Origin of the sequence: Streptomyces longhuiensis (genome assembly GCF_020616555.1) — a bacterium.
GTDB lineage: Bacteria > Actinomycetota > Actinomycetes > Streptomycetales > Streptomycetaceae > Streptomyces > Streptomyces longhuiensis.
The window spans coordinates 3,299,438-3,355,396 of record NZ_CP085173.1 but is presented as its reverse complement, the minus strand read 5'-3'; the positions used below and the strand labels follow the sequence as shown (position 1 = coordinate 3,355,396).

Annotated in this window: 52 protein-coding genes, 1 other RNA gene and 1 riboswitch (2 of these 54 only partly in view); of the genes, 25 read left to right on the top strand and 28 right to left on the bottom strand. The window is 72.4% G+C overall.

Features of this window, described 5'->3' with window-relative positions; genetic code table 11:
- From LGI35_RS15640 to LGI35_RS15605, 8 genes are all read right to left on the bottom strand, one after another.
- On the bottom strand, positions 1 to 246 hold the beginning of the coding sequence (locus LGI35_RS15640; protein WP_227294450.1) for an ECF transporter S component. The gene continues 600 nt to the left of window position 1, outside the view; only the first 246 of its 846 coding nucleotides appear in the window; the start codon lies at positions 244 to 246; its stop codon lies off the left edge, out of view.
- On the bottom strand, positions 243 to 1,949 hold the full coding sequence (locus LGI35_RS15635) for an ABC transporter ATP-binding protein (RefSeq protein ID WP_227294449.1): 1,707 nt from the start codon (positions 1,947 to 1,949) through the stop codon (positions 243 to 245). The genes LGI35_RS15640 and LGI35_RS15635 overlap by 4 nt, the downstream gene beginning before the upstream one ends.
- Positions 1,946 to 3,148, bottom strand: a complete 1,203-nt coding sequence (locus LGI35_RS15630; RefSeq protein WP_227294448.1) for an energy-coupling factor transporter transmembrane component T — start codon at positions 3,146 to 3,148, stop codon at positions 1,946 to 1,948. Before LGI35_RS15630 ends, LGI35_RS15635 begins: the two co-directional genes overlap by 4 nt.
- Before the next feature lie 22 nt (positions 3,149 to 3,170).
- Positions 3,171 to 3,857 carry an SCO2322 family protein gene (locus tag LGI35_RS15625; protein WP_376219523.1) on the bottom strand — a complete coding sequence of 229 codons (687 nt, stop codon included), beginning with the start codon at positions 3,855 to 3,857 and terminating at the stop codon, positions 3,171 to 3,173.
- Complete coding sequence (locus LGI35_RS15620; RefSeq protein WP_227294447.1) at positions 3,854 to 5,059, bottom strand: SCO2321 family membrane protein; 1,206 nt, start codon at positions 5,057 to 5,059, stop codon at positions 3,854 to 3,856. The genes LGI35_RS15625 and LGI35_RS15620 overlap by 4 nt, the downstream gene beginning before the upstream one ends.
- Before the next feature lie 121 nt (positions 5,060 to 5,180).
- Positions 5,181 to 5,265, bottom strand: a riboswitch (cobalamin riboswitch).
- Positions 5,266 to 5,401: 136 nt separating this feature from the next.
- Complete coding sequence (locus tag LGI35_RS15615; RefSeq protein ID WP_227294446.1) at positions 5,402 to 6,598, bottom strand: SPFH domain-containing protein; 1,197 nt, start codon at positions 6,596 to 6,598, stop codon at positions 5,402 to 5,404.
- A gap of 12 nt (positions 6,599 to 6,610) precedes the next feature.
- Complete coding sequence (locus LGI35_RS15610) at positions 6,611 to 6,874, bottom strand: hypothetical protein (protein ID WP_227294445.1); 264 nt, start codon at positions 6,872 to 6,874, stop codon at positions 6,611 to 6,613.
- A gap of 155 nt (positions 6,875 to 7,029) precedes the next feature.
- Positions 7,030 to 8,067, bottom strand: a complete 1,038-nt coding sequence (locus tag LGI35_RS15605; protein ID WP_227294444.1) for a Strvi_7410 family MBL fold metallo-hydrolase — start codon at positions 8,065 to 8,067, stop codon at positions 7,030 to 7,032.
- A 191-nt stretch (positions 8,068 to 8,258) separates the two neighbouring features.
- Between LGI35_RS15605 and LGI35_RS15600 the strand changes: the two genes are divergently transcribed.
- The gene (locus LGI35_RS15600; protein WP_227294443.1) at positions 8,259 to 9,740 is read left to right on the top strand and encodes an aldehyde dehydrogenase; all 1,482 of its coding nucleotides are present in this window, start codon (positions 8,259 to 8,261) and stop codon (positions 9,738 to 9,740) included.
- On the top strand, positions 9,740 to 9,973 hold the full coding sequence (locus LGI35_RS15595; RefSeq protein ID WP_116502330.1) for a ferredoxin: 234 nt from the start codon (positions 9,740 to 9,742) through the stop codon (positions 9,971 to 9,973). The genes LGI35_RS15600 and LGI35_RS15595 overlap by 1 nt, the downstream gene beginning before the upstream one ends.
- Positions 9,974 to 10,265: 292 nt before the next feature.
- Here the strand turns inward: LGI35_RS15595 and LGI35_RS15590 are convergent, their stop codons facing one another.
- Entirely contained in the window at positions 10,266 to 10,886 is a 621-nt protein-coding gene (locus LGI35_RS15590; protein WP_116502331.1) for a TetR family transcriptional regulator, read from the bottom strand.
- A 236-nt stretch (positions 10,887 to 11,122) separates the two neighbouring features.
- Here LGI35_RS15590 and LGI35_RS15585 point away from each other — a divergent pair, with 236 nt between their 5' ends.
- The 3 genes from LGI35_RS15585 to LGI35_RS15575 are packed head-to-tail and all read left to right on the top strand — an operon-like array spanning position 11,123 to position 14,324.
- A complete protein-coding gene (locus LGI35_RS15585; RefSeq protein ID WP_227294442.1) occupies positions 11,123 to 12,517 on the top strand; it encodes a glycosyltransferase family 4 protein in 1,395 nt (464 codons plus the stop codon).
- Positions 12,511 to 13,242 carry a class I SAM-dependent methyltransferase gene (locus LGI35_RS15580; RefSeq protein ID WP_227294441.1) on the top strand — a complete coding sequence of 244 codons (732 nt, stop codon included), beginning with the start codon at positions 12,511 to 12,513 and terminating at the stop codon, positions 13,240 to 13,242. Before LGI35_RS15585 ends, LGI35_RS15580 begins: the two co-directional genes overlap by 7 nt.
- Entirely contained in the window at positions 13,239 to 14,324 is a 1,086-nt protein-coding gene (locus LGI35_RS15575; RefSeq protein WP_227294440.1) for a prenyltransferase/squalene oxidase repeat-containing protein, read from the top strand. The genes LGI35_RS15580 and LGI35_RS15575 overlap by 4 nt, the downstream gene beginning before the upstream one ends.
- Here LGI35_RS15575 and LGI35_RS15570 read toward each other — a convergent pair.
- Positions 14,318 to 14,614 (bottom strand): hypothetical protein, encoded by a 297-nt coding sequence (locus tag LGI35_RS15570; RefSeq protein ID WP_227294439.1) that lies wholly within the window; start codon positions 14,612 to 14,614, stop codon positions 14,318 to 14,320. The genes LGI35_RS15575 and LGI35_RS15570 overlap by 7 nt on opposite strands.
- Positions 14,615 to 14,733: 119 nt before the next feature.
- Between LGI35_RS15570 and LGI35_RS15565 the strand changes: the two genes are divergently transcribed.
- Complete coding sequence (locus tag LGI35_RS15565; protein ID WP_227294438.1) at positions 14,734 to 15,306, top strand: hypothetical protein; 573 nt, start codon at positions 14,734 to 14,736, stop codon at positions 15,304 to 15,306.
- 30 nt (positions 15,307 to 15,336) lie between these two features.
- Here the strand turns inward: LGI35_RS15565 and LGI35_RS15560 are convergent, their stop codons facing one another.
- The 7 genes from LGI35_RS15560 to LGI35_RS15530 all read right to left on the bottom strand — a co-directional run bounded on the left by LGI35_RS15560 (position 15,337) and on the right by LGI35_RS15530 (position 22,918).
- On the bottom strand, positions 15,337 to 16,347 hold the full coding sequence (locus LGI35_RS15560; RefSeq protein ID WP_227294437.1) for an LLM class F420-dependent oxidoreductase: 1,011 nt from the start codon (positions 16,345 to 16,347) through the stop codon (positions 15,337 to 15,339).
- 111 nt (positions 16,348 to 16,458) lie between these two features.
- Entirely contained in the window at positions 16,459 to 17,298 is an 840-nt protein-coding gene (locus LGI35_RS15555) for a DUF5336 domain-containing protein (RefSeq protein ID WP_227294436.1), read from the bottom strand.
- Between the two features lie 148 nt (positions 17,299 to 17,446).
- On the bottom strand, positions 17,447 to 18,460 hold the full coding sequence (locus LGI35_RS15550; protein ID WP_227294435.1) for an N-acetylmuramoyl-L-alanine amidase: 1,014 nt from the start codon (positions 18,458 to 18,460) through the stop codon (positions 17,447 to 17,449).
- 24 nt (positions 18,461 to 18,484) lie between these two features.
- Entirely contained in the window at positions 18,485 to 19,135 is a 651-nt protein-coding gene (locus LGI35_RS15545) for a class I SAM-dependent methyltransferase (protein ID WP_227294434.1), read from the bottom strand.
- 125 nt (positions 19,136 to 19,260) lie between these two features.
- Entirely contained in the window at positions 19,261 to 20,586 is a 1,326-nt protein-coding gene (locus LGI35_RS15540) for a M20/M25/M40 family metallo-hydrolase (protein ID WP_227294433.1), read from the bottom strand.
- Complete coding sequence (locus LGI35_RS15535; protein WP_227294432.1) at positions 20,583 to 21,956, bottom strand: cytosine permease; 1,374 nt, start codon at positions 21,954 to 21,956, stop codon at positions 20,583 to 20,585. Before LGI35_RS15535 ends, LGI35_RS15540 begins: the two co-directional genes overlap by 4 nt.
- A complete protein-coding gene (locus LGI35_RS15530) occupies positions 21,953 to 22,918 on the bottom strand; it encodes a DUF1177 domain-containing protein (RefSeq protein ID WP_227294431.1) in 966 nt (321 codons plus the stop codon). Before LGI35_RS15530 ends, LGI35_RS15535 begins: the two co-directional genes overlap by 4 nt.
- A gap of 148 nt (positions 22,919 to 23,066) precedes the next feature.
- On the opposite strand from LGI35_RS15530, the gene LGI35_RS15525 reads away from it, so the two are divergent.
- Positions 23,067 to 23,888, top strand: coding sequence for an IclR family transcriptional regulator (locus tag LGI35_RS15525; RefSeq protein ID WP_227294430.1), 822 nt, complete (start codon positions 23,067 to 23,069; stop codon positions 23,886 to 23,888).
- A gap of 63 nt (positions 23,889 to 23,951) precedes the next feature.
- A complete protein-coding gene (pepE, locus tag LGI35_RS15520) occupies positions 23,952 to 24,677 on the top strand; it encodes a dipeptidase PepE (protein WP_227294429.1) in 726 nt (241 codons plus the stop codon).
- Here the strand turns inward: pepE and LGI35_RS15515 are convergent.
- The gene (locus LGI35_RS15515; RefSeq protein ID WP_227294428.1) at positions 24,643 to 26,400 is read right to left on the bottom strand and encodes an MFS transporter; all 1,758 of its coding nucleotides are present in this window, start codon (positions 26,398 to 26,400) and stop codon (positions 24,643 to 24,645) included. The genes pepE and LGI35_RS15515 overlap by 35 nt on opposite strands.
- Before the next feature lie 211 nt (positions 26,401 to 26,611).
- Here LGI35_RS15515 and LGI35_RS15510 point away from each other — a divergent pair, with 211 nt between their 5' ends.
- From LGI35_RS15510 to LGI35_RS15475, 8 genes are all read left to right on the top strand, one after another.
- Positions 26,612 to 28,831: an acyl-CoA dehydrogenase family protein gene (locus LGI35_RS15510; RefSeq protein ID WP_227294427.1), complete on the top strand. Its 2,220-nt coding sequence runs from the start codon at positions 26,612 to 26,614 to the stop codon at positions 28,829 to 28,831.
- A 31-nt stretch (positions 28,832 to 28,862) separates the two neighbouring features.
- On the top strand, positions 28,863 to 29,777 hold the full coding sequence (locus LGI35_RS15505; RefSeq protein WP_227294426.1) for a LysR family transcriptional regulator: 915 nt from the start codon (positions 28,863 to 28,865) through the stop codon (positions 29,775 to 29,777).
- 208 nt (positions 29,778 to 29,985) lie between these two features.
- A complete protein-coding gene (locus LGI35_RS15500) occupies positions 29,986 to 31,326 on the top strand; it encodes an MFS transporter (protein ID WP_227294425.1) in 1,341 nt (446 codons plus the stop codon).
- 17 nt (positions 31,327 to 31,343) lie between these two features.
- The gene (locus LGI35_RS15495) at positions 31,344 to 33,059 is read left to right on the top strand and encodes an acyl-CoA dehydrogenase family protein (protein WP_227294424.1); all 1,716 of its coding nucleotides are present in this window, start codon (positions 31,344 to 31,346) and stop codon (positions 33,057 to 33,059) included.
- Positions 33,052 to 34,260 (top strand): CaiB/BaiF CoA transferase family protein, encoded by a 1,209-nt coding sequence (locus LGI35_RS15490; RefSeq protein ID WP_227294423.1) that lies wholly within the window; start codon positions 33,052 to 33,054, stop codon positions 34,258 to 34,260. The genes LGI35_RS15495 and LGI35_RS15490 overlap by 8 nt, the downstream gene beginning before the upstream one ends.
- A 2-nt stretch (positions 34,261 to 34,262) precedes the next feature.
- Complete coding sequence (locus LGI35_RS15485) at positions 34,263 to 35,444, top strand: acyl-CoA dehydrogenase family protein (protein ID WP_227294422.1); 1,182 nt, start codon at positions 34,263 to 34,265, stop codon at positions 35,442 to 35,444.
- Between the two features lie 92 nt (positions 35,445 to 35,536).
- Positions 35,537 to 36,730 carry a lipid-transfer protein gene (locus tag LGI35_RS15480; RefSeq protein ID WP_227294421.1) on the top strand — a complete coding sequence of 398 codons (1,194 nt, stop codon included), beginning with the start codon at positions 35,537 to 35,539 and terminating at the stop codon, positions 36,728 to 36,730.
- Between the two features lie 84 nt (positions 36,731 to 36,814).
- Positions 36,815 to 38,254 carry a DHA2 family efflux MFS transporter permease subunit gene (locus LGI35_RS15475; RefSeq protein WP_227294420.1) on the top strand — a complete coding sequence of 480 codons (1,440 nt, stop codon included), beginning with the start codon at positions 36,815 to 36,817 and terminating at the stop codon, positions 38,252 to 38,254.
- A gap of 15 nt (positions 38,255 to 38,269) precedes the next feature.
- Here LGI35_RS15475 and LGI35_RS15470 read toward each other — a convergent pair whose 3' ends face one another.
- From LGI35_RS15470 to LGI35_RS15455, 4 genes are read right to left on the bottom strand one after another with little or no spacing between them, the layout of a single operon-like run.
- Positions 38,270 to 38,902, bottom strand: a complete 633-nt coding sequence (locus LGI35_RS15470; RefSeq protein ID WP_227300315.1) for a response regulator transcription factor — start codon at positions 38,900 to 38,902, stop codon at positions 38,270 to 38,272.
- 38 nt (positions 38,903 to 38,940) lie between these two features.
- Complete coding sequence (locus LGI35_RS15465) at positions 38,941 to 40,224, bottom strand: sensor histidine kinase (RefSeq protein WP_227294419.1); 1,284 nt, start codon at positions 40,222 to 40,224, stop codon at positions 38,941 to 38,943.
- 17 nt (positions 40,225 to 40,241) lie between these two features.
- Positions 40,242 to 40,958 (bottom strand): ABC transporter permease, encoded by a 717-nt coding sequence (locus LGI35_RS15460; protein WP_227294418.1) that lies wholly within the window; start codon positions 40,956 to 40,958, stop codon positions 40,242 to 40,244.
- Positions 40,955 to 41,926, bottom strand: coding sequence for an ABC transporter ATP-binding protein (locus LGI35_RS15455; protein ID WP_227294417.1), 972 nt, complete (start codon positions 41,924 to 41,926; stop codon positions 40,955 to 40,957). The genes LGI35_RS15460 and LGI35_RS15455 overlap by 4 nt, the downstream gene beginning before the upstream one ends.
- Before the next feature lie 295 nt (positions 41,927 to 42,221).
- Between LGI35_RS15455 and LGI35_RS15450 the strand changes: the two genes are divergently transcribed.
- The 3 genes from LGI35_RS15450 to LGI35_RS15440 are packed head-to-tail and all read left to right on the top strand — an operon-like array spanning position 42,222 to position 45,159.
- Positions 42,222 to 43,076: a MaoC/PaaZ C-terminal domain-containing protein gene (locus LGI35_RS15450; RefSeq protein WP_227294416.1), complete on the top strand. Its 855-nt coding sequence runs from the start codon at positions 42,222 to 42,224 to the stop codon at positions 43,074 to 43,076.
- A 36-nt stretch (positions 43,077 to 43,112) separates the two neighbouring features.
- A complete protein-coding gene (locus tag LGI35_RS15445) occupies positions 43,113 to 44,189 on the top strand; it encodes a Zn-dependent alcohol dehydrogenase (protein ID WP_227294415.1) in 1,077 nt (358 codons plus the stop codon).
- 19 nt (positions 44,190 to 44,208) lie between these two features.
- On the top strand, positions 44,209 to 45,159 hold the full coding sequence (locus LGI35_RS15440; protein WP_227294414.1) for a 3-oxoacyl-ACP reductase: 951 nt from the start codon (positions 44,209 to 44,211) through the stop codon (positions 45,157 to 45,159).
- Between the two features lie 55 nt (positions 45,160 to 45,214).
- Here the strand turns inward: LGI35_RS15440 and LGI35_RS15435 are convergent, their stop codons facing one another.
- Both LGI35_RS15435 and LGI35_RS15430 read right to left on the bottom strand, forming a co-directional pair.
- The gene (locus LGI35_RS15435) at positions 45,215 to 45,373 is read right to left on the bottom strand and encodes a hypothetical protein (protein ID WP_227294413.1); all 159 of its coding nucleotides are present in this window, start codon (positions 45,371 to 45,373) and stop codon (positions 45,215 to 45,217) included.
- Positions 45,374 to 45,418: 45 nt separating this feature from the next.
- Positions 45,419 to 46,522 (bottom strand): hypothetical protein, encoded by a 1,104-nt coding sequence (locus tag LGI35_RS15430; protein ID WP_227300314.1) that lies wholly within the window; start codon positions 46,520 to 46,522, stop codon positions 45,419 to 45,421.
- Between the two features lie 827 nt (positions 46,523 to 47,349).
- On the opposite strand from LGI35_RS15430, the gene LGI35_RS15425 reads away from it, so the two are divergent.
- From LGI35_RS15425 to LGI35_RS15410, 4 genes are all read left to right on the top strand, one after another.
- On the top strand, positions 47,350 to 48,411 hold the full coding sequence (locus tag LGI35_RS15425) for an ABC transporter substrate-binding protein (protein ID WP_227294412.1): 1,062 nt from the start codon (positions 47,350 to 47,352) through the stop codon (positions 48,409 to 48,411).
- A 105-nt stretch (positions 48,412 to 48,516) separates the two neighbouring features.
- Positions 48,517 to 49,374, top strand: coding sequence for a Nif3-like dinuclear metal center hexameric protein (locus LGI35_RS15420; protein WP_227294411.1), 858 nt, complete (start codon positions 48,517 to 48,519; stop codon positions 49,372 to 49,374).
- Complete coding sequence (locus tag LGI35_RS15415; protein WP_227300313.1) at positions 49,371 to 50,114, top strand: zinc ribbon domain-containing protein; 744 nt, start codon at positions 49,371 to 49,373, stop codon at positions 50,112 to 50,114. Before LGI35_RS15420 ends, LGI35_RS15415 begins: the two co-directional genes overlap by 4 nt.
- An 8-nt stretch (positions 50,115 to 50,122) precedes the next feature.
- Positions 50,123 to 51,364 (top strand): bifunctional RNase H/acid phosphatase, encoded by a 1,242-nt coding sequence (locus tag LGI35_RS15410; RefSeq protein ID WP_227294410.1) that lies wholly within the window; start codon positions 50,123 to 50,125, stop codon positions 51,362 to 51,364.
- A gap of 8 nt (positions 51,365 to 51,372) precedes the next feature.
- On the opposite strand, the gene eda is transcribed toward LGI35_RS15410, so the two are convergent.
- The gene (eda, locus tag LGI35_RS15405) at positions 51,373 to 51,993 is read right to left on the bottom strand and encodes a bifunctional 4-hydroxy-2-oxoglutarate aldolase/2-dehydro-3-deoxy-phosphogluconate aldolase (RefSeq protein WP_227294409.1); all 621 of its coding nucleotides are present in this window, start codon (positions 51,991 to 51,993) and stop codon (positions 51,373 to 51,375) included.
- A 99-nt stretch (positions 51,994 to 52,092) separates the two neighbouring features.
- Positions 52,093 to 52,899: a peroxide stress protein YaaA gene (gene yaaA / locus LGI35_RS15400; RefSeq protein ID WP_227294408.1), complete on the bottom strand. Its 807-nt coding sequence runs from the start codon at positions 52,897 to 52,899 to the stop codon at positions 52,093 to 52,095.
- A gap of 171 nt (positions 52,900 to 53,070) precedes the next feature.
- Here yaaA and LGI35_RS15395 point away from each other — a divergent pair, with 171 nt between their 5' ends.
- Both LGI35_RS15395 and rnpB read left to right on the top strand, forming a co-directional pair.
- Positions 53,071 to 54,519 (top strand): RNB domain-containing ribonuclease, encoded by a 1,449-nt coding sequence (locus tag LGI35_RS15395; protein WP_227294407.1) that lies wholly within the window; start codon positions 53,071 to 53,073, stop codon positions 54,517 to 54,519.
- A 29-nt stretch (positions 54,520 to 54,548) separates the two neighbouring features.
- Positions 54,549 to 54,958: RNase P RNA component class A (rnpB, locus tag LGI35_RS15390), an RNA gene on the top strand.
- Between the two features lie 82 nt (positions 54,959 to 55,040).
- Here the strand turns inward: rnpB and LGI35_RS15385 are convergent.
- Complete coding sequence (locus LGI35_RS15385) at positions 55,041 to 55,316, bottom strand: DUF1876 domain-containing protein (RefSeq protein ID WP_116503665.1); 276 nt, start codon at positions 55,314 to 55,316, stop codon at positions 55,041 to 55,043.
- 87 nt (positions 55,317 to 55,403) lie between these two features.
- Positions 55,404 to 55,959: the 3' portion of a glycosyltransferase family 2 protein gene (locus LGI35_RS15380; protein WP_376219721.1), read on the bottom strand. Its footprint extends 299 nt past the window's final position; only the last 556 of its 855 coding nucleotides appear in the window; the start codon falls outside the window, past its right edge; the stop codon is at positions 55,404 to 55,406.

The following is a 55,959-nucleotide window of genomic DNA, read 5'->3' as shown; positions in this document are numbered from 1 at the left end:
ACCGACGCCGCCGTCGGACACGGCGGCCGCCACCACGCCCACCAGCAGGACGAGCAGCCCCGCGAACAGCCAGGGAGCGTCCTGCGCATGCGCGCTGACCTGCGACGACGGGCCCGCGAGCAGCGGCCACCCGAAGGCGGCCACCCCTACGGCGCTGACGAGGAGCAGGGCCACCACGGAGCGGGGGCCGAGGCGCACGGCGCGGGCCTGGCGGTCGGGGCGCCCGGTCTCGGGTGCGGTCCTCATGCCCCGTCCTCCGTCGGGTCCGCGGACTCCATGGCCTCGACGCTCTCAAGGGCCTCGCGGACCTGCGCCACCGTGAGCCACCTGCCCGGGGCCAGCACCTTGGCGACCTGGGGGGAGAAGGCGGGGGAGGCCACGACCACCTCGGGGGTGGGGCCGTTCGCCACGATCTCGCCGTCGGCGAGGACGGCGACGCGGTGGGACAGCTCGGCGGCCAGTTCGACGTCGTGCGTGGCCAGGACGACGGCGTGCCCGTCGGCCGCGAGGCCGCGCAGGATCGTGACCAGGCGGGCCTTCGCCGCGTAGTCGAGGCCGCGCGTCGGCTCGTCGAGCAGGAGCAGCGGAGGGCGGGCCGTCAGCACGATCGCCAGGGCGAGGGTGAGGCGCTGGCCCTCCGAGAGGTCACGGGGGTGGGTGTCGTCCGCGATGCCGGGCAGGAGCCGCGAGACCAGATCACGGCAGGTGCCCGGATCCGCGCCCGCGTCGTGGTCGGCGGCCGCGCACTCGGCGGCCACCGTGTCCGCGTACAGGAGGTCCCGCGGTTCCTGCGGGACCAGGCCGACGCGGCGGATCAGCTCGCGCGGGCCCGTGCGGTGCGGGACCGCGCCGCCCACCAGGGCCGTGCCGGACGACGGGCGGACCAGGCCGACCAGGGTGGACAGGAGGGTGGACTTCCCGGCGCCGTTGCGGCCCATCAGGGCGACGATCTCACCGGGCCCGACCGAGAGGTCGACGTGACGCAACGCCTCGACACGCCCCCGCCGCACCGCGAGCCCCGCGACCCCGGCGACGGCGGGCACCTCGGGCCGCCTGCCGGAACGCAGCAGCGACCGGCGGGAGGCGGGGGAGGCGGCGGCCCTCGGTTGCTCATGAGCCTCGCGTGGCTCGTGCCCGGCCAGACGCTCCCGCAACTCCCCGGACCCGCGTCGCGCGTCCCGCACCGTCAGCGGCAGCGGTGACCAGCCCGCCAGGCGGCCCAGGTCCACGACCGGCGGGAACACCGGCGACACGGCCATGATCTCGGCGGGGGCGCCGAGCAGCAGGGGTTCGCCGGGCCCCGCGAGGAGCGCGACCTGGTCCGCGTACTGCACGACCCGCTCGAGCCGGTGCTCGGCCATCAGGACCGTCGTGCCGAGGTCGTGCACGAGGCGCTGCAGCACCGCGAGGACCTCCTCCGCGGCGGCCGGGTCGAGCGCGGACGTCGGCTCGTCGAGGACCAGGACCCGCGGGTGCGGGGTGAGGACGGAGCCGATGGCGACGCGCTGCTGCTGCCCGCCGGACAGCGTCGCGATGGGACGGTCGCGCAGGTCGGCGAGGCCCAGCAGGTCGAGGGTCTCCTCGACGCGGCGCCGCATCACGTCGGGCGCGAGTCCGAGCGACTCCATGCCGTACGCGAGCTCGTCCTCGACGGTGTCGGTGACGAAGTGGGAGAGCGGGTCCTGCCCCACCGTGCCCACCACGTCGGCGAGTTCGCGCGGCTTGTGCGTACGGGTGTCGCGCCCCGCGACCGTGACGCGCCCGCTCAGCGTGCCCCCGGTGAAGTGCGGCACGAGCCCGCTCACCGCGCCGAGCAGCGTCGACTTGCCGACGCCGGACGGCCCCACGAGCAGTACCAACTCGCCCTCGGGTACATCGAGTTCGATGTTGCGCACCGTGGGTGTCGCGGCCCCGTCGTACGTCACCGAGACGTCCTCGAACCGGATCATGAAGCCTCCTTCGAGGGTGTTTCGGCGAGCGGCGGCGCGGGCGCCACGCACGCGGGGAGCAGTCCGAGCAGCACCCCGGCCGCGGGCCACAGCGGCAGCGTCGGCGCGGCCAGCGGCACGACGCCGGGCGCCAGGGCCGAGGGATCGTAGGAACCGGCCCGGATCATCACGGCGGCGACGGCCACCCCCGACGCGGCGACGAGCCACGCCCGCACGCCCCACACGTCGGGCCGGTACCGGGTGCGGACCGAGCGGCGCCCGCCGAGCCAGAGCCCGCCGAGCGCGGCCGCCACCCCGGCGAGCAGCACGGGCAGCCCGTACCGCGCGCCGTCCGCGGTCAGCAGGCCGTACGTTCCCGCGCACACCCCCACCAGACCGCCCAGCGTCAGCACCGCGGTGACCCGGCGCACAGCGGCCGGGACCTCGGCCGTACGCCCGTACCCGCGCGCGTCCATCGCGGCGGCCAGCGCCACCGACCGCTCAAGGGCGCCCTCAAGGACAGGAAGGCCGACCTGCGCCAGGCCCCGCAGCCCCTTGTCGGGCCGGCCGCGCAGCCGGCGCGCGGCCCGCAGCCGCCGTACGTCGGCGATCAGGTGCGGCGCGAACGTCATCGCGACGACGACGGCGACCCCGGCCTCGTACAGCGCCCCCGGCAAGGACTTGAGGAGGCGGGCCGGACTCGCGAGGGCGTTCGCCGCGCCCACACAGATCAGGAGCGCGGCCAGCTTCAGGCCGTCGTACAGCGCGAACACCAGGCCCTCGACCGTGACCCGGCCCCCGATCCGCACCCCCTGCGCCCATTCGGGCAGCGGCACCTCGGGCAGTGTGACGAGCAGGTGCGTGCCCGGGATCGGTGACCCCAGGAACACCGCGAACAGCAGCCGGATCCCGATCACCGCGAGCCCCAGCTTCACGAACGCCCCGTACGAGCGTGCCCACGGCGCCGACGTGCGCCGCGCGGCCACCACATACCCGGCCACCCCGATGAGCAGCGCGAGCAGCAGCGGATTCGTCGTCCGCGACGCCGCCGTGCCGAGCCCGAGCGCCCAGAGCCACCAGGCGCCGGGATGCAGCGCGTTCGAGCGGTGGGCCCGGGGCGCGGCGAGGGGACGACGGCGCGCGGACGGCCCCGTCCCCGGGTCGCGCGCGAGGCGCGGACGCGGGGCGGGGTGCGGTGAACCTGCGCCGGTGCTGCTCATCGTGTCGTCGTGTCCGCGTCCGTCAGCCGCGCCGGCGGCGGGCCTGCCGGACCGCGGCCGCGCCGAGCACGACGACGACGGCGCCGCCCGCGATCAGGCCGACGGAGGGGCCACCGCCGTCGGACGCCGCCGCGCTGTCCTTCGCGGTGCCCTTGGACCCGGCGCCCTTGGACCCGGTGTCCTTCGAAGAGGACACCTGCTCGCCGCACCCCGTCTTCGGGTAGCCGGCGATGGAGCACAGCAGTGCCTGGTTGTTGTAGCGCAGCGGCTTGGCGACGGCGGCGAGCGCCTCCGCGCTGGTCGCGTCGTCCGCGACGCGCGCACACGCCGTACGCGGCTTCGGCGGCGTCTCTCCGGACGGCGCGTCCTGCGCCGTGCCGAAGTCGATGACGAGCGCGACCCGCTTCTCGCCGCCCCGCGCGGGAGTGGCCGCGCAGATGGAGTCGAAGGACGCGGCCCCGCGCGGCTTCGCCGAGTCCTGCGAGTCCTCGCTCACGGAGAACCGGAACCCCTGGACGTCGCCGTCCGACGGGCGGGCCGTCGACGGGCCCTGCGAGGCGTACACCCACGCGGAGCCGTCACGGTCCCAGAACGACCAGTAGCGATAGCCGGTGGCCTGCGCCTGGCCCGCCCCCGCGAGGAGCGCGCACAGCACGCCGAGCAGTCCGAGGACGGTGACGGCAGGACCGCGGCGGCGGTACGTGGTCACAGCTGCTGCTTCTTGCGGCCGCTGAACAGGAAGCCGATGCCGATGCCGGCGACGGCCGCGACGGCGACGACGTACCAGACGCTGATGCCGCCGTCGTCCTTCTTCTCTTCCTTCTTCTCGTCGCCCGCGGCCTTCGTGGAGGAGGGCGCGGGACCGGTCGCGTTCAGGGCCTTCACGAGGTCGGTGCCGCCGAAGTCACGGGGGTCGGCGCCGGCCGCGTGCGAGGCGAGGACGAGCTGCGCGTAGGCGGCGGGACCGCTCTGCGCGGCCCACTGCGTGGCGTTCTTCTCCAGCCAGCTCAGCGCGGGGGCGGCCTGGTCGCCGTGGCCCGCGGCCGAGAGAGCGGTGACCGCGTCGGCCGTGTTGCCGTAGTCCGGCTGGTCCTTGGCGCCCGGCATCGACGACATGAGGTGGTGGTCCTTGGCCAGCGCCTCGGTCAGGTAGGCGGAGCCGTTCTGTGCGGCCTGCGCGGCGTCGGGGGTTCCCGAGCCCTCGCAGGACGGGGCCCCGGCCTGCTTCGCGCCGTCCGCGGCGAGGCCCTTGCCGAGCCCGCCGAGCACACCGGCCGCCGTCGCGTCCGCGTTGGCCGCGAGCTTGCCCTTCTTGTCCGGCTGGTACGCGAACGCGCCCCCGCCGTCCTTGCCGCACGGGATGGACAGCTTGACGAGCGCGTCCTGCGCCGACGTGACCTTCTCGCCCGCCGCGGCGAGCGCGCCGATCACCACGGACGTGGAGTTCGCGTCGCTCGCGCCGCCCGGGTTGTAGCCCCAGCCGCCGTCGTCGCCCCGCACGGACTCCAGCCACTTCACGGCCTTGCCGACCTCGGCGTCGTGCCCGCCGAGCGCGGCGAGCGCCTGCACCGCGGCGCCCGTGCTGTTGGAGTCGAGAGGCGTCTTGGCGTCGCACGCCTTGCCCGGGTCGGCGCGGAACGCGGCGAACCCGCCGTTCGCGCACTGCTGCCCGGTCAGCCAGGCCACGGCCTTCGCCGCGGGCTTCACACCGGTCGTGTGCTGGGCGAGCAGCGAGAGGGACTGCCGCCAGACACCGTCGTACGTCGGGTCGGCCTTCCCGTAGAGCCCGGAGGGGATCGCCACCGAAGGGGACGCGGAGGGCGCGGAGTCATCCGCGAGGGCGGCCGGGGCGGTGGCCATGCCGATGACGGCGGTGGCCGCCACGAGCGCGGCGCTGCGGCGAATGTTCATGGTGGGGCGGGTGCCTCTCCCTGCGGGGAGCCGGGCGGCACGGCACACGCGGGCACCGGGCGGCTCCGGCTCCGTATGCCTCGACGGTGCCGGCCACCGGCGGGGGCCGATGACACGAGCCGGTCACGCGCCGCACGGGGCAGTCCGGCTCACCACCTACGTGGTTCACGGTTGCGGGGTCAGCGCCGGATTCGCACCGGCTTCCCCCCGTGCGCGCATGATGACGACCCGCCCACTGTACCGGCCCGTAGGCGGCCACCCCCGGGGCGCCCGAAGGGCCGGGGCGGACCGAAGTCTGCCCCGGCCCTCCGGGACGAGTGCGCCTGTAGGCGACGGAAGGGCTCAGCGGATGTCGACCGGCCCGTCGTCGCCGCCGTCGCGGCCGTCCACCGGGCTCGACGCCGCGCCCAGGTACCGCTGGATCTCCATCTCGCCGCCGCTCTTCTTGGCGTCGGCGTCCGGTGCGCCCAGGTTGCGGCGGACCGAGTCGAGGATGGTCAGACCCTGGCCGACGAGTCCGGCCGCGATCTCACCGAGGCCGTCCGCGCCGTTGAGCACGTTCACGTTGGCGCCCTTGAGGCCGCCGGCCGCCTCCTTCACGATCTGCGGCAGCTGGTCGATCAGCATCCGGTCGAGCGCGACCCGGTCGTACGACGCCGCCGCCGCGGCCTGGATCTTCATCCGCTCGGCCTCGGCGATGGCCATCACGCGGATCCGCTCGGCGTCCGCCTCCGCGGGCTTCACGACCTCGGCCACCAGCTGCTGCTGGCGCAGTTCGGCGGCCCGCTCGGCGAGTTCGGTGCGCGCCGCGAGGACCTCCTGCTCGGCGTGCGCCTGGGCCAGTGGCCCGGCCTGGGCGGCCGCGGCCTGCGCGCGGTCCACCTCGGCCTTGTACTCGGCCTGGACGACGGCGGTCTGCCGCGCGTACTCGGCCTGGTTGCGCTGGGCCTCCTGCTGCGCCTGGGTCGAGGCCTGGGTGGCCTGCGCCTGCGCGATCTGGGCCTGCCGCTGGATGGCCGCCTTGTGCGGGGCGGACATCGCGTCGATGTAGCCGGTGTTGCCGTCGTCGATGGACTGGATCTGGAGCGAGTCCACGATCAGTCCGATCTTCGCCATCTCGGCCTTCGAGGTGTCGAGCACCTCGGCGGCGAGCTTCTGCCGCTCCGTGACGATCTCCTCGACCGTCATCGAGCCGATGATGGAGCGCAGGTGACCGGCGAAGATCCGGCCGGTCAGGACCGACATCTGGTCCTGGTCGGACAGGAAGCGCTGGCCGGCGTTGACGATGGACTCCGTGTCGTTGCCGACCTTGAACGCGATGACGGCGCGCACGGTCAGGGCGATGCCCTGCCGGGTCACGCACTTCTCGACGACCTCGGCCTCGGACATGGCCAAGGACAGAAAGCGGGTCTTGCGGAAGATAGGCAGGACGAATTTTCCATGGCCCGTCACGACCCGGAACGGCGCTCCCCCAAGTCCCCGCCTGCCACCCGAGATCAGCATCGCCTCATCGGGAGCGGGAACGCGATATCCGAACATCCTTCAGTCTCCTTAGCGGGCGTCACCCGTGTCGCCGGAGCCGTCGGCCCATTCGTCGAGCGACGGATCGCTCCAGGCCATGACGACGACCTGGCGGGTGCCGCGGGACTCGATCACCAGGACCGTCGCCCCGCGCTCCAGGGGTTCGTCGGACCACGCGAGAAACGTCTCGCTGCCGCCCCTCACCCGCACCAGTACCTCGCCCGGGCCCTCGGCTCCGCGCGTGGCGATGACCAGCTTCCCCGTACAGCCGACCACGGCCTCGTCCGGCGCCATCGGTGGCCGCCCCCTTGTCGGTCCAGTTCTGAGATGCCAGACATTACGCCTGTTGCCACCCGCGGACCATGCGGCGGAAGGCCCGCCGGGCAGGCTGTTTCGCACACCCGGTAAAGATCGCGCAACGCCGGTAAAGCGCAGGTCAAGTGCGTAGATCAGACCGGCGCATAAGTCACCGGGTCGCTGCCGGCGACGGCCTCCGCGCGGCCCAGTTTCACCAGTCGGCGCAAGTGCGCCTCGGCCTCCGAGACCGCGATGGTGCGCGAGCCGTAGGGGATCTGTTCCCAGGGCCGGTTCCACTCCATCCGCTCGGCGAGCTGCCAGGGGGTGAGCGGGGTGGCGAGCAGGGTGAGCAGGCCGGTGAGGCGCTCCTCGTGGTGGTCGAGCAGCTCCCGTACGCGGGCGGGGGCGTCGGTGAACGTGTGCTGGTGGGCCGGGAGCACCTCGGCGGGGGCCAGGCGGCCGACGCGCTCCAGCGAGTCCAGGTAGTCGCCGAGCGGATCGGTGACCGTGGCGTCGTCCGGGTCCTCGTAGAGGCCGATGTGCGGGGTGATCCCGGGGAGCAGGTGGTCGCCGGAGAAGAGGCGGCCGTTGCCCGCGAGCCCGGCGGGGTGGTCCTCCTCCAGGTGCAGGCACACATGGCCCGGGGTGTGGCCGGGTGTCCAGATCGCGCGCAGGCGGCGGCCCGGCAGGTCGAGCAGGTCGCCGGGGGTGATGGTGCGGTCGGGGAGCGCGGGGGCGAGGCCCGGGAGGCTGCGGGCCCTGCCCGAGTCGCGGGCGGCGATCAGCGGCGCCATGTGCTCCTCGGGGGCGCCGGCCGCGGCGAGCTTGGCGGCCATGAACGCGTACCAGCGCTCCGGCGGGTTCTCGCGGGTGCGGCGCACGACGGACACGTCCGCCTCGTGCATGGCGATCCAGGCGCCGGACGCCTCGCGCACCTTCGCCGACAGGCCGTGGTGGTCGGGGTGGTGATGGGTGATCAGGACCCCGGTCACCTCGCCGACGCCCGTGCCGCAGGCGGCGAGGCCCTCGGTGAGCGCGTCCCACGACTCGGGGTCGTCCCAGCCCGTGTCGATGAGGACGGGCCCGCGGTCGGTGTCGAGGAGGTGGACCAGGGTGAAGCCGAGCGGGTTGTCGGGGATGGGCACCCGAAGGGACCAGACGCCTCCGCCGTGGTCGGTCACCTGCGTCATCGGGCCCCACCTCTCGTACGACGACCTCGAACTCCCGCCACTGTAATAGAACTTGTTCCAATGGTCGCCCGGGTCGACTTGTCGGGTGACGGCCGCCGTGCCGATCCGTGGACTCCTGGAACTGGAACTGGTATCAGTTTCCGTAGGTTCTGATGCAGTGTCAGAAAACGTCCCGCGAGAGGCGGTCGGTCATGACCGGGCATGAGGAACGGCTTGAGCACGAGTTCGTGGAGCACGGACAGCTCTACATCGGCGGGGAGTTGACGCAGCCGTCCGGCACGGATGTCATCGAGGTGATCTCCCCGCACACCGGCGAGGTCTTCGGGCGCGTGCCGCACGCCGCGCCCGCCGATGTCGACCGCGCGGTCGCCGCCGCCCGCAGGGCGTTCGACGAGGGCCCCTGGCCGCGTCTCCCGCTCGACGAGCGGATCGCGGTCGTCACCCGGATCAAGGACGCGATCGCCGTACGGCACGAGGAGATCGCCCGCCTCATCTCCTCGGAGAACGGCTCCCCGTACTCCTGGAGCGTCCTCGCGCAGGCGCTCGGCGCGATGATGGTGTGGGACTCCGCGATCACCGTCGCGAAGAACTTCACGTACGAGGAGACGCGCGACGGCGCGCTCGGGAAGATCCTGGTGCGGCGTGAGCCGGTCGGCGTCGTGGCGGCCGTGGCCCCCTGGAACGTCCCGCAGTTCGTGGCCGCGGCCAAGCTCGCGCCCGCGCTGCTCGCCGGCTGCACCGTCGTCCTCAAGCCGTCGCCGGAATCGCCGCTCGACGCGTATCTGCTCGGCGAGATCGCGAAGGAGGCGGGGCTGCCGGAGGGGGTCCTGTCCATCCTTCCCGCGGACCGCGAGGTCAGCGAGTACCTCGTCGGGCACCCCGGCGTCGACAAGGTCTCCTTCACCGGGTCCGTGGCCGCGGGCCGGCGCGTCATGGAGGTCGCCTCGCGCAACCTCACCCACGTCACCCTCGAACTCGGCGGCAAGTCCGCGGCCGTCGTCCTGCCGGACGCGGACCTCGCGACGACCGTCCCCGGCCTCGTCCAGTCCGCCTGGATGAACAACGGCCAGGCCTGCGTCGCCCAGACCCGCATCCTCCTGCCCCGCTCGCGCTACGACGAGTTCGCCGGAGCCCTCACGGAGGCGGCGGCCGCGCTTGTCGTCGGCGACCCGCTCGACCCGGCGACCCAGGTCGGCCCGCTGGTCGCCGAGCGCCAGCAGCGCCGCTCCCTCGACTACATCCGCATCGGCCAGGAGGAGGGCGCCAAGATCCTCACCGGCGGCGGCCGTCCCGCGGGGCTCGACCGCGGCTGGTACGTGGAGCCGACCCTCTTCGGCGACGTCGACAACTCGATGCGCGTGGCCCGGGAGGAGATCTTCGGACCGGTCATCTGCCTGCTCCCGTACGGCGACGAGGCCGAGGCGCTGAAGATCGCCAACGACTCCGACTACGGGCTCAGCGGCAGCGTGTGGACGGCCGACGTCGCGCACGGCATCGACGTCGCGCGACAGGTGCGCACCGGCACGTACAGCGTGAACACCTTCAGCCTCGACATGCTCGGCCCGTTCGGCGGCTACAAGAACTCCGGTCTCGGCCGGGAGTTCGGGCCCGAGGGGTACAGCGCCTTCCTGGAGCACAAGATGATCCATCTGCCGGCCGGCTGGGAGGCGTGATGGGAGACCGCTGGCACGTCGAGGTCGACCGGGGCGTCTGCATCGGTTCGGCGCAATGCGTTCACCACGCCCCGGGCGCCTTCCGTCTCGACTCCGGCAGGCAGTCCCGGCCGCTCGAGGCGGAGGCCGACGCCAACGAGAAGATCCTGGCGGCGGCGGAGGGCTGCCCCGTGGAAGCCGTCATGATCACGTTGCTGGGCAGCGGGGAGCCGGTCTTCCCGCCGGAAGACTGAAGAAAAGTCCCCTTTGGAGGGTTGCGTCACGGCATGGGCGGTCTATCCTGGTATTGGCCTATGAGGCGAGTGAGGGAGTCCCACCGGAGTAGCCGACTGTGGCGTGACGCAAACGGCATCCGCCGTGGCCGACGTCGACGGTAGGGCTGAGAGGCCGGAAGGCAGTAGCAGAGCCGGACGGCGACCTCCACCACCTGATCCGGACCATGCCGGCGCAGGGAACCCGTCTCGTAGGTCTTTCCTGTGCCCCGGTGCCGCTCGTGCCCCGGGGCACGGTCCTCCGCGGTGCCGCCTACTTCCGGGCGTCCGGCGTGGTGAGGTCGATCAGCCGGCACACCGTCTCGATGTCTATCTTCACCTGCGCGATCGACGCGCGCCCCGACAGCCAGGTGATGAGCGCCGAGTGCCAGGTGTGCTCGATGACGCGGACCGCGGAGAGCTGCTGCGGGGTCGGGTCGTCCAGCTCCATCGCGTCCAGGATGATCGCCGTCGTCTGCCGGGACACCTGGTCGACCTCGGGGCTCACGCTGCGGTCGGCGAAGGTGAGGGCGCGCACCATCGCGTCGGCGAGGTGCGGTTCGCGCTGGAGCGCGCGGAAGGCCCGCATCAGGGTCTCCGCGACCCGCTCCGAGGGCAGGTCGGACGAGGGCGGGCGCTTGCGGACCGTCGCGTGCATGTGCTGGAGCTGGTCCTGCATCGTGGCCACGAGGAGATGCACCTTGGACGGGAAGTACCGGTACAGCGTGCCGAGAGCGACCTGTGAGGACTCGGCGACCTCGCGCATCTGCACGGCGTCGAAGCCGCCGCGGCTGGCCAGCTGGGCGCTCGCGTGCAGGATGCGGCGGCGGCGCGCTTCCTGGCGCTCGGTGAGGGGCGGCGACGCCGGATGTGCTGTCTTCGCTTCCGCTGTCATGTGTCCCGTTCCGTGGCTGTCAAGCCGTAATCCGGTGTTTTCGAGAGGCTCATCATGGCAGGGGAGCCGGGGCTCCGTCGTGGCGCGAATCACCTGATCCGAGCGTTACAGCGAGGCTACCTGCCGGTAGATTCTGTGCTCCTTGAAGGATCAAAGAGCCGGCAACTCTGAAACTTGTTCTAGATTACCGCCCACGCGTAGTCTCGCGTGAACGTGCTGCGAGAAGGGGGCCACGAGTGACCGCTGAGGCCATGGAGGCGGGCCCCCGGGCCGGTTCCTCCGCCGACGGTGACCGTCCGTTGCGTATCGCTCTCCTTACGTACAAGGGGAACCCGTTCTGCGGCGGACAGGGCGTCTACGTACGCCATCTGTCCCGCGAACTCGCCCGGCTCGGGCACCAGGTCGAGGTCATAGGCTCCCAGCCCTACCCCGTCCTCGACGAGGGCGAGGACCTGAAGGGGCTCAGGCTCACCGAGCTGCCCAGCCTCGACCTGTACCGCAGCCCCGACCCGTTCCGTACCCCCAAGCGCGACGAGTACCGCGACTGGGTGGACGCGCTCGAGGTCGGCACCATGTGGACCGGCGGCTTCCCCGAACCCCTCACGTTCTCGCTGCGCGCCCGGCGCCATCTGCGGGCGCGGCGCGGCGAGTTCGACATCGTGCACGACAACCAGACGCTGGGCTACGGCCTGTTGGGCGGGCCCGCCGCGCTCGGTGCCCCCCTCGTCACGACGATCCACCACCCCATCACCGTCGACCGGCAGCTGGAGATCGACGCGGCGCCCGACTGGAAGCGCCGCGCCTCCGTACGCCGCTGGTACGCGTTCACGCGGATGCAGAAGCGCGTCGCCCGCCGCCTGCCGTCCGTGCTCACCGTCTCCGGGACCTCGCGCCAGGAGATCGTCGACCACCTCGGCGTACGCCAGGACCGGATCCGCGTCGTGCACATCGGCGCCGACACCGACCTCTTCTCGCCGGACCCCTCGGTCGCCGAGGTGCCCGGCCGCATCGTGACGACGTCCAGCGCCGACGTTCCCCTCAAGGGACTCGTCTTCCTCGTCGAGGCCCTCGCCAAGGTCCGCACGGAGAACCCGGCCGCCCACCTCGTCGTCGTCGGCAAGCGCGCCGAGGACGGGCCCGTCGCCGCGGCCATCGAGAAGTACGGCCTCGAAGGCGCCGTGTCCTTCGTCAAGGGCATCACCGACGCCGAACTCGTCGACCTCGTACGGTCGGCGGAGGTCGCCTGTGTGCCCTCCCTGTACGAGGGCTTCTCGCTGCCCGCGGCGGAGGCCATGGCCACGGGCACCCCTCTCGTCGCCACCACCGGCGGAGCGATCCCCGAGGTCGCCGGGCCCGACGGCGAGACCTGCCTCGCGGTGCCCACCGGCGACGCGGGCGCGCTGGCCGCCGCGCTCGGCAGACTCCTGGACGACCCGCAGCTGCGGGCGCGGCTCGGCGCCGCCGGACGCGAACGCGTCCTCGGGAACTTCACCTGGGCCCGCGCGGCGCTCGGCACCGCCGAGCTCTACCGCGAGTCCATCGCCCGCTCGGCGGCCCGGACCACCGGCGCCGCGGCCACCACCCCCCTCGAACGTGCAGGATCCGACCGCGAAAGCAGGGCCACGTGCTGACCGTCGACTTCACCCGCTTCCCGCTCGCCGCAGGCGACCGCGTCCTCGACCTCGGCTGCGGAGCCGGGCGGCACGCGTTCGAGTGCTACCGGCGCGGGGCCCAGGTGGTCGCCCTCGACCAGAACGGCGAGGAGATCCGCGAGGTCGCCAAGTGGTTCGCCGCGATGAAGGAGGCCGGTGAGGCTCCCGCGGGCGCCACGGCCACCGCCATGGAGGGTGATGCCCTCAACCTTCCCTTCCCGGACGCCTCGTTCGACGTCGTGATCATCTCCGAGGTGATGGAGCACATCCCCGACGACAAGGGCGTGCTCGCCGAGATGGTCCGCGTCCTCAAGCCGGGCGGCCGCATCGCCGTGACCGTGCCCCGCTACGGCCCGGAGAAGGTCTGCTGGACCCTCAGCGACGCCTACCACGAGGTCGAGGGCGGCCACATCCGCATCTACAAGGCGGACGAACTCCTCGGCAAGATGCGCGAGGCGGGCCTCAAGCCCTACGGCACGCATCACGCGCACGCCCTGCACTCGCCGTACTGGTGGCTCAAGTGCGCCTTCGGCGTCGACAACGACAAGGCGCTGCCCGTGCGGGCGTACCACAAGCTCCTGGTCTGGGACATCATGAAGAAGCCGGCGCTCACCCGCGTCGCCGAGCAGCTGCTCAACCCGGTCGTCGGCAAGAGCTTCGTCGCCTACGCCACCAAGCCGCACCTGCCCAAGGCCGAGGCGTGACGAGCCCGGGGAAGACCGAACACCTCGTCCTGCCCGGCGTACTGACCGCCGAGCAGGCCGCCGCGACCGTCCGCGGGCTCCTCGCCGTGCAGCGCGAGGACGGCGCCATACCCTGGTTCCGTGGCCACCACCTCGACCCGTGGGACCACACCGAGGCCGCCATGGCCCTCGACGTGGCCGGCGAGCACGACGCCGCCGAACGCGCCTACGCCTGGCTCGCCCGCCACCAGAACGAGGACGGCTCCTGGTACGCGGCCTACGCCGACGGGGACGCCGGTGACATCACCGACCACGGCCGCGAGACCAACTTCGTCGCCTACGTCGCCGTGGGCGCCTGGCACCACTACCTCTCCACCGGCGACGACGCCTTCCTCGACCGCATGTGGCCCACCGTGTACGCGGCCATGGAGTTCGTACTGCGGCTCCAGCAGCCCGGCGGGCAGATCGGCTGGAAGCGCGAGCCGGACGGGACACCCGTCGACGAGGCGCTCCTGACCGGCAGTTCGTCCGTGCACCACGCGCTGCGGTGCGCCCTCGCGATCGCCGAGCAGCGTGAAGAGCCCCAACCCGACTGGGAGTTGGCGGCCGGCAGCCTGCGGCACGCGATCCGCCGCCACCCCGAGCGGTTCCTCGACAAGGACCGCTACTCGATGGACTGGTACTACCCCGTCCTCGGCGGCGCCCTCACCGGCTCGGAGGCCGAGGAGCGCATCCAGGCGTCCTGGGACCGCTTCGTCGTCCCCGGACTCGGCGTGCGCTGTGTCGTCCCCAACCCGTGGGTCACCGGCGGCGAGAGCGCCGAACTCGCCCTCGCCCTGTGGGCGGTGGGCGAGTCCGACCGCGCGCTGGAGATCCTCCAGTCGATCCAGCACCTGCGCGACCCGGAGTCGGGCCTGTACTGGACCGGCTACGTCTTCGACGACCGGGCCGTCTGGCCGAGGGAACTGACCGCGTGGACAGCCGGTTCGGTGCTGCTCGCCGTCGCCGCGCTCGGCGGCGACGAGGCCACCTGCTCGGTGTTCGGAGGCCGCCTCCCGGCGGGCTTCGAACCGGACTGCTGCGAGGGAAGCCCCGCTCAGTAGCGGCGCAGCCGGCCGGCGACGAAGTGACCGACGAACAGGTACACCACCGCCGCCAGGCCGTAGCCCGCGACCACCCGCGCCCATTCGGCGTCGAACGTGAACAGGTCGTGCGACCAGCCGGCTAGCCACAGGGCCGCGTCGTGGATGAACTGCACCAGGTCGTTGCCCCGGTTGGCTTCCAGCAGGTACATCAGGATCCACAGGCCGAGGATGGCGGCCAGGATGTCTGCGACGACCATGACGATCGTCGCGGCTTGGTTGGTGCCTCGTGTTGCTTGGCTGGGAGACATGAAGCACTGGTTACCGCTCCACGGCGGGTGAAACCCGTACGGGCTCGCCCGGGTCGCGCGGCCGTGGGGGGCGGGGGACGCTGCCAGGGAGCAGAAGCACCGTGCCCTGGAGGTTTGTCGTGACCGGTCCCACCCTGCCCGTACGCCGCGCTGTCGTGGCGCTCGTCGTCAGCTCCGCGCTCCTCGTGGGCGGGACGGCGTGCAGCGGCAACGACACCAAGGCCAAGCCGTCGGGCACCGTGGCCGCGGCTGTGGCGGAACCGACCCCCAGCACCTCCGCCGAGAAGCAGAAGTTCGCCAAGACGCGCTTCGTCGCCAACGCGGGGCTCGCGGCCGGCGCGACCTACCAGTGGATCGTGAAGCCGTACCGCAAGGGCAAGTTCAAGAAGGGCGCCGGCGGACGGAAGCTCGCCCTGGTCAAGGCGGGTGTCGCGGGCGCGTTCGCGTACAACAGGCTGAAGGCGGCCGTGAAGAACGCGAAGGGCGACCCGCTGCTCTCCAAGGCCGTCGCACCGCTCACGGCGGGCATCGACAAGCTGAAGGACCTGCCGTCCAAGCTGCGCAAGGGCGACGGCGACGCCGTCAACTCCTTCGACGATGTCATCAACTCGGTGAAGGACGCGGGCAAGAGCGCGGGCGCCGAGGTGAAGGACAAGGTGCCGTCGGCCAAGGAACTGTCCTCGGGTTCCTAGCGCCCACGCCCTCCAACGGGACGTCTTGCGCTACGAGTTGAGCTCGGCCAGGACCCGCAGCGTATGCGGGTCCGGGGCCAGGACGAGCAGGTCGGTGACCGGGCCCTTGCGCCACAGCTCCAGCCGTTCGGCGATGCGCCCGCGCGGACCGACCAGCGAGATCTCGTCGGCGAAGGCGTCCGGCACGGCCAGCACGGCCTCCTCGCGCCGTCCCGCGAGGAAGAGTTCCTGGACCCGGCGGGCCTCGTCCGCGTATCCCATGCGTGCCATCAGGTCCGCGTGGAAGTTGCGCTTCGCGTGGCCCATGCCGCCGATGTAGAAGCCCAGCATCGCCTTCACCGGCAGCAGCCCCTCGGCGACGTCGTCGCAGACCGTGACGCGGGCCATGGGCGCGATCACGAAGTCCTCGGGGAGGTCGGTGAGGGAGGCCTCGTACGCGTCCGTGCGCGTCGGCGACCAGTACAGCGGGAGCCAGCCGTCCGCGATGCGGGTCGTCTGCGCGATGTTCTTCGGGCCCTCGGCGCCGAGCAGGATCGGCAGGTCGGCGCGCAGGGGATGCGTGATCGGCTTCAGCGGCTTGCCGAGGCCGGTGGCGTCCTCGCCGCGATACGGGTGCGCGTGGAAGCGGCCGTCCGTCTCGACCGGGCCCTCGCGCCGCAGTACCTGCCGCACCACGTCGACGTACTCGCGGGTCGCGGTGAGCGGCGACCTCGGGAACGGGCGCCCGTACCAACCCTCCACCACCTGCGGCCCCGACAGTCCGAGCCCCAGCATCATGCGGCCGCCGGACAGATGGTCGAGGGTGAGCGCGTGCATCGCCGTCGTCGTGGGGGAGCGGGCCGCCATCTGCGCGATCGCCGTACCCAGGCGGATACGTGAGGTGTGCGCCGCGATCCACGTCAGCGGCGTGAACGCGTCGCTGCCCCACGACTCGGCGGTCCACACCGAGTCGTAGCCCAACCGCTCGGCCTCCTGGGCGAGTTGGAGATGGCGCGGGTCGGGACCGCGGCCCCAGTAGCCGAGCGCGAGTCCGAGTCGCATGGCCGCTCCCATTTCTGACGCAGTGTCAGTTCGTGATCCAGGGGCGACTGTACGACAACGGCCCCCCACCCGGAAGACGGGTGAGGGGCCGTGACGGAAAGCCGGGCGACGTCAGCCGCGCTGGATCCCCGTTGTGTCCTGGAGGACGCCGCGACGGCCGTCCTGCGTCTGGGCCACCAGGCCGGGGCCGCGCTGCTCGACGGCCAGGTACCACGTGCCGGGCGCCAGCTCGGCGATCGGCGTCGGGGAGCCGTCCTCGGCGTACAGCGGACGCGGCACCGGCACCGCGAACCAGAACGGCGAGAAGTCGCCGGCCGGGGCCTGCGCGGCCTGCGGCGCGGGCGCCGCCTGCTGCGGCTGGCCGGCGCCGTAGGGCTGGCCCGGCTGGCCCGGCTGGGCGCCGTAGGGCTGGCCCGGCTGCTGGGCGCCCGGGTAGCCGTAGCCACCGGCGGGCTGCGCGCCGTACGGCTGCGGAGCCTGCGGGCGAGGGGCGCCGATGAGGGCACCCTTCAGCGCGGGCACGAGCGGAGTGGCGACAGCGGCACCCGCGAGCACGAGAGCGGCGATCAGGCCGAGGATGGCGCCGGTGCCGGCGTCGATTCCGCTGTCCGAGCTGCCACCGGTGTTGTTGAAGCCGCCGGCCGGGTCGAAGATGTTCCCGAGCGCGCTCCACGCCGAGAAGACGGCGAGCGCGATGCCGAACTGGCCGAGGTCGAGACCGGCGACCTTCGGCACGGTGGGCAGCCCCCGGGCGACGACGATCAGCACAGCGGCGAAGATGCCCGCGAGGAAGACGCTGAACAGGAGCGGTGCGCTCCCCCACGCGTTCGGGAGGTCTGCGCTGCTGGAGATCCCGTCGATCGAATAGATGTCGAGGAACGAGGCGATGAACAGCAACACCGCTGCTCCGATCACCACGCCGTCGCCTCGAGTGAGGGAGCGGATATTCACTTCAGGTCGGTCCTTCGTCAGTCGTCCGGTCGTCGGCGGAGGCGTCGCTGTCGCTGCTGTGCCGTGCGAAGCGCGGGGGTGGCCCCATCGTAGGGAGACACTATCGTCCGCGCGGTGGGGGTGTCTGCCGCGATCCGCAGGGTGAGAACTACCCGCGCAGGAAACTCACGATTCCGTCAGACATCCCCTGCGCCGCCTTCTGCCGCCACGCGCCGTTCGTCAGCAGGGCCGCGTCCTTCGCGTCGCGCATGTTGCCGCATTCGATGAACACCTTGGGCACCGTGGAGAGGTTGAGGCCTCCCAGGTCCTTGCGCACGTCGAGGCCGGTGCCGTCGCCGATGTAGTTCGAGGGGGCCGAGCCCGTGGCGCGCAGGAAGTTGCCCGCGACGCGTTCGCCGAGGTTGCGCGAGGGGCCCGCGATCGCCGTGGTGTCGGCGGAGCCGGAGTTCACGGATGCGGGAAGGATCACATGGAAGCCGCGGTTGCCCGCCGCGGAGCCGTCGGCGTGCACGGAGATCACCGCGTCCGCGTGCGCCTTGTTGCCGATCCGGGCGCGCTCGTCCACGCACGGGCCCCAGGAGCGGTCGCCGTTCTGGGTCAACTCGACGGTGGCGCCCTGCTGTTGGAGCAGGGTGCGCAGCCGGCGCGAGACGTCGAGGGTGAACTGGGCTTCGGTGTAACCGGCGTTGGTCGACGTTCCCGTCGTATCGCATTCCTTGCGGTTCGTCCCGATGTCGACGAGCCGGTTGATCTCCGCGGTGTGCCGGAAGTTGCCGGGATTGTGGCCCGGGTCGATGACGACGACCTTGCCCTTGAGGGGGCCGGATCCGGCGGGCTTCGAGGAGGAGGCGGGCGGCTTCGACTTCGACGGGGTGGCGCTCGGCGACCCGGCGCCCTTCTTGCCGTCGTCGGACTTCGACGGGGAGGGGGACGTCGTGTCCACTCCCGCCGTCGACGACTGGCTCGCGGCGGGCAGCGTCTTCGCGGGCTCGTTCTCGCCCGGGCCGCCCACCACCTGCCAGATCAGCCACCCGGCGAGAGCCGTGGGCACCAGCGCGGCGAGCGTCACGGTCAGCGGACCGCCGCTGAACCGGCGCGGCCGCCGGGGGCCGTCCCCGTCGCCGTCGAAGAAACCGTCGCTGTCCGGACCTACGTATGACACGTGGACGAGCCTAACGGTCCTTCCTCAGATCCCGGGGCCTGTTCGGCGCAGGACACGGAGGGAGTCGGTGGCGGAGACCTCGGTGAACGCGCCGGATTCCAGGGCCCTGAGGTAGACGCGGTACGGGGCCTGGCCCGTCCACTCGTCGATCTTGACCGGGAACACGTCGTGGATGAGGAGGAGGCCGCCCTCGGCGACGTGCGGGGCCCAGCCCTCGTAGTCGGCGGTCGCGTGCTCGTCGGTGTGGCCGCCGTCGATGAAGACGAGGCCGAGCGGGCCGCCCCAGACGGCGGCGACCTGCGGGGAGCGGCCCACCAGGGCGACGACGTGCTCCTCCAGACCGGCCGCGTGCAGCGTGCGCCGGAACGTGGGGAGGGTGTCCATGCGGCCGACGACCGGGTCGACGGTCTCCGGGTCGTGGTAGTCCCAGCCCGGCTGCTGCTCCTCGCTGCCGCGGTGGTGGTCGACGGTGAGCGCGCTCACCCCGGCCTGGCGGGCCGCGTCGGCGAGCAGGATCGTGGAGCGCCCGCAGTACGTGCCGACCTCCAGGAGCGGGAGCCCGAGCGCGGCGGCCTCGGTGGCGGCCGCGTAGAGCGCCAGCCCTTCGCCGAGCGGCATGAACCCCTTGGCGGCCTCGAAGGCGGCGAGGATCTCCGGCTTGGGCGCCGCGCTCATGGGTTCCCCTGTCCTAGGCGTGTAGATGTACGGCCGCCCATGCTGCCGTACGCCCCCGTCGCCGGCTGCGGCGGGGGCGTACGGGGGGTGAGCCCGGGTCAGGGGCGATCGGGGGGAGCCGCGGGTCAGCAGCTCTGCCAGAGGCGGGTCATGACGCGGACGCCGAACCGCAGGCCCTCGAGCGGGACGCGCTCGTCGACGCCGTGGAAGAGGCGGCCGTAGTCCAGGTCGTGCGGCAGCTTGAGGCCCTTGAAGCCGAAGCAGCGGATGTCCAGCTTGGTGAAGGCCTTGGCGTCGGTGCCGCCCGGGTTGCAGTACGGGACCGGGTGGCCGTCGGGGTCCTCGGCGCGCACGGCCTCGCACATGGCGTCGACGAGCGGGCCGTCGAACGTCGTCTCCATGGCGATGTCGTGGTTGACCCACTCGCGCCGCACGGACGGCAGGAGCAACTCGTCGATGGTGTCGACGAGTTCCTGCTCGTGGCCGGGCAGGAAGCGGCCGTCGACGCGGGCGGTGGCCCTGCCGGGGATGACGTTCGTCTGGTAGCCGGCGGTGAACATGGTGGGGTTCGCGGAGTTGCGGAGCACCACCTGCATGAAGTCGGCGACCGGGCCCAGCTTGGCGAGCTCGGCGTCGAGGTCGTCCGCCTCGAAGTCGATCTTCACGCCCTTGAGTTCGGCGGCCTCGGCCAGCAGTGCCCGTACGGGCTCGATGAGGCGGATCGGGAACGTGTGGCGGCCGATGCGGGTGAGGGACTCGGAGAGGTCGGTGACCGCGTTCTCGTCGTTGGGGGAGGAGCCGTGGCCCGCCCGGCCCGTCGCCGTGAGCTCCATCCAGGCCATGCCGCGCTGGGCGTTCTCGATCGGGTAGAGGCGCTGTGTGTCGTCGAGCGCGTACGAGAATCCGCCGCCCTCGCCGATCGCCTCGGTGACGCCCGCGAAGAGCTCCGGGTGGTGCTCGACGAGCCAGTGCGCGCCGAACTTGCCGCCCGCCTCCTCGTCGGCGAGGAACGCGAGGACGATCTCCCGCGAGGGGCGGGTGCCGGTGCGGGCGAAGTGGCGGGCGGTGGCCAGCATCACGGCCACCGTGTCCTTCATGTCGATCGCGCCGCGGCCCCACAGGTAGCCGTCGCGGATCTCGCCGGAGAAGGGCGGCACCTGCCACTCGGCGGCGTCGGCGGGCACGACGTCGAGGTGGCCGTGCACGAGGAGGGCGCCGCGGGTGCTGTCCGCGCCGGGGATGCGGGCGATGACGTTCGCCCGGCCCGGCGCGCTCTCGACGAGGGTCGAGTCGATGCCTGCCTCGGCGAGGCGGGCCACGACCCAGTCGGCGCAGGCGCGCTCGTCGCTCGTCGGGTTGGACGTGTCGAAGCGGATCAGTTCCGCGCACAGTCCGACGACCTCGGCCTGGGCCTCTTCTGATGCGGGGGTCAGGGCGCTGGGGGTGTTCATGCCGCTCCCACGGGGGTCGCTTCGGGGGCGGCGGGGACGGTGTCCTCGTCGTCCAGGGTGGAGGTGCCGTACGGCCGCACGAGGCCGAGGAGGCCGAGGACGGAGTACAGGACGAAGGCGGTGGCGAGCGAGTTGAGCGCCGGGATGCCGACGGTCACGTACTTGCCGACACAGAACGCGGCGATCCAGATCACGATCGACAGGGGCACCCAGGTCGGCGACGACGTGGGCAGCGTCCCGGCCTCGCGGGTCTCGTCGAGCGGCTTGCGCATGCGCCGTACGACCCAGTACTCGGCCACGATGATGCCGCCGATGGGCGGGATGGCGACGCCGAGCACGGAGAGGAACTCGGTGAAGTGGGTCATGATGCCGACGGCCGAGAGCAGCGTGCCCGCGAGGCCGAGCGCGACGGTGACGGCGCCGCGGTGCAGACGCTTGCCGAAGACGACCTGGAAGAAGTTGACGACGCCGAGCGAGGAGCCGTACAGGTTCCAGTCGTTGATCTTCGCGGTGGACATCAGGACCACGATCACACCGAAGGCGCCCGAGGTGGAGAGCACGATGTGCGACACCTCGCTGGACTTCACCAGGTGGCCGAGCAGCACGCCCGTGAGGCCGACGATGTACTCGGAGAGGATCATCGACGAGGCGCTCTGCAGGAAGACGTGCGAGCCCTTGCGGTTGTAGCGGGTCATCTCGGGGGAGACGATCGCGCCGGTCATGTAGCCGCCCGCGATGGCGGTGGCCGCGACGGCGAGCGGGATCGTCTGCCCCGGCGCCGGGGAACTGATCAGGTCGCCGATGGAGTGGTCCATCAGGGCGTTCGTGACCGACCAGGCGACCAGGGCGAAGAACAGCGGCGTGACGATCTTCGCGAAGAGCGCCATGTAGCGGAAGCCGAAGATGACCAGGACCGTGATGGCGAGGCCGGCGGCCACGCACCACATCCAGGACGGGCCGCCGACGAGCGCGGACACGCTGTTGCCGAAGATCGTGTTCTGCACGCCGAACCAGCCGACGAGACTGACGGCGATGACGAAGCTGACCAGCGCGGAGCCGTTGCGGCCGAAGCCGATCCAGCGGGTCAGCATCGGGGTCGCGAGGCCCTCGCGCATACCGGCCAGACCGATCGCGAAGATCACCACTTCGAGGATGACCGCGCCGAGCGTGAAGGCGAGGAACGCGTTCCCGAAGGTCATGCCGACGCCGATGGTGGCGCCCAGCGTGAACTGCGAGATGGAGCCCGACTGGGCGAGCCACTGGAGCAGCATCGTCCAGAAACCGAGGCGCTGGTCGCGCGGGACGCGGGAGAGCGAGTAGTCGTCGCTGCCCAGGTTCTTGCCCGGCTGCTCTGCTGTGGTGGCGGTCATGAGGACTCCCGGGGCTCACGGCTCTCACGGCCGAGCGTCTGAAGGTGGGACAGGGAGCCGTAGCGGCTCACGAGGTTGTCGAACTCCGCCTCGTCGTGGAAGTCGAGTCGGCCTCCCCCGTACGCCTTGGCCGTCTCGACGGCGAAGCGTGCGGCACCGGCGATGTCGGTCTCATGGCTCGCGCCGGTCTGGCAGCCGGGGACCGCGGCGGCCGAGGTGACCGCGAGGCCGACGACCGGAGCGGGGGTCGCCGTGGCCGGCTGGAGGATCGAATTGATGTGATGTGCCCCGTTACCGTACGGCGTGATGTCCTGTGTGGTCACCGGGTATGTGACCAAGGGCTCACCCGTGACGACCGCGAGCAGCTCGCCGAGCGCCTCGCTGACCCGCAGCACCCACCCCTCCTTGACGGTGGGGGACAGCGCCAGGCCCTTGTGGTTGATGATCCGGTTGCCCTTGGTGGTGTCGATGGAGAGCACGGCCTCCATCTCGCCGGTGACCTCGTGCCGGTTCATCGTGGCGATGTCGACCGGGGAGTCCATGAAGGGGACCGGGTCGTGCGGCGCGGTGGGCGCGTCCGGGCAGATGTGCGTGGCGACGATGACGTCACCCGGCAGCACGTCGCCCTTGCGGCGCATGTCGAGCAGCTTGGCCGCGGTGGCGAGCGCGGCGGCGGCGCCGTCCGCGTCGGAGACCAGGCCCGTCATCTCCGGCCGGGCGCCGACGCCGCCGAGGCGGCCGACCACGCCGAGCGTGCGGGACGAGCCGCCGCTCGTACGTCCCGAGCTGCCCGGGATCCGTACCAGGACGAAGTCGGTCGAGCCGCGCTCGCCGGTGACGGTGGTGACCTCGGCGCCGGAGCCCTGCGGGCCCGCGACCGAGTCGAGGTACTCCACGGCGCGTTTGCCGTCGGCGTTCGGGTCGTCGAGGAGTTCGACGATGTCAAGGACGTACTTCAGCATGGGCGGCCTCTCTCGCTCCCGACACTCACTCCAGGTCGGGTGGTGCTGACAGCAGATTCGGGATCGGTTAGCGTTGTCGGCAACTGTTTCCCGTTATCTGCAATTAAGGTCTGAATGCTGAGATGCGCAGATCTTGAGAGGTGTGGCGATGAGTGAGATCCCGCTGGACCGCAGGACGCCCGCCGGCGCGCTGCAGACGGTCGACCGGGCCCTGCTCGTGCTGCTCGCCTTCGAGCGGACACGGCCGGACTGGGGCGTGACCGAGATCGCGGCGGAGTTCGGCTGGGACACCTCGGTGGCGCAGCGGCTCCTGTCCACGCTCGCCGGACGCGGCTTCCTGGTCTCCGACCCGGCGACGCGCCGCTACCGGATGGGACCCGCCGTGCTGCGGCTCGGCCGGATGTGGGAGCGCTCGGGCTCACTCGAACTGCTCGCCGCGCCCGTCCTCGAGGAGCTGGGCCGGGCGACCGGCGACACGGTCCTGTTCTGTCTGCCGGACAGCTTCCACATGCGCTGCGTCGCGGCCGTCGAGGGCGAGTCGGGGCCGCTGCGCTACTACCCGCTGGTCGGCGAGCTGTATCCGGCGCACGCCGGAGCCACAGCCAAGTCGTTCTACGCGTTCCTGCCCGACGAGCAGCGCCATCGCCTCTTCCGCGGCCGTCCCATGGCCCGCTTCACCGACCGCACGGTCACCGACCCCGACGAGCTGGAGCGTGAGCTGGTGCAGGTGCGCGCCCAGGGCTACGCCTGGACGGTCGGCGAGTACGACGCCGGGATCGCCACGGTCGCCGTGCCGGTCTTCCTCGGCCGCGAGCCCTACGGCAGCCTCAGTCTCGGTGGCGCCAAGGAGCGCTTCGCCGACGGGCCCGACGACCGCCTCGACGCCCTGCGCAGGGCGGCGAGCCTCCTGGAGAAGCGGCTCACCCACCCTCCGCAGCGCACGCGCAAGCCGCGCGCCCCGCAGTCCTGAAGCCCTCCAGCCCTGCCCCCCCCCGGCCCTGAAGTGCCGAGCCACCCCTGAGGAGTTACTCCCTTGAACCTGCTGCTGCTCTCCAACTCCACCCAGTACGGCCGCGGTTACCTCGCACACGCTCTGGACACCGTCACCGGCTTCCTGCCTCCGAAGGCCCGGCTCGCGTTCGTGCCGTACGCCCTCGCGGACCACGACACGTACACGGACCGGGTGCGCGGCGCGCTCGAAGGCTCCGGGATCGGTGTGCGCGGTGTGCACGAGGGCGACGACCCGGTGGCCGAACTCGCCGACGCCGACGCCGTGTTCATCGGGGGCGGCAACTCCTTCCGGCTGCTCAGCGCGCTCTACCGCACGGGCCTGCGCGACGCCCTGATCAAGGCGGTCGGTGGCGGCCTGCCCTACATGGGCGCGAGCGCCGGCACGAACATGGCGGCGCCCAGCCTGCGCACGAGCAACGACATGCCGATCGTGCAGCCCCCGTCCTTCGAGGCGCTCGGCCTCGTCCCCTTCCAGATCAACCCGCACTACCTGGACCCGGACCCGGCCTCCACGCACAAGGGCGAGACCCGCGAGGAGCGCCTCACCGAGTTCCTCGAGGAGAACGACGTGCCGGTGCTCGGCCTGCGCGAGGGGTCCTGGCTGCGGGTGAACGGCGGACGCGCCGCGGTTCAGGGCGAGCGTGCTGCCCGCCTCTTCACCCGCGACGCGTCCCCGAAGGAGCTGCCGGTCGGCTCCGATGTCTCCGAACTGCTCAGCTGTGAGCCGCGGTTCGACTCTCCTGTGTGATGAGCTCCAGGGCCAGGTCGACGTCGACCGGCCGGTCCTCGCCGTGGTGCGTCGCCGCGGAGGCCCGCGGCGCGTGCCCGGAGGCGGTGGCGGCCAGTACGTACGAGCCGCCGGCCGGGACCTCCAGGGCGTAACGGCCCTCGTGGTCGGTGAGCGCGGCACCCGCCTGGCGGCCGCGCCGGTCGATCAGCGTGACCTTGGCCCGGGCGACGGGCAGGCCCGCCGCGTCGAGGACCTGGCCGCGGAAGCCTCCGAGGACCTCCTCGGCGCGCTCCAGAGCCGCGTCCTCCTCGCTGCTGGCGCGCAGCTGCGGCTTGGTCGCCCGGCGCTGCTTCGGCAGGAAGACGGCGAGCAGGACGCCCATGGCGACCGCGGCGGTGGCGATCAGGAACGAGACGCGGAAGCCGTGCATGGTGGGCACGGCCGCGCCGCCGACGTGGTTCGCCGTGTTGGCGAGGACCATGCCGATCACGGCGCTCGACACCGAGGTGCCGATGGACCGCATCAGGGTGTTGAGGCCGTTGGCCGCACCCGTCTCGGACGCGTCGACGGCGCCGATGATCAGGGCGGGCAGCGAGGAGTACGCGAGTCCGATGCCGGCGCCCACGACCACCGAGATGACGATGGTCTGCCAGGCGGCGCTCATCAGGCCGAGGCCGGCGCCGTAGCCGATCGCGATGATCAGCATGCCGAGGATCAGGGTGATCTTCGGGCCGTACTTCGCCGAGAGGCGCGCGTACACGGGGGCCGTGAACATCATCGTGAGGCCGAGCGGCGCCACGCACAGGCCCGCGACGACCATCGACTGGCCGAGGCCGTAGCCGGTCGCCTTCGGCAGCTGGAGAAGCTGCGGCAGGACGAGCGAGATCGCGTAGAAGGCGACACCGACCATGATCGAGGCGAGGTTGGTGAGGAGTACCTCTCGCCGGGCCGTGGTGCGCAGGTCCACGAGCGGGGCCTTGAGCTTCAGCTCCATCACGCCCCACAGCACGAGCACGACGAAGGCCGCGCCGAACAGGCCGAGCGTCATCGGGTCGGTCCAGCCCCAGTCACTGCCCTTGGTGATCGGCAGCAGGAAGAGGACGAGCCCGGCGGACAGGCCGATCGCGCCGAGGACGTCGAAGCTGCCCTCGGCCTTGACCGAGCTCTCCGGGACGAAGAAGAGGGTGAGCAGGATCGCGACGACACCGAGGCCCGCCGCGCCGAAGAAGAGGGCGTGCCAGTCGGCGTGCTGGGCCACGAGGGCCGCCAGCGGGAGCGCGAGTCCGCCGCCGACGCCGATGGAGGAGCTCATCAGGGCCATCGCGGACCCGAGCTTCTCGCGCGGCAGCTCGTCGCGCATCAGGCCGATGCCGAGGGGGATGGCGCCCATGGCGAAGCCCTGGAGTGCGCGGCCCACGATCATCACGAGGAGATCGCTGGTGAAGCCCGCGACGAGCGAGCCGACGACCATGACCGCGAGGCTGGTGAGCAGCATCCGGCGCTTGCCGTAGAGGTCGCCGAGGCGGCCCATGATCGGCGTGGCGACGGCGCCCGCGAGGAGGGTCGAGGTCATGACCCAGGTCGCGTTGGAGGGAGCGGTGCCGAGCAGGACCGGCAGGTCCTTGATGACCGGTACGAGAAGCGTCTGCATCACCGCGACGGTGATACCGGCGAAGGCGAGTACGGGGACGACTCCGCGTATTCCGCGTTGCGCGGTCGGCCGTTGGGTCGTCTGCGTCATTACGTAGTGCCTCCGGGGGCAGAGAGTTCAGGCGTCGCGCGGGCGGCGGGTTTCGCGCGTCGGGTACATGCAAGCTGAACCCGTTACCTGGGGCGACTATTCCGACGGCCGTCGTACAAGGGGAAGTCTTGAAGGTCTTTACCTTTTGATTACATGTCTCGCCCGCCATCTGACCTTCCGTCAGAATGGAACGTGTTCTACCGTGCGCCGCATGGGCATCGCGATCACGCAGGAGCAAGAGGAGCTGTCGGACGCCGTGCGCGGCTGGCTCGCACGCGCCGTGCCGCCCGAGGAAGTGCGCAAACTGCTCGACGCCCCCGCGGCCCCGGTGGGCCGCCCCGCCCACTGGGACGGACTCGCCGGGCAAGGGCTGCTCGGCCTCCATCTCCCCGAGGAGTACGGCGGCGGGGGCGGCGACCTCGTCGACCTCGCCGCCGTCCTCGAAGAGGCGGGACGGGCCGCGCTGCCCGGGCCCTTCGCGGCCAACGCCGCCGCCTCGCTGGTCCTGCGCCACGCGGGGGCCGCCGGTCTCGCCGCGTCCCTCGCGTCCGGCGACCGCATCGGCGCGGTCGCCCTCGGTACGGGAACGCTGACCGCCGTCACCGTGTCCGACGGGCTCGTCCTCGACGGGACGGCGCCGCCCGTCCTGTCCGGGGGCGACGCCGACCTGCTCCTCCTGGCCGCCGAGTCCGCGACCGGGACCGTGTGGGTCGCCGTCGACGCGGGCACCGCCGGAATCGGCGTCCGCGTCCACGAGAGCGCCGACCCCACACGCCCCACCGCGGAGGTCACCGCCCGGGGCGCCCTGGTGCCGGCCGCCCGGATCCTCGCCGTCGACACGGCCACCGTCCGCGACCTGGCCTCCGTCGTCCTCGCGGCCGACGCGTGCGGCGTCGCGGCATGGGCCCTGCACACGGCGGCGGAGTACGCGAAGGTCCGGGAGCAGTTCGGCCGGCCGATCGGACAGTTCCAGGGCATCAAGCACCTGTGTGCGGACATGCTCGTCCGGGTCGAGCAGGCGCGGGCGCTGGTGTGGGACGCGGCACGGGCGGCGGGGGAGGAAGCGCCGGTCGGTGCCGAGGCGCCGGGGTCCGGCGAGGGGTCGGACGGGGGCGGGGCGCGTGAGCTGGCCGTCGCTCTCGCCGCCGGGGCCGCGCTCGATGCCGCGTACTCCTGCGCCAAGGACTGCGTACAGGTCCTCGGCGGGATCGGGTTCACCTGGGAGCACGACGCGCATCTGTATCTGCGGCGGGCCGTCGTCGCGCGGCAGCTGCTCGGCGCGGGGGACGCGCACCGGCTGCGGGCGGTGCGGCTCGCGGAGGGCGGGGCACGGCGCGAGCTGCGCCTGGAGCTGCCGGCGGAGGCGGAGGTGTTCCGGGCGCTGGCCCGCGAGGCGATCGAGGGGATGCCCGGCCTCGCCCCGGCCGCCGCCCGCCGCGCCCTCGCACCCACCGGCTACGCCGCGCCGCACCTGCCCGAGCCGTACGGCCTCGGCGCGGGCCCCGTCCAGCAGCTCGCCGTACAGCAGGAGCTCGCCGCCGCGGGCGTCCGCGTCAGCGACCTCGGCATCGGGACCTGGGTCGTCCCCTCGCTCCTCGCCTACGGCACCCCGGAGCAGCGGGACCGCTACCTGCTGCCCACCCTGCGCGGCGACGTCCAGTGGTGCCAGCTGTTCTCCGAACCCGGCGCCGGCTCCGACCTGGCCTCGCTGCGGACCAAGGCCGAGCGCACCGAGGACGGGCGCTGGCGCGTCAACGGGCAGAAGGTGTGGACGAGTGCCGCCCAGTGGGCCGACCACGGGATCCTGCTCGCCCGCACCGATCCGGACGCCCCCAAGCACAAGGGGCTCACCTATTTCGTCGTCGACATGAAGCGGACCGAGGGCATCGACGTACGGCCCCTGAAGGAGATCACCGGGGACTCGCTCTTCAACGAGGTGTACTTCGACGACGTGCTGCTCCCCGAGGACGCCGTGGTGGGGCAGGTGGACGACGGCTGGCGCGTCGCCCGGAACACGCTCGGCAACGAACGGGTCCACATGGCCGACCAGTTGACGTTCGACACGGGCCTGGAGGCACTGATCGCCCGCGCCGGAGCACTCGACGGCGCGTACCGGGCGCGGATCGGCGCGCTCGCCGCGGAGGCGCACGCCCTGGCCTGCATCGGGCTGCGCACGACGATGCGACAGGTGGCCGGCGCGGAGCCCGGCCCGGGGGCGTCGGTACGGAAACTGGTGCAGACGCCGCACCAGCAGAAGGTCGCCGAACTCGCGCTGGAGCTCCTCGGCCCCGAGGGTGCCCTGAGGGAGGGGGCGGGGGAGCGGGCGCTGCACGGGTTCCTGATGTCGCGCTGCCTGACGATCGCCGGCGGCACGACGCAGGTGCAGCTGAACGTGGTGGCGGAACGGATCCTGGGGCTGCCTCGCGACTGAGGCGCGTCGTGGTGGGCCGTATCGTCGCCGCGTGGAGCTCAGACACCTCTCAGGATTCGTCGCCGTCGCCGAGGAACTGCACTTCGGGCGGGCCGCCGAGCGGCTGCACATCGCGCAGTCGCCGCTCAGCCAGCAGATCAAGCTGCTCGAGCGGGATCTGGGCGTCAAGCTGTTCGACCGGACCACCCGGACCGTGCGGCTCACCGCCGCCGGGCACGCGCTGCTCGGGCCCGCCCGGCATCTGCTCGCCGAGGCCTCGGCGGTGCGCAGGACCGTGCAGGCCGCGCACCTCGGGGAGGTGGGGCGGGTCACCGTCGGGTTCGCGGGGGCCAGCAGCTACTCCGCGCTGCCGCTGCTCACCCGCGCCGTCACCTCGGAACTCCCCGGCATCGAGCTGGTGTTGGAGGGTCAGACCTACACCGGCGAGGCGCTCGGGAGGATCGCGGACGGGTCCCTCGACGTGGGGTTCGTGGCGCTCCCGGTGCGGCGCGGGATCACCGCGCGCGTCGTGCGGATGGAGCGCCTCGTCCTCGCGCTGCCCGACAGTCATCCGCTCGCCCGACAGGACGAGGTCCACTTCGCCGAGCTGGCGCACGAGCCGTTCGTGACGTTCCCCGTCGCCCGTGGCTCGGCGGTGCGCGAGGCCATGGTGCAGGCCTGCCACGACGCCGGGTTCGCGCCGCGGATCGCGCAGGAGGCGCCGGACTCGTACAACATGCTCGCGCTCGTCGGGGCGGGCGTCGGGCTCGCCGTCGTCGTGGCGTCCGCGCGTGCCATCCATCTGGAGCACGTCGTGTTCCGCCCACTGGTCGGGGACGACGTGCCGGTGCTCCCCATCGCCCTCGGCTGGCGCACCGGAAACCGCTCGGCACCGCTCCAGGCGGTCCTGCGCGTGGCGGAGGAAGTCCTGCCGACGCCCCCGGACGCGCCCGACGCCGGCGCCTGACGCCCCCTATTTTGACGGATGACGTCTGACTGGAGCCCGGTATTGGTCTTGGACACATCCTAATGAGCGGGTGCAGAGTGATCCACGTCTCGCGACGGAGCGATGAGCGCCGGGCGTGGAGCGTGGACGGGCCCCGGCCGCTCGGTGGCCCCGCCCCCTCCGTCCCGTCCCCTCCCCAGCGGGATGCCGCTACGAGAGGACGCTCGTCATGCAGCACGACGCCCCAGTCCCCGGGGTCAGCGCAACCCAGGCCCGTGACGCCCGCCGCGCCGGTGTCACCGCCTTCGTCGGGACCACCATCGAGTGGTTCGACTTCTACATCTACGGCTCCGCATCCGCTCTGGTCCTCGGCAAGATCTTCTTCGCCGAGGCCTCGCCCGCCGTGGGCACCCTCGCCGCCTTCGCCACCTTCTGGGTGGGCTTCCTGGCCCGCCCCCTCGGCGGCCTGATCTTCGGCCACTTCGGCGACCGCTACGGCCGCAAGAAAGCCCTCGTCACCACGCTCACCATGATGGGCGCCGCCACCTTCTGCGTCGGCCTGCTCCCGGGCTACGCCCAGATCGGCGTCGCCGCGCCCGTCCTGCTCGTGCTGCTGCGCATGATCCAGGGCGTCGCGATGGGCGGTGAATGGGGCGGCGCGGTCCTCATCGCCACCGAGTACGCCCCGCCCAAGCGCAAGCTCCTGTACGGGGCGTTCGCCCAACAGGGCTCGCCGGTCGGCAACCTCCTCGCCACGCTCTCCTTCCTCGGCATCGCCCAGCTCCCGGACGCCGCCTTCGAGTCCTGGGGCTGGCGCGTCCCGTTCCTCTTCTCCGCCGTACTCGTCGCCGTCGGCCTGTTCATCCGCCTGCGGCTCGCCGAGACCCCCGAGATGACCGCGGCCCTCGAGCGCAAGCAGACGTCAAAGCTGCCGATCAAGGACGTCCTGACCCGCTCGCCGATGCTGGTCCTGCTCGGTGTCCTCGCCGGCACGGCCGGTGTCGCGATCACCTACGTCAAGACGACGTTCGCCCTGTCCTGGGCCACCTCCGACCTCGGCTTCGACCGCACGTCGTTCCTGACCGTCATCTCGCTCGCGCTGGTCGTGCAGGTCGTCGTGCAGCCCTTCGGTGCCGTCCTCGCGAGCAAGTGGCCGGTCCGCAAAGCCGTGCTGTGGATGCTGCTGCCCGAATTCGTCGTGCTGCCGCTGATGTTCGTCCTCGTCGGGACCGGGAACTTCTGGCTGGCCGTCCTCGGCATGGGCCTCGCCACCTTCCCGCACGCCATGTACTACGCGGCGCTCGCCGGCATCCTCGCGCGGGTCTTCCCCGTCGAGGTCCGCTACACGGGCATGTCCCTCTCGTACCAGCTCTGCACGACGCTGTTCGCCGGGACCGCGCCGATCGTCTCCCAGTACCTGCTCAACGCCACCGGCTCGATCTGGCCCGTCGTCGCGCTCGGCCTCGGCTACACCCTCGTGACCCTCGTCGGTGTCCTGCCGCTGCTCGCCCGTACCGCCGCCGCGCCGGAGCCGGCCGCCGTCACCACCCGCACCGCCTCCCACGCCTGACCCGGAGTGATCCCCCGATGAACTACGCCGACCGCGACCCCGCGCTGCGCCCCTTCCTCGACCGTGTCCTGTCCGCCGACGACCGCGCCCGCGTCGAGCCCCTCCTGACCGGACTCGGCGCCCTCGCGGCCGGCGACCTCGACCGGCAGGCCGCGCTCGCCGACGCCAACCCGCCCCGCCTCGTCCAGTACGCCCCCGGCGGCGAACGCGTCGACGAGATCGAGTACCACCCGGCCCACGACCGCGCCGCCGCCATCGCCTACGAGGAGTTCGGGCTCGCCGCGATGTCGCACCGCCCCGGCGTCCACGGCTGGCCGTCCAAGGTCCCGCACACCGTCAAGTACGCCCTGTCCTACCTCTATGTGCAGTCCGAGTTCGGCATGGCCTGCCCCCTGTCGATGACGGACTCGGCCGCCCGCATCCTGCGCCTGTTCGACCCCGAGCGGTACGCGGCCGAGATCGCCGCGCTCTCCTCCACCGACCCCGGACTGCGGGCCACCGGCGCGATGTTCATGACGGAGAAGCAGGGCGGCACCGACGTCGGCCTGACGGAGACCGTCGCCACCGACCGGGGCACGCACTGGACGCTGACCGGCAAGAAGTGGTTCGCGTCCAACCCGGGCGCCGACGTGATCCTCACCCTCGCCCGCGTCCCCGGCCAGGGCGAGGGCACCCGCGGCCTCGGCATGTTCCTCGTCCCGCGCCTGCGCCCCGACGGCACCCGCAACGCGATCCGCATCGACCGTCTCAAGGACAAGCTCGGCTCGAAGTCCATCGCGAGCGGCGAGGTCACCCTCGAAGAGGCGTACGCGACACCGGTCGGCCAACTCGCCGACGGCTTCCGGCAGATGGCCGAGATGCTCAACGTCTCCCGGCTGTCCAACGCCATGCGCGCCACCGCCCTGATGCGCCGCGCGGTCCGCGAGTCCGTCGACCACACCCGCGTGCGCCACGTCTTCGGGAAGCCGCTCTTCGAGCAGCCCCTGATGCGGGCCACGCTCCTGCCGATGATCATCGACACGGAGGGGGCGCTCGCGCTCGTCCTGGAGGCGGCCGACCGCCTGACGGCCGCCGACGAAGAGGCCACCCGTGGTGAAGAAGGGGTGGCCCGCGCGCTGGTCCGCGTCCTCACCCCGCTCGCCAAGCACACCCTGTGCAAGCGCGCCCGCTCCGTCACCGGCGAGGCCATGGAGATCCGTGGCGGCAACGGCTACATCGAGGACTGGGTCAACCCGCGGCTCGTGCGCGACGCCCACCTCGGCTCCATCTGGGAGGGCTCCTCGAACGTCATCGCGCTCGACGTGCTGCGCTGCATGCGCCGCCAGGCGGCCCACCGCACCCTCGCCGACACGTACGGCGACCGCGCCGAGACGCGGGGCCGCTGGGAGCTGCTGCGCAAGAAGGGCGACGCCCTCCTCGAACTCCCCGCCGACGAGCAGGAGATGAGGATCGGCCGGTACGCCGACGAGCTCACGCGCGCCGTCATGGAGACCCTCCTGTACGACCAGGCCGACCACGAGACGGAGACCACCGGCAACGGCCGCGCCCTCCTCGTCGCCCGCACCTGCACCGCGCTCCTCGACGACCCGGACACCCCGCCCCGCGCCGCACTGGACCACCTGGCCGAACTGGCCGAGGGTGGAAGGGTCGAGTCCACCCCGTCGCAGGAGACCCCGGCGCGCGGGACCCCGGCGCAGGAGAACACCGTGAAGGAGTCCGCCGCACATGCCTGAGCAGCCCCGCCCCGCCGCACCGCTGGCCGGTATGAAGGTCGTGGACCTGTCCAAGATCCTCGCCGGGCCCTACGTCACCATGTCGCTCGCCGACCTCGGCGCCGACGTCATCAAGGTCGAGCACCCCGACGGCGGCGACCCGACGCGCGCCTGGGGCCCGCCCTTCAACGGCCCCGACGCGACCTACTACCTGGCCGCCAACCGCAACAAGCGCTCCGTCACCCTCGACCTCAAGTCCCCCGCAGGACAGGAGGCCGTCCATCGCATGCTCGCCGACGCGGACGTGATGGTGGAGAACTTCCGCCCCGGCAGCTCGCTCGCCCGCGTCTTCGACTACCGCGAACTCAGCGCGCGGTACCCGCGGCTGGTCATCCTGCACATCTCCGCGTTCGGCGACACGGGCCCGCTGCGCGACGAGCCCGGCTACGACATGGTGGCCCAGGCGTCGGCCGGCCTGATGTCCCTGACCGGCGAACCCGACGGACCGCCCGTGAAGGCCGGTTACGCGATGGGCGACCTGGGCGCCGCGCTCTTCGGTCTCATCGGCGTCAACGCGGCACTCGTGGAACGCGAGCGCACGGGCCACGGCCAGTACGTCACGACCTCCCTGTACGAGTCCCAGCTCGCCCTGCACATCAACTGGGCGACCGGTTACTTCGCCACCGGGGAGCGCCCCACCCGCCTCGGCTCCGGCCACCCGAGCCTCGTCCCCTACCAGGCCTACCCCGCGTCGGACGGGCACTTCGTGATCGCCGTCGGCAGCGACGGCCTCTTCCGCAAGCTGAGCGAGGCGCTCGGCCACCCGGAGTGGGCCGACGACCCGCGCTTCGCCACCAACCGCGCCCGCGTCACGCACCGAACGGCCCTCAACGCCAAGCTGGAGTCCGTCCTCGTCGACGACACCGTGGCCAACTGGTGCGCCCTGCTGAAGCCGCGCGGCGTCCCCGTCGCGCCGATCCGCACCCTCGACGAGGTCTACGACTGCCCGCAGACCGAGGCGCTCGGCATGGTGCAGAAGGTCGACCACCCGGAGGTGGGCCCGCTCCAGCAGGTCGCGTTCCCCGTCACCTTCCGCGGCGAGCGCCCCGCGGTGCGCTCGGCCCCGCCCACCCTCGGCCTGCACAGCCGGGACATACTCACCGAACTCGGCTACGACGAGTCCGCCATCGACCGCCTGCTCGACCACCCTCAAGGAGCCTGATCATGCCGTTCGCCGCCCTCGACCCCGTCGACCCGCTGAATCTCGAAGCGCTCTTCACCGACGAGGAGCGGGCCGTGCGCGACACGGTCCGCCAGTACCTCGACGACAAGGTCGAGCCGCACATCGCCGACTGGTTCGAGAGCGGGGAGCTGCCCGCCCTGCCCGAACTCGCCCGCGAATTCGGCAAGATGGGCCTGCTCGGCATGCACCTGGAGGGCTACGGGTGCGCCGGCATGTCGGCCCGCGCCTACGGCATCGCGTGCCGTGAGCTGGAGGCGACGGACTCCGGTCTGCGCTCCTTCGTGTCCGTGCAGGGTTCGCTGGCCATGTTCGCGATCCACCGCTTCGGCTCCGAGGAGCAGAAGCAGGAGTGGCTGCCGCGCATGGCGGCGGGCGAGGCCATCGGCTGCTTCGGCCTGACCGAGCCCGACCACGGTTCCGACCCGGCGTCCATGACGACGCGCGCCCGGCGTGACGGCGACGACTGGATCCTCGACGGCCGCAAGATGTGGATCACGAACGGCTCGGTCGCGGCCGTCGCCGTCGTGTGGGCGCAGACCGAGGACGGTGTGCGCGGCTTCGTCGTGCCCACCGACGCCCCCGGCTTCTCGGCACCGCTGATCAAGCACAAGATGTCGCTGCGGGCGAGCGTGACCAGCGAGCTGGTCCTCGACGGCGTACGCCTGCCGGCATCCGCCCTGCTGCCCGAGGCGCGGGGCGTGGGGGCGCCGCTGACCTGCCTGAACGAGGCGCGCTACGGCATCGTGTGGGGCGTCACCGGCGCCGCGCGCTCGGCCTGGCAGGCGGCCGCCGACTACGCGGGCCAGCGTGAGCAGTTCGGCAAGCCGATCGCCGCGTTCCAGCTCACGCAGCAGAAGCTGGTCGACATGGCGCTCGAACTGCACAAGGCGACGCTGACGGCGCTGCGCCTGGCCGACCTGAAGGACTCGCCCGCCGGTGTCCACCCGGCGCAGATCAGCTTCGGCAAGCTGAACAACGTCCGCGAGGCCATCCAGATCTGCCGCACCGCCCGCACGATCCTCGGCGCCAACGGCATCTCGCTGGAGTACCCGGTGATCCGTCACGCCAACAACCTGGAGTCCGTGCTCACGTACGAGGGCACGACCGAGATGCACACGCTCGCGCTCGGCCAGGCGCTCACGGGTCACGCCGCCTTCCGCTAGACCCTGTCGCAGAAGCGGGGAAGCCCTTCCCTCGGCGGCCCGCTCCTGCCAGTATCTGACGACTCGTCAGATACTGGCAGGAGGCCGTTTCCATGGGCAAGGCGTACATAGTCGGCGTCGGGATGACCAGGTTCGAGAAGCCCGAGAGCCGCGACTGGCAGTACTGGGACATGGTGAAGGAGGCCGGGACCAAGGCCCTCGACGACGCCGGCGTCTCCTACGAGGACGTGGAGCAGGTCCCCGTCGGCTACTGCTTCCAGGCCTCGACCGCCGGGCAGCGGGCGGTCTACGAACTCGGCCTGACCGGCGTCCCCGTCTACAACGTCAACAACAACTGCGCGACGGGATCGAGCGCGCTGATGCTCGCCCGGCAGTTCGTCGAGGGCGGCATCAACGACTGCGTGCTGGCACTCGGCTTCGAGAAGATGCAGCGCGGCGCGCTCGGCGGGGGAGCCGACGGGGGAGACTTCAAGACGTCACCGGTCGCCCGGCACTACGGCATCATGGCCGCGAAGCACGGCTTCGAGATGTCCCCGCCGACCGCCCAGATCTTCGGCGACGCGGCCCGTGAGCACATGGAGAAGTACGGCACGACCGAGGCCCAGCTCGCCGCCGTGGGGGCCAAGAACCACCGGCACTCCGTGAACAACCCGTACGCCCAGTTCCAGGACCCTTACACCGTCGACGAGATCCTCGCCGCGAAGACCATCCACGCGCCGCTCACCAAGCTCCAGTGCTCGCCCACCTCGGACGGCGCGGCGGCGGCCGTCGTCGTGTCGGAGCGGTTCGTCGAACTCCACGACCTCGGCGACAAGGCCGTCGAGATCGCCGCGCAGGCCATGACGACCGACACGGGGGAGTCCTTCGCCTCCGGCTCCTGCATCGACGTCGTCGGGCAGCCCATGTCGCGCGCCGCCGCCACCCGCGTCTACGAGGCGTCCGGGCTCGGCATCGAGGACGTCGACGTGATCGAGCTGCACGACTGCTTCTCCGTCAACGAACTCCTCACCTACGAAGCGCTCGGCATGTGCGCGCCGGGCGCCTCCGGCAAGCTCGTCGAGGAGGGCGCGACGACGTACGGCGGACGCTGGGTCGTGAACCCGTCCGGCGGCCTCATCTCCAAGGGCCACCCGCTCGGCGCCACCGGCATCGCCCAAGCGGCCGAACTCACCTGGCAGTTGAGGGGCGAGGCCGGTGCGCGACAGGTCCCGGACGCCCGCGTCGCGCTCGCCCACAACATCGGACTGGGCGGCGCCGCCGTGGTCACGATGCTCCGCAGGTCCTAGGTCATGGGGGCAGGTCCTAGTCCCCGCGGACCAGCGCCGGGTGCGCCTAAATCCTGATGTACGGACCGACAGCGGCCTGAGACCATGACACTCATGCTTGAAGCCCCTGTCGACACCGCGATAGCCCGCAAGGCAGCGCCGCCCACCTGGCTCGTCGTGGCCGCCGCCTGTGCCGGACAGTTCCTCGTCGTCCTCGACGTCTCCGTCGTCAACGTCGCCCTGCCGTCCATGCGAGCAGACCTGGGGCTCAGTGCCACCGGGCTGCAATGGGTGGTCAACGCCTACTCGATCGCGTTCGCCGGGTTCATGCTGCTCGGCGGGCGGGCCGGCGACCTGTTCGGGCGCAAGCGGATGTTCCTCGTGGGGCTCGGGCTCTTCACGCTCGCCTCCCTCGCCGGCGGCCTCGCGCAGGAGGGCTGGCAGCTCCTCGCCGCCCGCGCGGTCCAGGGGCTCGGCGCGGCGGTCCTCGCGCCGTCGACGCTCACCATCCTGACGTCCGCCGTCCCGGAGGGCGCCGCCCGCGCCCGGGCCATCGCGACCTGGACCGCCGTCGGGGCGGGCGGCGGCGCGGCCGGCGGCCTCGTCGGCGGCGTGCTCACCGAGGGCCTCGACTGGCGCTGGGTGCTGCTGATCAACGTCCCCTTGGGCGCCCTGGTGCTCACGGCCGCCGCCCGCTGGATCCAGGAGTCGAAGGCGGGCGGCGAGCGGCGCCTCGACCTGCCGGGCGCCGTCCTCGTCACGGCGGGCACCGCGACCCTCGCCTACGGCGTCGTGCAGACCGAGGCCGAGGGCTGGGGCGCCGCCGCGACCCTGGTGCCGCTCGGCGTCGCCCTGGCGCTGATCGTGACGTTCCTCGCCGTCGAGGCGCGCACGCGGCTGCCGCTGATGCCGCTCGGCCTGTTCCGGGTCCGCGCGGTCGCGGCGGCCAACGCGGCGATGTTCGTGTGCGGCATGGGCAGCTTCGCGATGTGGTTCTTCATGACCCTGTACGCGCAGAACGTCCTCGGCTACACCCCGATCGAGGCCGGCCTGGCCCTCGTGCCCAGCTCGCTCGCCGTCGTCGCCGGATCCAAGATCGCCCCGCGCCTGATGCGCAGCGCGGGCGCACGGGCCGTCGCCGTGTCCGGCGTCCTCGTCACAGCCGCCGGGTTCACCTGGCAGTCGACGATGGGCCCGCACGGCAGCTACGTCACCGCGATCATGCTGCCGGGCATGGTGATGATGGCGGGCGCCGGGCTCGCGATGACGCCCCTGGCCTCGCTCGCCACGTCGGGGGCAGCGCCGGGGGACGCCGGGCTGGTGTCCGGACTCGTCAACACCTCGCGGACGCTGGGTGGTTCGCTGGGGCTCGCGATCCTGTCGACCGTGGCGGCCGACCGCTCCGGCGGGGGAACCGGCGCCGAGGACCTCACCGTCGGGTACGCGGCGGCGTTCCGGTGGGGCGCGGGAATCCTGCTGGTGGCGGTGGTCCTGCTGGTGACGTGGATGCCACGCGCGAAGGAGGCCCGGCAGACGGCGGGCTGAGGGACCGGGAGGCCGTCACAGCCACCCCTGTTGGCGCGCTTCCCGCATCGCCTCCATGCGGTTACGGGTCCCCGTCTTGCCGATGGCCGAGGACAGGTAGTTGCGCACCGTCGACTCCGACAGATGCAGCGTGCCCGCGATGTCGGAGACCGTTGCGCCGTCCACGGACGCCTTCAGGACATCGCACTCGCGGGCCGTCAGCGGGTTCGGGCCCGCGCTCAGCGCGGCCGCCGCGAGCGCCGGGTCGATGACCGTCTCACCGCGCAGGACCCGTCGGACGGCCTCCGCGAGATCCTCCACCGGACCGTCCTTGACCAGGAACCCGGCCGCGCCCGCCTCCATCGCCCGGCGCAGATAGCCCGGCCTGCCGAACGTCGTCAGGATCAGGACCCGGCAGTCCGGGCACTGCTCACGCAGGTCGGCCGCCGCGTCCAGGCCGCTGCGGCCCGGCAGTTCGATGTCGAGCAGCGCCACGTCGGGCCGCGTCTCCAGCGCCGATCCGACGATCGCGTCACCCCTCGCGACCTGCGCGACGACCTCGATGTCCTCCTCCAGGCCGAGCAGCAGCGCGAGAGCGCCCCGCATCATGCCCTGGTCCTCGGCGAGGAGTACTCGTACGGACTTCGCGGGCCGGTGGTCCCGGGGCATCTCGTTCACGGGCCCAGGGTAGGGCGCCCCGCGCGCCGTCACCCCGCGCGTTCCGGCTCCAGCATCGCGTCCGGCTCCACTTCGCCCGGCAGGACCGGGAGTTCGGCCGTCACCGTGAAGCCGCGTGCGGCCGGGCCCGCCTCCAGGGAGCCGCCGGCCGCGCCGAGCCGCTCGGTCAGGCCCCGCAGGCCCGTACCGCCGACGCCCGGCTCCGGCGGCTCGGCCGCGGCGCCGCGCCCGTTGTCGTGGACCCTGAGCCGCACGCGCTCCGGGTTGCCGTCCACGGAGATCTCGCAGCGCGCCGCCCCGCTGTGCCGCACCGCGTTCGTGACCGCCTCCCGCACCACCCAGCCGAGCAGCGCCTCCGTCTGCGCGGCGAGCGGCGGGCCCGACTGGCGAACGACGGGCTCGATCCCGGCCGCCGTGAGCGCGGAGCGGGCGCGGTCGAGCTCGGTCGTGAGACTGCCCTCGCGGTAGCCGGTGACCGCCTCGCGGATCTCGGTCAGCGCCTGCCGGCCGACGGACTCGATGTCCGACACCTGCGTCAGCGCCGCGTCGAGGTCGCGGTGGGCGAGCCTGCGGGCCGCCTCCGACTTCACCACGATCACGGAGAGCGTGTGCCCGAGCAGGTCGTGCAGGTCGCGGGAGAACCGCAGCCGCTCCTGCTCCACCGCGCGGTGCGCCAACTCCTCGCGGGCGGCCCGCAGTTCACGTACCGCCTCGGCCAGGGAGAGGATCGCGGCGGTCACCATCGTGGACAGGAATGTGCCGTACGCGATGTTGAGCGCGTCCCAGCCCTCCTTGAGGCCGCCGATGGCCCCGGCGAGCGCGCTCAGGCCGAGGGCGACCTGGCCGAGGCGGCGGCCCCGCACGACCGCGCCCGCCGCGAGGCCGAGCAGCGGGAAGAACATCAGCCAGCTGCCGCCGTAGGCGATGGCGAGCCCGCAGGTGAGCAGGCCCATCGCGATCAGCGCCAGGAGCGTGTAGCGGGCCTCGCGCCGCCTCTTGTCGAAGGCTTGGAACACGACCGAGACGTAGAGGCTGTTGAAGACGAACAGGCCGATGCCGCCGATCCAGGGGTTGGCCGTCTTGCCCTGGAGGAGGTTCGAGAAGGCGCCGAGCCCCATCAGGAGCCAGGGCAGCAGCGCGAATCCGTTCGGTGGCGGACCCATGGGCCCGCCCTCCGCGGCCGCACCGCCGTTCTTCGCGCCCTTGTCCCGGGCCCGCCACTCCGCCTTCCACACGTCCCGGTCCGCCTTCCACTCCCGGCGGGCGTCCCGCAGCTCGACCATCCGGCACGTGACTCGGTGCTTCCAGGACATGGTTCCCAGCTCCCCGTTCAGATGGTCCGCGCGGCCCTGCGGTACGACACCACAGCGTACGAACCGAAGGCCAGCAGCCAGGCGGCGAGCACCGTGACCGCGGCGGCCGACGGCGCGTGCCCGTCGGCCACGGCCGTACCGAGCTGCGCGAACCGGTTCGTCGGCGTGTACGACGACACGGACTGCAGCCACCCGGGGAAGAGCGCGATCGGGAACCACAGGCCGCCGAGGACGGAGAGCCCCAGATTGCACACCATGTTCGCGACACCCGTGGTCTGCGCGGTCAGCCGGTAGCCGTTGCCGAGACCGAGCAGGGTGAAGGGGATCGAGCCGAGCCACAGCAGCAGCGCGACGGCGGCCCACTGCCACACGTCCATCCGCACCCCATTGACCAGGCCGCCCGCGAGGAGCACCGCCGCGATCGAGGGCAGCACCGTCACCGACCCCGTCAGGGCCCGGCCCGCCACCACCTGGCGCGGCGTCATCGGCGTGACCCGCAGCTGCCGCAGCCATCCGATCGTCTTGTCCTCGGCGACCCCGCCGCCGGTGCTGAGGGCCGCGCCCACCGCGCCGTACGCGGCCATGCCGACCATGGAGATCGTCTTCCACTCGGGGTCGTTGTCGCCGAGGTTGGTGAACAGCAGGTACATCATCACCGGCATCCCGACACCGAAGATCACGAACATGGTGTCGCGCAGGGTCCTGCGTACTTCGAGCCTCAGGTAGTCGATCATCGAACCGTCTCCAGATCCGTGTCGGAACCGCTGCCGGTGCGGGTGTCGGAACCGCTGCCCGGACGGCTGTCCGAACCGCCGGTCAGTGCCATGAAGGCGTCGTCGAGCGAGGCCGGCGCCACCTCGAGACCCCGGATCGCGTCCATTGCGGCCAGCGCGATCACGGTCGCGTCCGAGTCGTCCGTGCGCAGCCTGGCCCGGTCTCCCCGGACCTCCACGGCCGTCACCCCGGGCAGCAGCAACAGGCCCTCCGTGCCGCGCCCGGCCAGGTCGAACGAGACGAGGCTGCCGCCCGCGGCCCGCTTCAGCTCCTCGCCGGAGCCCACCGCGACGACCCTGCCGTGGTCGATGACCACGATCCGGTCGGCGTGGGCGTCGGCCTCCTCCAGGTAGTGCGTGGAGAAGAGCACCGTGTGGCCGCGCCGCGCGTAGGCCCGCATCGACGTCCAGAACGCGTGCCGTGCCTCCACGTCGAGGGCGGCCGTCGGCTCGTCGAGCACGAGCAGGGCCGGGTTCCCGGCCAGGGCCACGGCGAACCGGACCCGCTGGGTCTGGCCGCCGGACAGCTTGTCGACGCGCCGCTGCGCGAGCTCCTCGATGCCGGCCAGCGCGAGCGCGTCGGCGACGGGCATCGGCGACGGATAGCGGCCCGCCACGAAGGAGACCAGCTCACGGACCGTGACCCGGGGGACCGCGCGGCCCTCCTGGAGCATCGCGCCGACCTGACCGGCGCGCACTGCCTGCTCCGGCGTGCCCCCGAAGAGGGAGACCGTGCCCTCGTCCGGGGCGTCCAGGCCGAGCAGGAGGGCGATCGTGGAGGACTTGCCCGCGCCGTTGCGGCCGAGCAGGGCGACGGTCTCGCCGCGCCGTATCTCCAGATCGATCCCGTCGACGGCGCGCACCGCGCCGTATGTCTTGACCGCCCCCGTGAAGGACACGGCCACCGGTGTCCCGTCTGTCTTCGTCATGCCAGGGACGCTACGGGCCGGGAGCCGGGCGCGGCAGATGCCGGTTGTACGGAGCCGGGCAGTACAAATGTCACGGCGCCCGCCGCGGCCGCGAGCGCACCGGATCTGACATGGCGTCAGGACTCTTCCCAACTGCCGTGGTCTTGGCTATACATGGGATCGCCGGACTGGAACGCGTTCTAGAACGGGCGCGTGGCGTTCCACCAGAGTTCCTCCGGCCCAGCAACGACCTCGGTGCGACCGACGGTGCGGACGGCCGCACCGAGGTCTTTCCCGCACAAGGAGTCTCTGTCTGATGCCGATCGACGCCGCCAAGGCCGTAGCCGCCGAACCCCGGTCCGCCGAGATCACCTGGGACCACAAGGACATCCAGCTCTACCACCTCGGCCTCGGCGCGGGCACCCCCGCCACCGACCCCGACGAGCTGCGCTACACCCTCGAGTCCCGGCTGCACGTCCTGCCCAGCTTCGCCACCGTCGCCGGCGCCGGAATGGGCGTCGTCGGCGGCCTCTCCGCCCCCGGCATCGACGTCAACCTCGCCCATGTCCTGCACGGCGGGCAGACCGTCGAACTGCACCGGCCCATCCCCGTCAAGGGCAGCGCGACGTCCACCTCACGCGTCGCCGCCGTCTACGACAAGGGCAAGGCCGCCATCCTCGTCCTGCGCACCGAGGTCGCCGACGCGGACGGCCCCCTGTGGACCAGCGACGCGCAGATCTTCGTCCGCGGCGAGGGCGGCTTCGGCGGCGACCGCGGACCCACCACCCGCCTCGAAGCGCCCACCGGCGAACCCGACCGCACCGTCGACCGCCCCGTCCGCGAGGACCAGGCACTCCTGTACCGGCTCTCCGGCGACTGGAACCCCCTGCACGCCGACCCGGAGTTCGCCAAGCTCGCCGGCTTCGACAGGCCCATCCTGCACGGCCTGTGCTCGTACGGCATGACGCTCAAGGCCGTCGTCGACACGCTGCTCGACGGCGACGTGTCCCGCGTGCGGTCCTACGCGACGCGGTTCACCGGAGTCGTCTTCCCGGGCGAGACGCTGCGGATCCGGATGTGGCGCTCCGAGGGCCGGATCCAGGTCACCGTCACCGCCGTCGAGCGGGACGAGGCACCCGTACTCGCCGACACCATCGTCGAACACGCCTGACCCCATCGGGACCCTTCGGGAGAGGAGCCGCACGTCATGCGCGCAGCCGTACTGCACGAGATAGGCCAGGACAAACTCGAGGTACTCGACGACGTCGAGGCGGTGGGCTTCGGCCCCGGCAAGGTGAAGATCCGGGTCAGGGCCACCGGCCTCTGCCACTCCGACGTGTCCGCGATGAACGGCGTGCTGCCGCAGCCCGCCCCCTTCATCCCCGGCCACGAGGGCGCGGGCGAGATCCTCGACGTCGGCGACGGCGTCACGAACGTCAAGCCCGGCGACCGCGTCCTCGTCTGCTGGCTCCCGGCCTGCGGTACCTGTCCGGCGTGCAAGCGCGGCCAGACCCAGCTGTGCCTCGCCGGGTTCATGAACGCCGGCACCCCCAACTTCAAGCGCCCCGGCGGTGACGTCTTCGGCTTCGCCGGCACCGGAACCTTCACCGAGGAGGTCGTCGTCGACGCGGGCTGCGCCGTGCCCATCCCCGACGACGTGCCCTTCGACATCGCGGCCCTCATCGGCTGCGGCGTCACCACCGGGCTCGGCGCCGCCATCAACACCGCGGACGTGGCGGCCGGTTCGTCCGTCGCCGTCATCGGCTGCGGCGGCGTCGGCATCTCCGCGATCCAGGGCGCCCGGCTCAAGGGCGCCGCGCAGATCGTCGCCGTCGACCCCGTCGCCTCACGCCGCGAGGCCGCCCTCAGGTTCGGCGCCACCGAGGCCGTCGCACCCGACGCCCTCGGCGACGCCAAGCAGCGCATCACCGCGGGCGAGGGCTTCGACTACGTCTTCGAGGTCGTCGGCAAGTCCGTCACGGCGCGCACCGCCTACGAGACGACGCGGCGCGGCGGCACCCTGTGCATCGTCGGCGCGGGCGCCCTCGACGACTTCCTCCAGCTCAACATGTTCGAGCTGTTCTTCGACGAGAAGAAGATCCTGCCGTCCATGTACGGCGGCGGCGACGTCCTGACGTCCTACGAGCGGGCCATCGCCCTGTGGCGGGCCGGCCGCATCGACCTGGAGAGCCTCATCACGCACCGCGTGCCGCTCGCGGAGATCAACGAAGCCCTCGACCAGATGCGGTCGGGCACCGCGCTGCGCACCTGCATCGAAATCTGAGAGAGGACCCCGATCCCCGATGGCTTCAGAGTCACTGCCGCTTCAGGGCCTGTCCGCGATCGTCACCGGCGCGGGCCGCGGCCTCGGCCGGGCGGAGGCGCTCGAACTCGCCCGGCTCGGCGCGAGCGTCGTCGTCAACGACTTCGGACAGCCGGGCCGCGACGGCTCCGGCGGCGCCGACGCCACCCCGGCCGAGGAGGTCGCCGCCGAGATCCGGGCCGCGGGCGGGCAGGCCGTCGCCCACCTCGGCGACGTCGCCGACCACGAACAGGCCCGCGGACTCGTCCAGTTGGCCGTCGACACGTACGGAAAACTCGACGTCCTCGTCAACAACGCGGGCATCCTGCGCGACCGCATGATCTTCTCGATGAGCGAGGACGAGTGGGACACGGTCATCCGCGTCCACCTCAAGGGCCACTTCAACACGACCCACTTCGCGTCCGTCCACTGGCGCGCACGCTCCAAGGCGGCGGGCGCACCGGTCTACGGCCGCATTGTCAACACCTCGTCCGAGGCGTTCCTCGCCGGCTCGGCCGGACAGCCCAACTACGCGGCGGCGAAGGGCGGCATCGTCGGCCTGACGACCTCCACCGCCCTCGCCCTCGGCAAGTACGGCGTCACGTCCAACGTCATCTGCCCGCGAGCCCGCACCCGGATGACCGAGGACGTCTTCGCGGGCTTCGCGGAGCCCGGCGCCGGCGAGCTCGACCCGCTGGCCCCCGGACACGTCGCCCCGCTCGTCGGCTACCTCGCGTCCCCGGCCGCCGGGAACGTCAACGGCCAGTTGCTCGTCGTGCACGGCGGCATGGTCGCCGTCGTCGAACGCCCCAAGGTCTCCGCCAAGTTCGACACCGCGAAGGACGCGTTCAGCTACGAGGAGCTGGACGCGCTGCTCACCCCGCACTACGCGGACCGGCCGCCGAACGAGACGTTCGCCGCGGCCGAGGTGCTCGGCCTCAAACACGCCTGACCCCATGACGGAGGGGCCCGGAACCGCATGGTTCCGGGCCCCTCCGTCATGCCGGTCAGCCCTGTTCGGACTGGTCCCTGCGGTGCCGGCCGTGCGGCGCCGCGTTCTCGTCGCGCGAGGACACACCACCACGGTGCCGCCCGGGACCGGCGGACCGGTCCGCCGCCTCCCTGGACTCCGCCGTGGTCATGTCCGCGTTCATCGTCTCGGCCATAGAAAACTCACCCCGTAACAAGATCCTTCAAACAGCCGGGCGAGTCTAACCGGCGGGTGCCGCCCGTGTCCCGGCGGTTGCCGCGCGTCGCATGAGACCGGCGAGAGGAGCCTGCTGGAGCGGGACGGGACGGGCCGCCGAGGGCGGCTCGGGCACGGTCCGCGGGGCCGGTTCCTCGACGGGTTCCGGCACCGACGTGCGTGCGATCCCACAGGGCACCGACTCGGTGGCGTACGGGAGTTGCAGCTCACCGTCGCGTGTCCACAGGCCCGCGCCCGCCAGCCAGCCCTGCGGGGCGGGGAGCTGATGCATCTGGCGCTCGGCGGGCCGCCACAGGCCCAGCCAGGTGCCCGCGGCGCCGTCGATCCGCAGCGCCACCGCACAGCTCTCCGGCATCAGCGTCTGGCCCGGCTGGATCGCGAACGGCGTCACCGCGCAGTCGGCCAGGCGCAGGCACTCGGGGAAGCGCACCGGCAGCGTCGAGCCCAACACACCCCAGCCCAGACGGTCATGTCCGGGCGACGGCGCGTCCGAGCGGATCAGGAGCAGCCCGCTGTCCGGATCGGCGAGCACCAGCCGGTCCGCGCTGGACTCCGCGATCTGGAGCAGCGGCGTGACCTCGCCGCCCCGCCCCAGGTCCACCGCGACGGTCTTGACGGGACCCCCGTCGAGGGACCGGTCGAGCGCCAGCATCCGGCCCGCGCGGTCCAGCCACACCCCGCCCGAACAGCGTCCCGGGACCTCGGCCAGGAACTCGGGACCGAACGCCCCGCCCGCCACCATCCACACGCCCGTCGACCGCTCGCCCACGGCGATGGCGTACGCGCATCTGCCGCCCGGCGCCGGCGGCAGCATCGTCAACTCCCCGCCGCTCACCGCCCCGAGGGGCACCTCGCCCGTGCGCGGGCCCGTCGGATACAGCAGCGAGAAGGAGTGGCGGCCGTCCACCACGCGCCGGATGAGGACGCGCCCGTCGCCCATCGGGGCGACCTCGGTCCCGGGCTCCTCCGGCTGGTTCCCCGGCAACGGGACCGCGTACGGCTCGGGCCCGTCCAGGGTCCACCGCTCCGGAAACCAGGACGTGCCGTCGGACGCGAGCCGTGCGGCGTAGGCCCCGTCGGCGGTGATGACACAGTCGGGGCGAGGGATGGGGGGAGCGGGCTCGGGGGCGCTCGCCGGGGCCGAGCCGGGGGTCTGCGGGCTCGCCGGGTCTGGACGAGGGGCAGGGGGTTGCGGGCTCGCCTGGGCCTGGCCGGGGCCGGAGGGCTGCGCGCTCGCCGGGGCGGGGCCGGTGTCCGGGGCTTGCGCGTACTCCGGTTCCGGGGTGCCGTCCGGGGCTCGCGCGTACTCCGGTCCTGGGGTGCCGTCCGGGGCTTGAAGGCTCACCGGTCCTGGGGCGCCGTCCGGCCGGGATCCGGTGTCCCGTGCTTGCCCGTACTCCGTGGCGGTCCGACTCTCCGGCGCCCGCCCGTTCTCCGGTCCCCGCCCGTTCTCCGGTCCCCGCCCGTTCTCGGCGGCGCGTTCGTTCTCCGGTGCCCGTCCGTTCTCGGCGGCGCGCCCGTTCTCCGGTGCCCGTCCGTACTCGGCGGCGCGCTCGTTCTGCCGTGCCCGTCCGTCCTCCCGGTCCGGGACCCCGCCCGGCTCCGGGTCCGGGTCCTGTCCGTTCTCCGGATCGTTTCCTCTGTCCGGGGCCGGTCCGCGCGCCGGGCCCGGTCCGCTCTCCAGCTCCGTCGTGGGCTCGATCGCCAAGGCCGTCATGGGATCACTCACCTCCGGTTCGTCCGAGCCGAAGCTAGTTTTCGCACGCGCTGCCGTGGCACGCGCGGCTCAGGCTTCACACCAAAGGGTGGCCATGTCCGTATCTGCCTGAAAGGGGTGGGTCGGATGTGCTGGCACGTCCGGAAGTGCCTGATGTTAGGTTTGCCTAACCATATTTGAGGCGGCCTGACGCCACGAAGTTCGGAGCTGGAACACCCATGGCCCTGCGAACAAGTCCTCGCACCCGCGGCACCGCCGCCGTAGCCCTCGCCGTGGCCGCCGCGCTGTCGCTCGCGGCCTGCGGGTCGGGCGACTCGGACTCCGGCGCGTCCGCCGGCTCCGGCAAGTCCGACAACGGCAGCGGCTCCAAGGCCGTCGCCCAGGGCGGAGAGGACTTCGCCAAGGCGGCCTCGCAGACCGCCAAGATGGGCACGACCGCCAAGGCCGGCCAGTTCCCGCGCACCATCGAGCACGCCATGGGCAAGACCGAGATGAAGGCGCAGCCCAAGCGGGTCGTCGTCCTCGACGTCGGCGAGCTCGACAACGTCGCGTCCCTCGGCGTCAAGCCCGTCGGCTACGCCCCCACCGAGGGCGACGACGGCGTCCCGTCCTACCTGAAGAAGACGGCGGGCACCCCCAAGAACGTCGGCACGATCAACTCCCTCAACCTCGAGGCGATCGCCAATCTCCACCCCGACCTGATCCTCGGCAGCGAGCTGCGCGCCGCCAAGCTCTACCCGCAGCTCTCCAAGATCGCCCCGACCGTCTTCTCCATCCGCCCCGGCTTCACGTGGAAGGAGAACTACCTCCTCAACGCGTCCGCCCTCGACAAGACCGCCGAGGCCAAGGCGAACCTCGCCGCGTACGAGAAGAAGGCGAAGAAGCTCGGCGACGACATCGGCGAGAAGAAGCCCACCGTCACGATGCTGCGCTACATGCCCGGCATGATCCGCCTCTACGCGAAGGCGTCCTTCATCGGCACGATCCTCGACGACGCCGGCATCCCGCGCCCCAAGAACCAGCAGGTCGTGGACCTCGCCACGGAGGTCAGCCCGGAGAAGATCGACCAGGCCGACGCCGACTGGATCTTCACCGGTGTCTACGGGGACGCGAAGAAGACCGACCGCGCCACCGCCGAGGGCAACCCGCTGTGGAAGAAGCTCGGCGCGGTGAAGAACGGACAGGCCAAGGACGTCCCGGACGAGACCTGGTACCTGGGACTCGGCGTCACGGCCGCGAACCTGGTCCTCGACGACCTGCACGGCTACCTCGTCAAGTAGCCGACTGTCGGTGGCCGGTAGCGGTACGTGAGCCCGTACCGCCCCCGGCCGCGGCCGTATGTGAGCCAGGGCCGACGGGGCATGGAGGGAAGGTAGCCTTTCACCGTGCCCCGTCTGTCTGAAGTCATCGCCGCGCTCGAGAAGCTGTGGCCCCCCGAGCGGGCCGAGTCGTGGGACGCGGTCGGCACGGTCGCCGGCGACCCCGACGCCGAGGTCTCCCGGGTCCTGTTCGCCGTGGACCCCGTCCAGGAGACCGTCGACGAGGCGGTGAAGCTGGGCGCGGACCTCCTGGTCACGCACCACCCGCTCTATCTGCGCGGCACGACGACCGTCGCCGCCACCACCTTCAAGGGCCGCGTCGTCCACACCCTGATCAAGAACGACGTCGCGCTGCACGTCGCGCACACCAATGCCGACCGCGCCGACCCGGGCGTCTCCGACGCACTCGCGGGGGCCCTCGACCTCCGCGTCACCGGCCCCCTCGTGCCGGACCCGACCGACCCCGCGGGCCGCCGCGGACTCGGCCGGATCTGCGAACTCGAACACCCCCTCACCCTGCGCGAACTGGTCGGCCTCGCGGCCGACCGGCTGCCCGCCACCGCGCAGGGCATCCGCGTCTCCGGCGACCTCGACGCGACGATCCGCACGATCGCCGTCAGCGGCGGCTCAGGCGACAGCCTCTTCGCCGACGTACGCGCCGCGGGCGTCGACGCCTTCCTCACCGCGGACCTGCGCCACCACCCGGCCTCGGAGGCCCGCGAACAGAGCCCGCTGGCGCTGCTCGACGCCGCCCACTGGGCCACCGAGCAGCCCTGGTGCGAGCTGGCCGCAGCCCAGCTCGACGAGATCTCCGACCGCAAGGGATGGGGACTTCGCGTCCACGTCTCGAAGACGGTCACCGACCCCTGGACCGCCCACGCGGCGTCCAACGCCACACCGATCCCAACTGGAGCCCCCAACTGAACGCCGCGCCCGCCGACCAGATCCGACTTCTCGACGTCCAGGCCCTGGACGTACGACTGTCGCAGCTCGCGCACAAGCGCAAGTCGCTGCCCGAGCACGCCGAGATCGAGTCGCTGAACAAGGACCTCACGCAGCTGCGCGACCTGCACGTCGCCGCGCAGACCGAGGAGAGTGACTGCGCCCGCGAGCAGACCAAGGCCGAGCAGGACGTCGACCAGGTCCGCCAGCGCGCCGCCCGTGACCAGCAGCGCCTGGACTCCGGCGCCGTCACGTCCCCCAAGGACCTGGAGAACCTCCAGCGCGAGATCGCCTCGCTCGCCAAGCGCCAGGGCGACCTGGAGGACGTCGTCCTCGAGGTCATGGAGCGCCGCGAGTCCGCGCAGGAGCGCTTCGAGGAGCTCACCGGGCGGGTCGCCTCCGTCCAGGGCAAGATCGACGACGCGACGGCCCGCCGCGACGCCTCCTTCGAGGAGCTCGACGGCGAGACCGCCACGGCCACGAAGGAGCGCGGGATCGTCGCCGGTTCCGTCCCCGAGGACCTGCTGAAGCTCTACGACAAGCTGCGCGTCAAGGAGGGCGGCGTCGGTGCGGCCCGCCTCTACCAGCGCCGCTGCGAGGGCTGCCAGCTGGAGCTGAACATCACCGAGCTGAACGAGGTGCGGGCCGCGGCGCCCGACTCCGTGGTGCGCTGCGAGAACTGCCACCGGATCCTGGTGCGCACGTCCGAGTCCGGCCTGTAGGAGCCTTCGTGGTGCGGGAGTTCATCGTCGAGGCCGACGGCGGTTCCCGGGGCAACCCGGGGCCCGCGGGCTACGGCTCGGTCGTCATCGACGCGGCGACGGGGGAGACCCTGGCGGAGGCCGCCGAGTACATCGGCGTCGCCACGAACAACGTCGCCGAGTACCGGGGACTCGTGGCCGGTCTGCGTGCCGCGCACGCCCTCGACCCGCAGGCGTCGGTGCACGTCCGGATGGACTCCAAGCTCGTCGTCGAGCAGATGTCGGGCCGCTGGAAGATCAAGCACCCCGACATGAAGCCCCTCGCCGCCGAGGCGGCGACCGTGCTGCCGGCGTCGCAGGTGACGTACGAGTGGATCCCGCGCGAGCGGAACAAGCACGCGGACCGGCTCGCCAACGAGGCGATGGACGCGGGCAAGCAGGGCAAGCAGTGGGAGGCCTCGCGCTCGACCGCCGAGCTGGACACCTCGCGGCCCTCGGCGGACCGGGGGGCTCCGCCCGGGGACGCGGCGGCCGGGGCGGCGAAGGCGCGGGCCGCGCTCGCGGGAGCGCGGGGGACCGCGGACGCGCGCGCCGCAGGGAACGTGGCGAGCACCGCGTCCCAGGGCTGGTCGGCGGCGCCCGATCTCGGGGCGCCCGCCACCTTCGTACTCCTGCGGCACGGCGAGACCGCGCTCACGCCCGAGAAGCGGTTCTCCGGCTCCGGCGGCGCCGACCCCGAGCTGTCCGCCGCGGGACGCGCACAGGCCGAACGGGTCGCCGCGGCGCTCGCCGCGCGCGGCACCGTCCAGGCGATCGTCTCGTCGCCGCTCAAGCGGTGCCAGGAGACGGCGCGGACCGTCGCCGCCCGCCTCGGGCTCGACGTCCGCATCGAAGAGGGCCTGCGCGAGACGGACTTCGGCGCGTGGGAGGGCATGACCTTCGGGGAGGTCCGCGAGCGTTTCCCGGACGACATGAACGCCTGGCTCGCCTCGTCGAAGGCCGAACCGACCGGGGGCGGCGAGAGCTTCGCGGCGGTCGCCCGCCGGGTCACCGCGACGCGGGACCGGCTCGTCGGGCAGTACGCGGGACGCACGGTCCTGCTGGTCACACACGTCACGCCGATCAAGACGCTCGTGCGGCTCGCGCTCGGCGCGCCGCCGGAGTCACTGTTCCGGATGGAACTCTCGGCGGCGTCGCTCTCGGCGGTCGCGTACTACGGGGACGGCAACGCGAGCGTGCGCCTTCTCAACGAGACGGCGCACCTGCGCTGACGTCCGGGCTACTTGAGGCCGGCTGCTTCGCGGGCCAGTGTCTCGATCCGCGCCCAGTCCTTCGCCGCGACGGCGTCGGTGGGAAGCATCCAACTGCCGCCCACACAGCCGACGTTCTTGAGCGCCAGGTACGAGGGGGCCGAGCCGAGGGAGACACCGCCGGTCGGGCAGAACCGCGCCTGCGGCAGCGGACCGGCCAGCGACTTCAGGTACGGCACACCGCCCGCGGCCTCCGCGGGGAAGAACTTCATCTCGCTCACCCCGCGCTCCAGGAGTGCCACGACCTCCGACGTCGTGGAGACGCCCGGCAGGAACGGCACCCCGGACCCCTTCATCGCGTCGAGCAGCGTGTCGGTCCAGCCGGGGCTGACCAGGAAGCGCGCTCCGGCCGCGACGGAGTCGGCGACGTTCTGCGGTGAGATGACCGTGCCCGCGCCGACGACGGCGTCCGGCACCTCGTTCGCGACGGCGCGGATCGCGTCCAGCGCGGCCGGCGTCCGCAGCGTCACCTCGATCGCCCGCAGACCGCCCGCGACGAGCGCCCGTGCGAGCGGCACGGCGTCGGCGACGTCCTCCACGACGACGACGGGTACGACAGGGGCGAGATCGAGCACGGAGGAATCAGTCATGGGGCCATCCTGCCCCGTGCCGTGCAGCATGCGCAAAGGGCGTTGCGCATGCTGCAATGCATTCGGGACTGGTACTCCGTGGATCTGCGTCACCACTACTCAGTGGATCTGCGTCACCACCACGTCGAGCGCCCACGCCGCCCCCGCCTTCGCGGGCGCCTGCGCCTCCACGACATGGCCGAGATCCCGCAGCGCCTCGACCAGCTCGGCGGGGTCCGCGGGCGTGGTGCCGGTCTCCAGGAGCGTGCGCACGATCCGGCCCTTCGTCGCCTTGTTGAAGTGCGACACGACCGAGCGCTTCTCCACACCGGTCACCGGATCCGTCTGCGCGTGCAGCACCCGCACCGTCGCCGTACGCCCCGCGACCTCCCCCTTCGGCTTCCACGCACTCGTGTACGCGGACGACCTCAGGTCGAGCACCAGCCCGTCCCCGGCCGCCTCGGGAAGCACCTCCGCCATCGGCGTGCGCCAGTGCGCGCCGAGCGCCCCGAGCCCCGGCAGCTTCACACCCATCGAGCAGCGGTACGAAGGAATCCGGTCGCTCACCCGCACCGCGCCCCACAGGCCCGAGAACACCAGCAGCGAACGCGTCGCCCGGCGCTTCGCCGCCGCGTCCAGGGTGGCGAGACCGAGCGCGTCGTAGAGGACCCCCGTGTAGATCTCACCGGCCGGGCGCGCGCCCGCCGTGCGCAGCTCCACGTTCTTCGCGATCTCGCCGCGCAGTCCCTCGCTGAGGCCGAGCACCTCGCGGGCCTTGTCCTCGTCGGCGGCACACAGCTCGACCAGCTCGTCGAGCACAGCCTGCCGCGCCCCGGCGAGCCCCGCCAGGGACAGCGACTCAGGCTTCAGCGGGGCGCCGCGGCCCGACGGGGCCTTGCCTTCGGACGGCGGCAGCAGCACGAGCACGATCGGACTCCTCGGGACAGTGATGCGGAACAGGGGGTGCGGCCCCAGCGAAAGCGTACGGAAGGGAAGGGGGTGCCGGGGAACACGGGGCGCCCCGAATCCGAGGGCGCCGCGGCCTTGGGGGCCCGGTCACGGCGTGCCGACGTCCCCGCCCCGTCCTACGCTCGGTGCATGCCCCGCCGTCATCTCCGTGTGACCGGCGCAGCCGAGGCCCCGCTGCGTGCCGCACTGCGTGAACTGCGTACGACCCTGGACGTCCCCGGGGCCTTCCCGGCCGACGCCCTCGCGGAGGCGGAACGAGCCGCGGCGGCCCCGCACCCGCCGGAACCGGGCGGCAGGGACGCCACCGACATCCCCTTCTTCACGATCGACCCGCCGGCCTCCGTCGACCTCGACCAGGCGATGCACCTCTCGCGCCGCGACGGCGGCTACCGGGTCCGCTACGCCATCGCCGACGTCGCCGCGTACGTCACGCCCGGCGGCCCCCTCGACACCGAGGCCCACCGCCGCGTCACCACGCTCTACTTCCCCGACGAAAAGGTCCCCCTGCACCCCACCGTGCTCAGCGAGGGCGCCGCCAGCCTGCTCCCCGGCCAGACCTGCCCCGCCGTCCTGTGGACGCTCGACCTCGACGCCGAGGGGCGCACCGTGGCCACCGACGTGGCCCGCGCCACCGTCCGCAGCCGCGCCAAGCTCGACTACGAAGGCGTGCAGCGGGCCATCGACGACGGCAGCGCCGAGGAACCCGTGGCGCTGCTGCGCGACATCGGGCGCCTGCGCGAACAGCTGGAGACCGAACGCGGCGGCATCTCCCTCAACGTCCCGGAACAGGAGATCACCGAACGCGACGGCCGCTACGAGCTCGGCTACCGCGCCCCGCTCCCCGCCGACGGCTGGAACGCCCAGATCTCCCTGCTCACCGGCATGGCCGCCGCCGACCTCATGCTCGCCGCCGGCACCGGCATCCTGCGCACCCTGCCCGCCGCCCCCGACGGCGCCGTCGGCCGCCTGCGCCGCACGGCCCACGCCCTGCACATCGACTGGCCGCACCACGTCCCGTACGCCCAGCTCATCCGCTCCCTCGACCCGAGGAAGCCGCACCACGCGGCCTTCCTCCAGGAGTGCACGACGCTCCTGCGCGGCGCCGGCTACACCGTGTTCAGCGGCGGCACGCTGCCCGAGCTCACCGTCCACGCCGCGGTCGCCGCGCCCTACGCCCACTGCACGGCCCCGCTGCGCCGCCTCGCCGACCGCTACGCCTGTGAACTGTGCCTGGCCGCCTGCGCGGGCAGCCCGCCCCCGGAGTGGGTGCTCGCCGCGCTGCCCGGCCTGCCGAAGGAGATGGCGGACGGCACGCGCCGGGCCAACGCCGTCGAGCGCGGCTGCGTGGACATCGTCGAGGCGGCGCTCCTCAAGGACCGGATCGGCGATGTCTTCGAGGCGTGCGTCGTCGACGTGAAGGACCACGAACCGGCCGTCGGTACCGTCCAGTTGACCGACCCCGCGGTCGTCGCCCGCATCGAGGGCGGTACGGCTCCGCTGCCGCTGGGGGAGCGGCTGCGGGTACGGCTGACGCAGGCGGACCCCGGGGCGGCGAAGGTTCAGTTCGCCCCGGCCTGAGCGCCGGGTAGCATGGTCGGCACGGCAGACGAGCCGGGCGGACGGCCGCGTGAGGAGCCCTTTCACCAGGGTTTCTCCCGAGGAACGTCCGGGCTCCACAGGGCAAGGTGGTGGCTAACGGCCACCCGGGGTGACCCGCGGGACAGTGCCACAGAAAACAGACCGCCGGGGACCGCAAGGCCCTCGGTAAGGGTGAAACGGTGGTGTAAGAGACCACCAGCGCCTGAGGTGACTCAGGCGGCTAGGTAAACCCCACTTGGAGCAAGGTCAAAAGGAGCCGCCTCGGCGACTCTGCGCGGACGTTCGAGGGCTGCCCGCCCGAGTCCGCGGGTAGACCGCACGAGGCCCGTAGCAATGCGGGCCCTAGATGGATGGCCGTCTCCCCGGCCGCCGCGAGGCGACCGGGCGACAGAACCCGGCGTACAGCCCGACTCGTCTGCCTGCCAGGTCCTTGACCTGTGCCAACTCCTCGGCTGCCGTGGACGGTGCCCTGCCCGGGGAGAATCCGGTGACAATCAGCCTCACCGCAACATGTGCGACGTCCGGCCCGACGCCTCGTCGATCTCGTCGTGCGCCTTCGTCAGCATCTTCATCGCCAGCTCGTTGAGCGCCCTCGCTCCCGCGACCTCCTCGCCGACGCGTGGCTGGTTCGCGTCGGAGGGGTGGCGGCTCGCGTAGCCATGGGCCCGTACCTCGCTCCCGTCGGGGAGCCGGACGAGCGCGGCGGCACGCGTGCGGTGTGTGTCTTCCTCGAATTCCATCTCGACATGCCATCCGACAGCGGTCTGTGCCGACATCGTGATCACCTCCGGGACTGCTATTTCCAGGGTGCGCCTGTCGGGCTCCCTACGCACCATGTCCCGCTGCGCCGCTCGCGAACCGGCTCAGATCACCGGTGGCCGCCCGAGCCGCGTCATGCGCCACGCGGTGCGCCAGCGCATCGGCCGCCGGCCCCCGCACGGCGTGCGGACGCCCTCCACGAAGCCGCCCGCCCACGCGCGCAGGCCCCCGGCGGACCGGGTGCGGGCGAGCGTGAGGAGGGTCCAGGTGCCGAGGTAGAGCGGGATCAGGGGGAGCGGGAGCCGGCGGCGGGCCAGCCAGACGCGGTTGCGGGCCGTCATGCGGTGGTAGACGGCGTGCCGGGCGGGCGAGGTCTTGGGGTGCTGGAGCAGGAGCGACGGCTCGTAGACGACCTTCCACCCGGCGTCCAGGGCGCGCCAGGCCAGGTCGGTCTCCTCGTGCGTGAAGAAGAAGTCGGCGGGCCAGTCGCCGGTCTCGGCGAGCATGCGCATCGAGAACGCGTGGCCGCCGCCGAGGAACGCCGTCACCTCACCGCCCCGCATCGGGTCCTTCGCGCGCAGCCGCGGCACGTGGCGGCGCTGCGTCTCGCCGTGCTCGTCCGCGATGCGGAAGCCGACGATGCCGAGGCGCGGGTCGCCG

What these genes read in the sequence shown, in the direction of transcription:
- LGI35_RS15635 (WP_227294449.1), bottom strand. Translation starts at nt 1,949, where the DNA reads ATGATCCGGTTCGAGGACGTCTCGGTGACGTACGACGGGGCCGCGACA.
- LGI35_RS15630 (WP_227294448.1), bottom strand. Translation starts at nt 3,148, where the DNA reads ATGAGCAGCACCGGCGCAGGTTCACCGCACCCCGCCCCGCGTCCGCGC.
- LGI35_RS15620 (WP_227294447.1), bottom strand. Translation starts at nt 5,059, where the DNA reads ATGAACATTCGCCGCAGCGCCGCGCTCGTGGCGGCCACCGCCGTCATC.
- LGI35_RS15615 (WP_227294446.1), bottom strand. Translation starts at nt 6,598, where the DNA reads ATGTTCGGATATCGCGTTCCCGCTCCCGATGAGGCGATGCTGATCTCG.
- LGI35_RS15610 (WP_227294445.1), bottom strand. Translation starts at nt 6,874, where the DNA reads ATGGCGCCGGACGAGGCCGTGGTCGGCTGTACGGGGAAGCTGGTCATC.
- LGI35_RS15605 (WP_227294444.1), bottom strand. Translation starts at nt 8,067, where the DNA reads ATGACGCAGGTGACCGACCACGGCGGAGGCGTCTGGTCCCTTCGGGTG.
- LGI35_RS15600 (WP_227294443.1), top strand. Translation starts at nt 8,259, where the DNA reads ATGACCGGGCATGAGGAACGGCTTGAGCACGAGTTCGTGGAGCACGGA.
- LGI35_RS15595 (WP_116502330.1), top strand. Translation starts at nt 9,740, where the DNA reads ATGGGAGACCGCTGGCACGTCGAGGTCGACCGGGGCGTCTGCATCGGT.
- LGI35_RS15590 (WP_116502331.1), bottom strand. Translation starts at nt 10,886, where the DNA reads ATGACAGCGGAAGCGAAGACAGCACATCCGGCGTCGCCGCCCCTCACC.
- LGI35_RS15570 (WP_227294439.1), bottom strand. Translation starts at nt 14,614, where the DNA reads ATGTCTCCCAGCCAAGCAACACGAGGCACCAACCAAGCCGCGACGATC.
- LGI35_RS15560 (WP_227294437.1), bottom strand. Translation starts at nt 16,347, where the DNA reads ATGCGACTCGGACTCGCGCTCGGCTACTGGGGCCGCGGTCCCGACCCG.
- LGI35_RS15545 (WP_227294434.1), bottom strand. Translation starts at nt 19,135, where the DNA reads ATGAGCGCGGCGCCCAAGCCGGAGATCCTCGCCGCCTTCGAGGCCGCC.
- LGI35_RS15540 (WP_227294433.1), bottom strand. Translation starts at nt 20,586, where the DNA reads ATGAACACCCCCAGCGCCCTGACCCCCGCATCAGAAGAGGCCCAGGCC.
- LGI35_RS15535 (WP_227294432.1), bottom strand. Translation starts at nt 21,956, where the DNA reads ATGACCGCCACCACAGCAGAGCAGCCGGGCAAGAACCTGGGCAGCGAC.
- LGI35_RS15530 (WP_227294431.1), bottom strand. Translation starts at nt 22,918, where the DNA reads ATGCTGAAGTACGTCCTTGACATCGTCGAACTCCTCGACGACCCGAAC.
- LGI35_RS15525 (WP_227294430.1), top strand. Translation starts at nt 23,067, where the DNA reads ATGAGTGAGATCCCGCTGGACCGCAGGACGCCCGCCGGCGCGCTGCAG.
- LGI35_RS15515 (WP_227294428.1), bottom strand. Translation starts at nt 26,400, where the DNA reads ATGACGCAGACGACCCAACGGCCGACCGCGCAACGCGGAATACGCGGA.
- LGI35_RS15510 (WP_227294427.1), top strand. Translation starts at nt 26,612, where the DNA reads ATGGGCATCGCGATCACGCAGGAGCAAGAGGAGCTGTCGGACGCCGTG.
- LGI35_RS15500 (WP_227294425.1), top strand. Translation starts at nt 29,986, where the DNA reads ATGCAGCACGACGCCCCAGTCCCCGGGGTCAGCGCAACCCAGGCCCGT.
- LGI35_RS15495 (WP_227294424.1), top strand. Translation starts at nt 31,344, where the DNA reads ATGAACTACGCCGACCGCGACCCCGCGCTGCGCCCCTTCCTCGACCGT.
- LGI35_RS15490 (WP_227294423.1), top strand. Translation starts at nt 33,052, where the DNA reads ATGCCTGAGCAGCCCCGCCCCGCCGCACCGCTGGCCGGTATGAAGGTC.
- LGI35_RS15485 (WP_227294422.1), top strand. Translation starts at nt 34,263, where the DNA reads ATGCCGTTCGCCGCCCTCGACCCCGTCGACCCGCTGAATCTCGAAGCG.
- LGI35_RS15480 (WP_227294421.1), top strand. Translation starts at nt 35,537, where the DNA reads ATGGGCAAGGCGTACATAGTCGGCGTCGGGATGACCAGGTTCGAGAAG.
- LGI35_RS15475 (WP_227294420.1), top strand. Translation starts at nt 36,815, where the DNA reads ATGACACTCATGCTTGAAGCCCCTGTCGACACCGCGATAGCCCGCAAG.
- LGI35_RS15470 (WP_227300315.1), bottom strand. Translation starts at nt 38,902, where the DNA reads ATGCCCCGGGACCACCGGCCCGCGAAGTCCGTACGAGTACTCCTCGCC.
- LGI35_RS15465 (WP_227294419.1), bottom strand. Translation starts at nt 40,224, where the DNA reads ATGTCCTGGAAGCACCGAGTCACGTGCCGGATGGTCGAGCTGCGGGAC.
- LGI35_RS15460 (WP_227294418.1), bottom strand. Translation starts at nt 40,958, where the DNA reads ATGATCGACTACCTGAGGCTCGAAGTACGCAGGACCCTGCGCGACACC.
- LGI35_RS15455 (WP_227294417.1), bottom strand. Translation starts at nt 41,926, where the DNA reads ATGACGAAGACAGACGGGACACCGGTGGCCGTGTCCTTCACGGGGGCG.
- LGI35_RS15450 (WP_227294416.1), top strand. Translation starts at nt 42,222, where the DNA reads ATGCCGATCGACGCCGCCAAGGCCGTAGCCGCCGAACCCCGGTCCGCC.
- LGI35_RS15445 (WP_227294415.1), top strand. Translation starts at nt 43,113, where the DNA reads ATGCGCGCAGCCGTACTGCACGAGATAGGCCAGGACAAACTCGAGGTA.
- LGI35_RS15440 (WP_227294414.1), top strand. Translation starts at nt 44,209, where the DNA reads ATGGCTTCAGAGTCACTGCCGCTTCAGGGCCTGTCCGCGATCGTCACC.
- LGI35_RS15435 (WP_227294413.1), bottom strand. Translation starts at nt 45,373, where the DNA reads ATGGCCGAGACGATGAACGCGGACATGACCACGGCGGAGTCCAGGGAG.
- LGI35_RS15425 (WP_227294412.1), top strand. Translation starts at nt 47,350, where the DNA reads ATGGCCCTGCGAACAAGTCCTCGCACCCGCGGCACCGCCGCCGTAGCC.
- eda (WP_227294409.1), bottom strand. Translation starts at nt 51,993, where the DNA reads ATGACTGATTCCTCCGTGCTCGATCTCGCCCCTGTCGTACCCGTCGTC.
- LGI35_RS15395 (WP_227294407.1), top strand. Translation starts at nt 53,071, where the DNA reads ATGCCCCGCCGTCATCTCCGTGTGACCGGCGCAGCCGAGGCCCCGCTG.
- LGI35_RS15385 (WP_116503665.1), bottom strand. Translation starts at nt 55,316, where the DNA reads ATGTCGGCACAGACCGCTGTCGGATGGCATGTCGAGATGGAATTCGAG.